This window comes from Duganella guangzhouensis (assembly GCF_009674535.1).
Classification (GTDB): Bacteria; Pseudomonadota; Gammaproteobacteria; order Burkholderiales; family Burkholderiaceae_D; genus Rugamonas; species Rugamonas guangzhouensis.
This window is the reverse complement of the sequence record NZ_WKJK01000013.1, coordinates 170232-211896: the sequence shown is the minus strand read 5'-3', so window position 1 is coordinate 211896 and position 41665 is coordinate 170232. Positions and strand designations below refer to the sequence as shown.

Annotated in this window: 41 protein-coding genes (1 of these 41 running past the window's edge); 19 read left to right on the top strand and 22 right to left on the bottom strand. The window is 64.0% G+C overall.

The window, feature by feature from the left end; all coding sequences use genetic code 11:
• Window positions 1-92: 92 nt before the first annotated feature.
• The 6 genes from GJ699_RS23480 to GJ699_RS23455 are packed head-to-tail and all read right to left on the bottom strand — an operon-like array spanning window position 93 to window position 7110.
• Window positions 93-1820, bottom strand: coding sequence for an MFS transporter (locus GJ699_RS23480; protein ID WP_154380871.1), 1728 nt, complete (start codon window positions 1818-1820; stop codon window positions 93-95).
• Window positions 1801-2937 (bottom strand): N-acetylglucosamine-6-phosphate deacetylase, encoded by a 1137-nt coding sequence (gene nagA, locus GJ699_RS23475; protein ID WP_154380870.1) that lies wholly within the window; start codon window positions 2935-2937, stop codon window positions 1801-1803. Before nagA ends, GJ699_RS23480 begins: the two co-directional genes overlap by 20 nt.
• Before the next feature lies 1 nt (window position 2938).
• Window positions 2939-3733 carry a DeoR/GlpR family DNA-binding transcription regulator gene (locus GJ699_RS23470; protein WP_371867645.1) on the bottom strand — a complete coding sequence of 265 codons (795 nt, stop codon included), beginning with the start codon at window positions 3731-3733 and terminating at the stop codon, window positions 2939-2941.
• Window positions 3727-5022, bottom strand: coding sequence for a D-tagatose-bisphosphate aldolase, class II, non-catalytic subunit (locus GJ699_RS23465; protein ID WP_154380913.1), 1296 nt, complete (start codon window positions 5020-5022; stop codon window positions 3727-3729). Before GJ699_RS23465 ends, GJ699_RS23470 begins: the two co-directional genes overlap by 7 nt.
• On the bottom strand, window positions 5022-5987 hold the full coding sequence (locus tag GJ699_RS23460) for an ROK family protein (RefSeq protein ID WP_154380868.1): 966 nt from the start codon (window positions 5985-5987) through the stop codon (window positions 5022-5024). The genes GJ699_RS23465 and GJ699_RS23460 overlap by 1 nt, the downstream gene beginning before the upstream one ends.
• The gene (locus tag GJ699_RS23455; RefSeq protein ID WP_154380866.1) at window positions 5968-7110 is read right to left on the bottom strand and encodes an SIS domain-containing protein; all 1143 of its coding nucleotides are present in this window, start codon (window positions 7108-7110) and stop codon (window positions 5968-5970) included. The genes GJ699_RS23460 and GJ699_RS23455 overlap by 20 nt, the downstream gene beginning before the upstream one ends.
• 311 nt (window positions 7111-7421) lie before the next feature.
• Between GJ699_RS23455 and GJ699_RS34245 the strand changes: the two genes are divergently transcribed.
• Window positions 7422-8072 (top strand): PEP-CTERM sorting domain-containing protein, encoded by a 651-nt coding sequence (locus GJ699_RS34245; protein ID WP_371867644.1) that lies wholly within the window; start codon window positions 7422-7424, stop codon window positions 8070-8072.
• Between the two features lie 124 nt (window positions 8073-8196).
• Window positions 8197-10242 (top strand): TonB-dependent receptor, encoded by a 2046-nt coding sequence (locus GJ699_RS23445; RefSeq protein ID WP_154380864.1) that lies wholly within the window; start codon window positions 8197-8199, stop codon window positions 10240-10242.
• On the opposite strand, the gene GJ699_RS23440 is transcribed toward GJ699_RS23445, so the two are convergent.
• Together GJ699_RS23440 and GJ699_RS23435 are read right to left on the bottom strand one after the other, a co-directional pair.
• Window positions 10239-10754: a YgjP-like metallopeptidase domain-containing protein gene (locus GJ699_RS23440; protein WP_154380862.1), complete on the bottom strand. Its 516-nt coding sequence runs from the start codon at window positions 10752-10754 to the stop codon at window positions 10239-10241. The genes GJ699_RS23445 and GJ699_RS23440 overlap by 4 nt on opposite strands.
• 45 nt (window positions 10755-10799) lie before the next feature.
• The gene (locus GJ699_RS23435; protein WP_154380860.1) at window positions 10800-11276 is read right to left on the bottom strand and encodes a hypothetical protein; all 477 of its coding nucleotides are present in this window, start codon (window positions 11274-11276) and stop codon (window positions 10800-10802) included.
• Between the two features lie 182 nt (window positions 11277-11458).
• Between GJ699_RS23435 and modA the strand changes: the two genes are divergently transcribed.
• From modA to GJ699_RS23415, 4 genes are read left to right on the top strand one after another with little or no spacing between them, the layout of a single operon-like run.
• Window positions 11459-12202 (top strand): molybdate ABC transporter substrate-binding protein, encoded by a 744-nt coding sequence (gene modA / locus GJ699_RS23430; protein ID WP_154380858.1) that lies wholly within the window; start codon window positions 11459-11461, stop codon window positions 12200-12202.
• Between the two features lies 1 nt (window position 12203).
• Window positions 12204-12881, top strand: a complete 678-nt coding sequence (gene modB, locus GJ699_RS23425; RefSeq protein WP_371867642.1) for a molybdate ABC transporter permease subunit — start codon at window positions 12204-12206, stop codon at window positions 12879-12881.
• Window positions 12882-12883: 2 nt separating this feature from the next.
• The gene (locus GJ699_RS23420; protein ID WP_154380907.1) at window positions 12884-13567 is read left to right on the top strand and encodes an ATP-binding cassette domain-containing protein; all 684 of its coding nucleotides are present in this window, start codon (window positions 12884-12886) and stop codon (window positions 13565-13567) included.
• Between the two features lie 2 nt (window positions 13568-13569).
• On the top strand, window positions 13570-14361 hold the full coding sequence (locus GJ699_RS23415; protein ID WP_154380905.1) for a TOBE domain-containing protein: 792 nt from the start codon (window positions 13570-13572) through the stop codon (window positions 14359-14361).
• Between the two features lie 5 nt (window positions 14362-14366).
• On the opposite strand, the gene GJ699_RS23410 is transcribed toward GJ699_RS23415, so the two are convergent.
• The gene (locus GJ699_RS23410) at window positions 14367-15191 is read right to left on the bottom strand and encodes an oxidoreductase (RefSeq protein WP_154380855.1); all 825 of its coding nucleotides are present in this window, start codon (window positions 15189-15191) and stop codon (window positions 14367-14369) included.
• A gap of 111 nt (window positions 15192-15302) precedes the next feature.
• Between GJ699_RS23410 and GJ699_RS23405 the strand changes: the two genes are divergently transcribed.
• Window positions 15303-16223, top strand: coding sequence for an AraC family transcriptional regulator (locus GJ699_RS23405; RefSeq protein WP_154380853.1), 921 nt, complete (start codon window positions 15303-15305; stop codon window positions 16221-16223).
• Window positions 16224-16228: 5 nt separating this feature from the next.
• Here GJ699_RS23405 and GJ699_RS23400 read toward each other — a convergent pair whose 3' ends face one another.
• Window positions 16229-17014, bottom strand: coding sequence for a helix-turn-helix domain-containing protein (locus GJ699_RS23400; RefSeq protein WP_154380852.1), 786 nt, complete (start codon window positions 17012-17014; stop codon window positions 16229-16231).
• A 97-nt stretch (window positions 17015-17111) separates the two neighbouring features.
• On the opposite strand from GJ699_RS23400, the gene GJ699_RS23395 reads away from it, so the two are divergent.
• Window positions 17112-17909 carry an inositol monophosphatase family protein gene (locus tag GJ699_RS23395; protein ID WP_154380850.1) on the top strand — a complete coding sequence of 266 codons (798 nt, stop codon included), beginning with the start codon at window positions 17112-17114 and terminating at the stop codon, window positions 17907-17909.
• Between the two features lie 5 nt (window positions 17910-17914).
• On the opposite strand, the gene GJ699_RS23390 is transcribed toward GJ699_RS23395, so the two are convergent.
• The 3 genes from GJ699_RS23390 to GJ699_RS23380 form a co-directional block, all read right to left on the bottom strand.
• Complete coding sequence (locus GJ699_RS23390; protein WP_154380848.1) at window positions 17915-18259, bottom strand: KGG domain-containing protein; 345 nt, start codon at window positions 18257-18259, stop codon at window positions 17915-17917.
• A gap of 86 nt (window positions 18260-18345) precedes the next feature.
• Window positions 18346-18789, bottom strand: coding sequence for a phasin family protein (locus tag GJ699_RS23385; RefSeq protein ID WP_154380846.1), 444 nt, complete (start codon window positions 18787-18789; stop codon window positions 18346-18348).
• A gap of 66 nt (window positions 18790-18855) precedes the next feature.
• Window positions 18856-19875, bottom strand: a complete 1020-nt coding sequence (locus tag GJ699_RS23380; RefSeq protein WP_154380844.1) for an NADP-dependent oxidoreductase — start codon at window positions 19873-19875, stop codon at window positions 18856-18858.
• Between the two features lie 131 nt (window positions 19876-20006).
• On the opposite strand from GJ699_RS23380, the gene purU reads away from it, so the two are divergent.
• The 3 genes from purU to GJ699_RS23365 all read left to right on the top strand — a co-directional run bounded on the left by purU (window position 20007) and on the right by GJ699_RS23365 (window position 22470).
• Window positions 20007-20876: a formyltetrahydrofolate deformylase gene (gene purU, locus GJ699_RS23375; protein WP_154380842.1), complete on the top strand. Its 870-nt coding sequence runs from the start codon at window positions 20007-20009 to the stop codon at window positions 20874-20876.
• 12 nt (window positions 20877-20888) lie between these two features.
• Window positions 20889-21431 (top strand): YaeQ family protein, encoded by a 543-nt coding sequence (locus tag GJ699_RS23370; RefSeq protein WP_154380840.1) that lies wholly within the window; start codon window positions 20889-20891, stop codon window positions 21429-21431.
• Between the two features lie 91 nt (window positions 21432-21522).
• Window positions 21523-22470, top strand: coding sequence for an Rpn family recombination-promoting nuclease/putative transposase (locus GJ699_RS23365; RefSeq protein ID WP_229262257.1), 948 nt, complete (start codon window positions 21523-21525; stop codon window positions 22468-22470).
• Here the strand turns inward: GJ699_RS23365 and GJ699_RS23360 are convergent.
• Window positions 22442-23215 (bottom strand): head GIN domain-containing protein, encoded by a 774-nt coding sequence (locus GJ699_RS23360; protein WP_154380836.1) that lies wholly within the window; start codon window positions 23213-23215, stop codon window positions 22442-22444. The genes GJ699_RS23365 and GJ699_RS23360 overlap by 29 nt on opposite strands.
• Before the next feature lie 139 nt (window positions 23216-23354).
• Between GJ699_RS23360 and GJ699_RS23355 the strand changes: the two genes are divergently transcribed.
• Entirely contained in the window at window positions 23355-23999 is a 645-nt protein-coding gene (locus tag GJ699_RS23355) for a class I SAM-dependent rRNA methyltransferase (protein ID WP_154380834.1), read from the top strand.
• A gap of 67 nt (window positions 24000-24066) precedes the next feature.
• Complete coding sequence (locus GJ699_RS23350) at window positions 24067-25182, top strand: type IV pilus twitching motility protein PilT (protein ID WP_154380832.1); 1116 nt, start codon at window positions 24067-24069, stop codon at window positions 25180-25182.
• On the opposite strand, the gene GJ699_RS23345 is transcribed toward GJ699_RS23350, so the two are convergent.
• The 4 genes from GJ699_RS23345 to GJ699_RS23330 form a co-directional block, all read right to left on the bottom strand.
• Window positions 25183-26457, bottom strand: coding sequence for a c-type cytochrome (locus GJ699_RS23345; RefSeq protein ID WP_154380830.1), 1275 nt, complete (start codon window positions 26455-26457; stop codon window positions 25183-25185).
• On the bottom strand, window positions 26454-27158 hold the full coding sequence (locus tag GJ699_RS23340) for a c-type cytochrome (protein WP_229262256.1): 705 nt from the start codon (window positions 27156-27158) through the stop codon (window positions 26454-26456). The genes GJ699_RS23345 and GJ699_RS23340 overlap by 4 nt, the downstream gene beginning before the upstream one ends.
• A gap of 37 nt (window positions 27159-27195) precedes the next feature.
• A complete protein-coding gene (locus GJ699_RS23335) occupies window positions 27196-27780 on the bottom strand; it encodes a 3'-5' exonuclease (protein WP_154380903.1) in 585 nt (194 codons plus the stop codon).
• 85 nt (window positions 27781-27865) lie between these two features.
• On the bottom strand, window positions 27866-28345 hold the full coding sequence (locus GJ699_RS23330; RefSeq protein WP_154380826.1) for a ProQ/FINO family protein: 480 nt from the start codon (window positions 28343-28345) through the stop codon (window positions 27866-27868).
• Window positions 28346-28751: 406 nt separating this feature from the next.
• Between GJ699_RS23330 and rpoD the strand changes: the two genes are divergently transcribed.
• Complete coding sequence (gene rpoD, locus GJ699_RS23325; protein ID WP_154380824.1) at window positions 28752-31208, top strand: RNA polymerase sigma factor RpoD; 2457 nt, start codon at window positions 28752-28754, stop codon at window positions 31206-31208.
• Between the two features lie 33 nt (window positions 31209-31241).
• Here the strand turns inward: rpoD and GJ699_RS23320 are convergent, their stop codons facing one another.
• The 3 genes from GJ699_RS23320 to GJ699_RS23310 all read right to left on the bottom strand — a co-directional run bounded on the left by GJ699_RS23320 (window position 31242) and on the right by GJ699_RS23310 (window position 35316).
• Complete coding sequence (locus GJ699_RS23320) at window positions 31242-33665, bottom strand: TonB-dependent siderophore receptor (RefSeq protein WP_229262255.1); 2424 nt, start codon at window positions 33663-33665, stop codon at window positions 31242-31244.
• A 117-nt stretch (window positions 33666-33782) separates the two neighbouring features.
• Window positions 33783-34802, bottom strand: a complete 1020-nt coding sequence (locus GJ699_RS23315; RefSeq protein WP_154380820.1) for a FecR family protein — start codon at window positions 34800-34802, stop codon at window positions 33783-33785.
• Entirely contained in the window at window positions 34792-35316 is a 525-nt protein-coding gene (locus GJ699_RS23310; RefSeq protein ID WP_154380818.1) for a sigma-70 family RNA polymerase sigma factor, read from the bottom strand. The genes GJ699_RS23315 and GJ699_RS23310 overlap by 11 nt, the downstream gene beginning before the upstream one ends.
• 119 nt (window positions 35317-35435) lie before the next feature.
• On the opposite strand from GJ699_RS23310, the gene GJ699_RS23305 reads away from it, so the two are divergent.
• Genes GJ699_RS23305 through GJ699_RS23295 form a run of 3 tightly spaced genes read left to right on the top strand, consistent with a single transcriptional unit; the run spans window position 35436 to window position 37518 of the window.
• A complete protein-coding gene (locus GJ699_RS23305; RefSeq protein ID WP_154380816.1) occupies window positions 35436-35813 on the top strand; it encodes a GFA family protein in 378 nt (125 codons plus the stop codon).
• A complete protein-coding gene (locus GJ699_RS23300; RefSeq protein WP_154380814.1) occupies window positions 35810-37003 on the top strand; it encodes a PQQ-dependent sugar dehydrogenase in 1194 nt (397 codons plus the stop codon). Before GJ699_RS23305 ends, GJ699_RS23300 begins: the two co-directional genes overlap by 4 nt.
• Window positions 37000-37518 carry a hypothetical protein gene (locus GJ699_RS23295; protein WP_154380812.1) on the top strand — a complete coding sequence of 173 codons (519 nt, stop codon included), beginning with the start codon at window positions 37000-37002 and terminating at the stop codon, window positions 37516-37518. Before GJ699_RS23300 ends, GJ699_RS23295 begins: the two co-directional genes overlap by 4 nt.
• Before the next feature lie 34 nt (window positions 37519-37552).
• Here GJ699_RS23295 and ppc read toward each other — a convergent pair whose 3' ends face one another.
• Window positions 37553-40366, bottom strand: a complete 2814-nt coding sequence (gene ppc / locus GJ699_RS23290) for a phosphoenolpyruvate carboxylase (RefSeq protein ID WP_154380810.1) — start codon at window positions 40364-40366, stop codon at window positions 37553-37555.
• 173 nt (window positions 40367-40539) lie between these two features.
• On the opposite strand from ppc, the gene hemC reads away from it, so the two are divergent.
• Together hemC and GJ699_RS23280 are read left to right on the top strand one after the other, a co-directional pair.
• Window positions 40540-41568: a hydroxymethylbilane synthase gene (hemC, locus tag GJ699_RS23285; RefSeq protein WP_267877737.1), complete on the top strand. Its 1029-nt coding sequence runs from the start codon at window positions 40540-40542 to the stop codon at window positions 41566-41568.
• A 7-nt stretch (window positions 41569-41575) separates the two neighbouring features.
• On the top strand, window positions 41576-41665 hold the 5' end (the start) of the coding sequence (locus GJ699_RS23280; RefSeq protein WP_154380899.1) for a uroporphyrinogen-III synthase. Its footprint extends 690 nt past the window's final position; 90 of the gene's 780 nt are visible here — the first part of the coding sequence; its start codon is at window positions 41576-41578; its stop codon lies off the right edge, out of view.

Below are 41665 nucleotides of genomic sequence, written 5' to 3'. Positions count from 1 at the left end.
GGGGTCAATCCTCCCAAAGCTACACGGGCTCTACCGTAGCGGAACGCTACGGTAGAGCCCGTGTAGCTTTGGGAGGATTGACCCCGGTTACATTAGGCGAAGTGGCCGTTGATTTCTTCTAGCGTTTTGCCGCGCGTTTCGGGCAGCAGGAAGGTGGCGGCCAGGAAGTAGACCACGGTGCAGCCGGCCCAGAAGAAGAACATCGGGGCGTAGCCGTGCAGGCTGACCACTGGCAGGAAGGCTGCCGCTAATACTGTGGAGACGAATTGGTTGATCAGCAGTGCGATGCTCATGCCGTTGGAGCGGATGCGGTTGGGCATGAGCTCGGACAGCGCCAGCCATACGCACACGCCCGGTCCCACTGCGAAGCTGGCGATGAAGGCGAGCAGGCAGCCCAGCACCAGCCAGCCATGTCGGGTCTGCGGACGCGGGCCGATGCGGGCGCGTTCGATTTGCAGCGGCGCTTGCAGTGCGGCGTTCATGTCGGGGAAGGGATTCAGGTGCAGGCGACGGAAGGCGGCGCCGATGACGCTGTCGCCTTCGACGTAGTCCGGTGGCGCGATGCGTAGTGTGTCGCCGGGGCGCAGGCTTCGGACCTGTGTCATCGGTCCGTAGCTGTAGGCGATGTCGAGCTGGTAGTCGTCGTTGCCGGCCAGCGTGTGCAGGGTGTCGGCATCCAGTTGCAGGGCGTTGGCGCTGATGCGCTGATTTAACGCGGTGCTGATGTCGGCCTGGCCAGCTTCGGCGCCACGGAACAGCAGCGCCGCAGCCAGCAGTGAGACTACGATGCCGCCGGAGCCTAGCATCAGCAGGAATTTGCGGCCTTTGCGGTCGACCAGTACCACGGCCAGCACGGTCATCAGCGCGTTCAGCAGCTTGAGTGCGAAGTCACCGACGTTGCCCATGCTGCCGGACAGGCCGCCTTGATCGAGTATGGTGACGGCATACGCCAGCACCGAGTTGATGCCGGTGGCCTGGTTGCAGGCCAAAATCAGGCAGGCCAGCAGGAACGGCAGGATGTAGCGGCGCTGCAGCAGGCCGCCGCCGTCGCGTTGCGCTTGGCCGCTGACGCTGTCCTCGCCCTGGCCGGAGATGGCGGTTAGTTCGGCACGCGCTTCGTCGGCGTGGCGGGTGCGGCGCAGTGCTTGCAGCGCTTCGTTCGGTCGACCGCGCGCGATCAGCCAGCGTGGCGATTCGGCCAGCCACAGCACGCCGGCGCTGAACAGCAGGCCGGGTGTGAGACTAAGCCAGAAGATGCGGCGCCACGCGGCATCCTGCACCGCTTGCAGCACGGCTGGCGTGTCGCGCGCGGCTTGTTCCACCTGGTGAGCGACCAGCAGGCCGATGGCGGCGGCCAGCACCAGGCCGATGGTCAGCAGCAGCTGGAAGATGGCGGTGCCGCGTCCGCGCACGGCGGCTGGCAGGCTTTCGGCCAAGTAGAGCGGCACCACCACGCCGATCAAGCCGCCGCTGATGCCTTGCAGCAGACGGCCCAGCAGCAGCGGCATGTAGCCATCGGCCAGCGCGATCACGGGAATGCTGATGCTGAACAGCAGGCCGGAGATGAACATCAGCCGCTTGCGGCCCCACTTCTCGGCCAGCGCGCCGGCGGTCAGCGACGACAGCACGGAGCCGAGCAGCACCGCCGCCACTACAAAGCCCAACTGCTGCGACGACAGCTTCCACAGCTGCACCGCGCTGGCTTCGAGATAGGGCAGGGCGCCGGCGATGATGCCGACGTCGATCCCGTACAGCAGGCCTCCGAGTCCGGCGACCAGCAGCAGGTAGCGGGTCTGGTTTTCAGGCGTAGACAGGTGCATCTTGGGTAGCTCCTTGAGCGAGGTTGATAGCGTGGCCGCCGATGACGACGCGGCGCACTTGCAGTTGGGTGTCGAGTACCACCAGGTCGGTGCGCAGGCCGGCGGCCAGCTGGCCACGATCCTGCAGGCCGAGATATTCGGCCGGGTAGCGCGACACGCGCGCCGAGGCATCCTCCAGCGACAGTCCGAGATCGACCAGGTTGCGCAGCGCCTGGTCCATGGTCAGCGCGCTGCCGGCCAGCGAATCGCCCAGTACCAGTCGCACGCAGCCCATGCACTTCATGACGCGCTGGCTGCCCAGCATGTATTCGCCGTCCGGCATGCTGGTCGCGGCGGTGGCGTCGGTCACTGCGTACAGGCGCGGGATGGCGCGCATGGCGGCGCGCAGCGCGCCTGGTTTGACGTGCTGCAGGTCGGGGATGATTTCGGCGAATTCGCCATGCGCCAGCGCCGCGCCCACCATGCCGGGCGAGCGGTGGCTGAAGCCGGACATGCCGTTGAACAGATGAGTGAAGCCAGCCAGGCCGGCTTCGATGGCGGCCACGCCGTCCTCGTAGCTGCCGGCGCTATGGCCGGCCTGGACGCGGATGCCCATCGCGCTCAGTTGAGCGATCAGCGTCAGGTGGCCGGGAATTTCCGGCGCCAGCGTCAGCACCTTGATCGGCGCGATGGCGTTCCAGCGCTGCACCTGTTCCAGCGTGCCGGTGCTGACCGGCGGCGGCTGTGCGCCCAGCCGCTGGCAGTTGAGGAACGGGCCTTCGAGGTGCACGCCGAGGATCTGCGCGCTGTCCGGCGCCTGGTTGGCGATGACAGCACCGAGGCCGCGCAGCGCGTGTTCGATGTCGGCCGGCGGCGCGGTCATGGTGGTGCCGAGCAGGGTGGTGGTGCCATGGCGCGCGTGCAGGCGCGCCACGCGCGATGCTGCGTCGCCGCCTTCCATGATGTCGGTGCCGCCGGCGCCATGCACGTGCAGATCGATGAAGCCGGGCAGGATCAGCTGATCGCCCGCCGCAGTTGGATCGGCTTCGATGTGGCTGATGCGGTCGTTGTGATGCAGCCGGCCCTGTACCCAGCCCTGGGGCGTCAGGATGCGGCCGCTGATGGTGTGGTGGTTCATGTCATTCCTCTTCTGCGATCAAAACCTGTACTCCGCGCAGCGTCAGCGCGGTGCGCATGGTTGGCGCCAGGCTGCTGTCGCTGACCACGGTGTCGATGCGTCCCAGGCCGCAGATGCGGTGCAGGCAGATGCGGCCGAACTTGGAACCGTCCGCCAGCACGATCACCTGGCGCGCCTGCGCTGCCATGCGCGCGTTGAGGCGGGCGTCCGCTTCGTCGTGGGTGGACAGGCCGAATTCGGGATCGCAGCCGTCGGCGCCGAGGAAGACTTTGTCGAACACATAGCCTCCCAGCCCGGCCTCGGCCTGCGGCCCTTGCAGCGATTGCGATGCCTTGCGCAGCGTGCCGCCGGACAGGATCAGTTCTATCCCCTGTACCGCGCCCAGTTCGTGGGCGATCGGCAGGCTGTTGGTGAAGACGCTGAGCGGCAGCGGCGCATCCGGCTGCACGCTGGCGCGCGCGAGGTGGCGCGCCAGTTGCAGTGTGGTGCTGCCGGCATCCAGTATCAGTTTGTCGCCCGGTTGTACCAGTTGCATGGCGCGGGCGGCGATGTGGTGTTTGCGCTCGCGGTGCTGGCCGCGTTTTTCATCCAGCGGCAGTTCCGGCGGCGCGCGCCGCGTGGTGCAGGCGCCGCCGTGCTGGCGCCGCACCAGTCCCGCCGCCGCCAGCATTTTCAAGTCGCCGCGGATGGTCACGGTGGAGACGCCGAAGCGCTGCGCGAGGCGGTTGACGCGCACCTTGTCCTGCATCTCCAGCGCCTGCAGGATTTGATCACGGCGCACCTCGGCGTTCAGCACAACGCCTCCGCGTTGTTGGCATGGCAGGCGCGCGCGTAACGCGCCAGTACCAGGCCGATTTTGTGTCGCGCCAGCTCTGCGGCGCGCGGCGGCAGGCGGCCATCCAGCACCGCTTCCATCTGCTCGGGCAGATATTGGCTGATCAGCGGCAGCGGCAGTTCGCGGTCTTGCAGATTGGCGTGCAGCCGCTCCAGCGCCTGCGCCACTGCCGGCTCACCCCAGTAATAGCGGCTGCGGTCGGACAGTGCGTATTTGCGCAGCATGCGCAGTTGATCGGGACCGCCATGGTAGTGCTTCTGCCAGTGGCGCGGCTGTTCCAGCATGCAGCGCTCCAGCACCTCGACCAGCTGCGAGCGTTGTTCGACCGGAATCAGCGCGTCCTCGATGGCGGCCAGTGCGAAGCTGGCTTCACGCAGCGCATTGGTGGCGGCCGGGCCGACCTTGAGGATGGCGAAATGGTCGCGCACCAGCGCGTGCAGCGCGCGTTCGCTCTGGTAGTCGGTGGAGTGAGCCTCGAACACCAGTCCCGGATGGGCGGCGATGAAGGCCGACAGCGGCGCCGCTTCGGCCGGCGCGTAGTGGTGCACGGTGCTGTGGTCGAAGTCGACGCCGGGCTGTACCACCAGTGCGATCACGCGCTCCCAAGCGCCATGCAGCCCGCGCGCGGCGAAGGCTTGCTGGTGTGCGGCCAGCGTGGCGGCTGCGGCGTCGGGCCGCGTCACTTGCAGGCCGCCGGCCAGCGACGCCTCGCCGCCGGGGATCGGTACTTCGGTGCCGATCACGTACACCGGCGGTGGCAGCTCGGCGGCTTGCGCCGCTTGCTCGGCCACTTGCGCCAGGTCGGCCGAGCGTTCGGCCACGATGGCGTCCGGCAGCGGCACGGGATCGCCGGCGCAGGCCATGCTGCAATCGAGGTGGATCTTATGGAAGCCGGCGCGCACGTAGGTGGCGATCAGCACGCGCGCGTTGGCCATTGCTTCCGCCGGCGCCAGGTGCTGCCAGGTGTTGGGGCCGAGATGGTCGCCGCCCAGGATCAGGCGTTCTGGCGGCAGGCCGGCCAGGTCGGCCAGCTTGCGCACGTAGGCGATGTAGTCGGATGGCGTCATGCCGGTGTAGCCGCCGAACTGGTCGACCTGGTTGGAAGTAGCCTCCACCAGCAACGGCGTGTTGTGCGCCAGCGCCACTTCCATCGCGGCGTGCAGCACCTGCGCGTTGGCGCAGCAGACGCTGGGCAGGCCGACCGCCTGGCCGGCATGGTGTTGTCGTATCAGGGTTTGGATAGGGGACATCATGGCTCCTGGTTGGATGAGGTGTTGGCCTGGCGCGCCAGCAGTGCGGCACCGCGCGCGCCGCCGGCATCGCCAAAGACGGGCGGCAGGATGGGCGGCACGCCGAGGCCGGGGATCAGGTGGGGACGGATGGCGGCGGGCAGCCCGCTGTACAGGTGCGGCAGTTGCGACAGGCCGCCGCCCAGCACGATCACGTGCGGGTCGTAGGCGAGGATGATGCGGGCCAGCGCGGCGCCGAGCAGGTCGAGGTGTACGTCGAACACGCGGGTGGCCATGGCGTCGCGCTCGGCGCGGCGCGCGGCCAGTTGTTCGGCGTTGTCGCCTTCACCGCCGCTCAGGTGCGCGTGCAGGTTGCGCAGGCCGGTGCCGGAGACGTAGCTTTCAAGGCAGGCGGCGCGGCCGCAAGGGCAGGGCAGCAGCGGCAGTTCGTAGCGTTTCAGCAGACTCGGATCGAGCGGCCAGTGGCCCCACTCACCGGCGGCGCCGTGCAGGCCGCGCACCAGCTTTTGCTCAACCACGTAGCCGGCGCCAGCGCCGGTGCCGATAATCAGGCCGAACATGCTGGCCGCGCCATCACCAGCGCCGCCGTGTGCTTCGGACAGGGCGAAGCACTGGCAGTCATTGCCCAATGCGATGGGGCGTTGCAGTTTCGCGCGCAGCACGGACAACAGTTCGCGTCCCATCAGGCCGGGGATGTTGGCGCAGATGTGGGTGCCGTTGGCGGCGTCAATGATGCCTGGTACGCCGATGCCGACCGGCGCGGGCGCGCTCGGCGCGCCGGCCAGCGCCGCATCGGCATCCTGGACTAGCGCGACCAGCGCGCGCACCAGCGCGTCGTAATCCCGCGTTGGCGTTGGCACGCGCTGGCGGTAACACACTTGCAGGCTGGCGTCGCACGCCACCAGCTCAATCTTGGTACCGCCCAGATCGATGCCGTAGTAGTGCTCAGGCGCGCGCATAGTCATGGATGATCACGCCCTGCACCACGCGATTGACGGTACCGTTGGGGAAGGGATTATCCGGCGTCAGGCCCAGTCGCATCGACTGATGCAGCGCCAGCACCTGCGCAAACACCACGTGGCACACCGCCAGCCAGGCATCGGCCAGATCCGCCGGTGCGCCCAGCGCCTGGCCGTCGATGGCCAGCACGGTGCCGGCCACGCCGTCGCGCTGCAGTTCATCCAGCAGGTCCTGGTCATAGCGGCGCGCGTGCGAATCCTGGCTGCGGAACAGCACCACCAGGCTGTCGCGGTCCAGCACCGACTTCGGACCGTGGCGGAAGCCCAGCGGCGAATTGGCCAGCGCCAGAATGCGGCCGCCGGACAGCTCCAGCACTTTCAGCGCCGCCTCGCGCGCCAGCGCTTCCAGCGGTCCGCCGCCCAGATAGACGATGCGCTGCACCGGCTGCTGGCCGAGCGCATGCCAGTCGCCGGCCTGCGACGACATCCATTGCGTGGCCAACGTCGCCAGCAGCTCGATGCGTTGTGCGGCGACGTGTAGCGGTTCGCGTCCCAGCACCGTCAGCGCCGCCAGCACCATGCTGGTGAAGCTGCTGGTCATGGCGAAGCCCTGGTCGCAGCTGGCGTCCGGCAGCACCAGATTGATGGTGTCGCCCTGACCGGCGCCAGCGCGCGCCAGCTTGCCGTCGGCATTGCAGGTGATGTTGAGGAACAGCGCGCCGGCCGCCTGCGCCCGCACCAGTTCGACGGCGGCCTGGCTTTCGGGACTGTTGCCACTACGTGCGAACGATACCAGAAGCAGCGGACGTCCGGCTGGCAGATACAGGGCAGGGTGGCTCAGCAAGGTGGTGGTGGCCAGCGCCCGTACTTGCGCCGGCCAGGCGGCATCCAGATGGTCCGCGACCAGTTCGCCAGCGTAGGCCGAAGTGCCGGCGCCGGTCAGCAGAACCAGTGCGCGCGGATCGTTCAACAGCGCGTGCAAGCTGGCGCGGGCAGCGGCGGGCAGAATATCCAGCAGCGCCGGCAGTTGGCGCCAGACCGCCGGTTGCTGGGCGATTTCGCTGGCGGTGTGGGCGCCACCTCGGGCTTGCCACGTGTCGATGGGCAGATGATGCAGTTGGGTCGTCATAAAGTCTCCGGCGGATCAAAAATCGGTTAAAACGATGGTAACGTTAACCTATGAATCGCGCTAGTCCCTCCTTCGATTTTTCGCGTCAGCTTGCAAAACGAAAGTACTTTGACCTGTCTCGCTTACGCCACGTTGCGTTTCTGTGTAGGTACTTTATTTGTTTTTCTACGCCCCACGATATCAAGCAGCCGCATTAATGCAGTTTTCAAATTGAAAACTTTTATGTCGATTTGGCATTTTTATGTGCTTCAATCACATGACACCGAGCCTACCCCGAGGATGTGTGCTGGCCCGGTGTACAGGGGAGGGCTGTGGAAGCAGCCCTGAAAAGAAAAATGTCACGGAGAAATGTCTTGAAAACCTTAACAATGTTGAGAGCATCCACCACCGCAGCCCTGCTATTCGCTGCTACTGCCCAGGCAAACACCACCATTGATTTCGACGCGGGATCGGTCCAAAGCCAACTGAACTACCAGAACTGGATTGCCACCTGGACCGGTACCAGTTATGTCGAAGACGGCTTCTTGCTGCAAAGCTCGGGGCCATGGGGGAATCAGCTGCTGGCATCAGAAATCACCTACAACAACGGCTCGTATGCGATGGCTGCAACGCCGGTCGGCACCACGACCCTGACATCGCTGACCAGTCCAGCCTTCAACCTCAATTCCATCGACCTGATCCGACTGCCGGCTCGCCGGGACTGGACTGTCACCTTCATCGGCACCAAGACCGACAACACGACGGTCAGCCAAACCATCACCATTACCGACAACGCGTGGCATACCTATAGCTTGGGCGCAGACTTTACCGACCTGGTGTCGGTGACGTGGCAGGAGGGCGTGTTACGGCTCTACGCCTATGACAACATCGACGTGACAGCGGTGCCGGAAGCCGAAACCTGGGCCATGCTGCTTGCCGGCCTGGGCATGCTGGGCTGGATGCAGCGACGCAGACAGGCATAAGCCGGGCGCGAGCAGCGGTGGCAGCGCCGCTCGCGCTTACATGGTTTTGCATGGTTTTACCCGCCTGCAGCACCATTTTGAAACGCCTTCTTTACTATGTTTGCTTGCAAAAACAGGAGTGAAGATGCGTTTCGGGAAGAAGGCGTTGGTGTTGGCAATGGCGGTCGCCGGGGCGGGTGCGCAGGCGGAGGAAGAGGATGTCAAACTGGAGAAGGTGCAGGTGGTCGGCCATTACGATAATGCCGTCGGCACCTCGGATGCGGCCAGCCAGGGCGTCATCACCGGCGACCTGATCGCCAATCGGCCGGCGCTGCGCACCGGCGAGTTGCTGGAATTCGTGCCGGGCATGATCGTCACCCAGCACAGCGGCGACGGCAAGGCCAATCAGTATTTCCTGCGCGGTTTCAATCTCGATCATGGCACCGACTTCGCCACCTATGTCGACGGTATGCCGGTCAATATGCGCACCCACGCGCATGGCCAGGGGTACTCCGATCTGAACTTTCTGATTCCCGAGCTGGTGCAGCGCATCGATTACAAAAAGGGGCCGTATTTTGCCGACGAGGGCGACTTCGCTTCCGCCGGCGCCGCGCACATCAAGCTGGCCGATCATCTGGAGCAGGGCATTGCCAGTCTGTCGCTGGGCAGCTATGGCTATCAGCGCGCGGTGGTGGCGGATTCGTTCCAGGCCGGCGGCGGCACGCTGCTGTACGGCCTCGAAGTCAACCGCAACAACGGGCCGTGGGACACGCCGGAGAAGGTGCGCAAGTACAGCGCCACGCTGCGCTACAGCGCCGGCACCGCCGACGATGGTTATAGCGTGACGGCGATGGCGTATCACAACACCTGGAACTCGACCGACCAGGTGCCGCTGCGCGCGGTCGAGTCGGGGCTGATCGGGCGTTATGGCGCGATCGATCCCACAGACGGTGGCGACAGTGCGCGTTACAGCCTGTCCTGCGCCATGCGCAAGCGCGATGGCAACGTGCTGTTCGAGATGGATGCGTATGTGGTGCATTCCAGCCTGGACTTGTTCAGCAACTTCACCTACCTGCTCAGCAACGAGGAGGATGGAGATCAGTTCAATCAGAGCGAGCGCCGCACCATGGCGGGCTTCAATCTGGCGCAGTCATGGACCAGCGATCTGGGCGGGCTGCCGATGCGGAACAAGATCGGCCTGCAGACCCGCTATGACCAGCTGTCGCCGGTGGGCTTGTACGAGACGGTGGCGCGGGTGCGTACCGCCACCGTGCGCGAGGACCGCGTCAAGGAAAGCAGCGCCGGCCTGTATGCCGAAAACGTCACGCAATGGCAGCCATGGCTGCGCAGCTTGGCCGGGGTGCGCTATGACGCTTATCGTTTCGACGTCGACAGCAGCATCGAGGGCAATAGTGGCAAGGCCAGCGACCATATCGCGTCGCCCAAGCTGTCGCTGATTTTCGGGCCGTGGGACAAGACCGAGTACTTCATCAACTACGGCAAGGGCTTCCACAGCAACGATGCGCGCGGCACCACGCAGACGCGCTTGTCGGACGGCTCGGCCTCGACGCCGGTGACGCCGCTGGTGCCGACCCGTGGCGGCGAGCTGGGACTGCGCACCGAGATCGTTCCCGGCCTGCAAAGTTCGTTGGCGCTGTGGCGGCTGGATATCGCGTCGGAGCTGGTGTTCGTGGGCGATGCCGGGGAGACCGAAGCCAGTCGCGCCAGCCATCGGCATGGCATCGAGTGGAATAACCACTACATCGCCACGCCGTGGCTGCTGTTCGATCTGGATCTGGCGACCTCGCACGCGCGCTACACGCAGGATGATCCGGCCGGGAACTACATTCCAGGCGCGGTCAATCGCGTGGCCTCGTTTGGCGTGACGGTGACCGATATGGGACGTTGGTCCGGCAGCTTCAACCTGCGCCACTTCGGGCCGCGACCGCTAACGGAGGACAACAGTGTGCGCTCGGCTTCGACCACGCTGGCGTATGCGCGGGTTGGCTATCAGTTGAGCAAGCGCACCCGCCTGTCGCTGGATGTGTTCAACCTGTTCAACAAGCAGGCCAGCGATATCGATTACTACTACGAGTCGCGGCTATCGGGCGAAAGCTCGGCGGTCAGCGATATCCACTTCCACCCGGTCGAGCCACGCACGTTGCGGCTGACCTTGAGCCACAGTTTCTAGGCCGCGCTCCACAGGCGCGGCGAGCCCTGATCCAGCACCGTCAGATACAGCCGCAGGTCGAACTCGTACTGATGGTAGTTGGGCTCCATGTAAGTGCACAGCTTGTAGAACGCCTTGTCGTGCTCCTTGTGCTTGAGGTGAGCCAGCTCGTGCACGGCGATCATGCGCAGGAATTCCAGCGGCACTTCCTTGAACATGGTGGCGACGCGGATCTCGTGCTTGGCCTTCAGCTTGCCGCCCTGGACGCGCGAGATGGCGGTATGCAGCCCCAGCGCATGGTTGATGACGTGGATCTTGTTGTCGTACTCAACCTTGTTGATCGGCTCGGCGTTGCGCAAGAATTCCGTTTTTAAATCCTGCACGTACTGGTACAGCGCGCGATCGGTGCGCAAGTCGTGGGCTTTGCTGTAGCGCTTGAGCAGCACCTCGCCCAGCCGGTTCTGGGCGATCAGCTGACTGACTTGCTGCTGGACTTGTTCGGAATAGGCGCTGAGGTACTTCAGGTGGGACATGACGGCTGCGGAAAAATGGCGAGCTCGGAATGTATCACATGTCGCTTAGTCGGTAACGGTGATGTGATGGTAGCTGTTGTCTTTAAAGTAAATGATCTCGCAGCTGGCCTCGCCATGACACAGGCCGATCGCCTCGGTGGCGATATCGACCGCCGGCGCGCAAGCGCCGCCGCCATGACACACCGGGTGATAGCTGCCTGGCTTGATCAGTGACAATTGCGGCAGGTTGACCTCACTGTCGCCGAAGGTGTGGATGACGCCGATCTCGCGGCCGCTGGCCGGGTCTGGCACGATGACGACGGCGTCGGTGTCGCCTTTGTACATCAGCAGGGCGATATCGTCGCTGCCAGCCTGGATGAAGCTGCCCCGCATGTCTTTCCCAATCAAGGGCAACCAGCCAGCTGGCAAGGGACGGCCAACGGGAGCGGCTTGCGGCGCTGCTGGGGTGTCGGCCTGCGCCGCGTGGCCGGCAGTGGCGCTGAGCAGCAAGGTGGCTAGGAACAGCCAGGAAAGGTAGCGCATGGTCGATCTCCAGATACTGGTGGGTGGCGTGACATCTCCGCTGCATTCTACGGTCAATGCCAATTAATCAATCGTTACGGTTTGGTAATGCGACTGGACTAGTTCTTCCGGATAGTACCCAGATTGCCATGGCGCTATATAATCAGGTTTATTGCGCTAATTAATAGGAGTAGGGAGTGAAAATGCAAAAAGCAGTTGTGGCGGCATTGCTGCTGGCGCTGGGCGCCTCGGCTTCGGCAACGGACATCACGGTATCGGCTGCGGCCAGCCTGACCAATGCGTTCAAGGAAATTGGCACCGCGTACGAGAAGGAGCACGCCGGCGACAAGGTGTTGTTCAATTTTGCGGCGTCCGACCCGCTGGTGCAGCAAATCAGCAAGGGCGCGCCGGTCGATGTGTTTGCTTCCGCCGATCAGGATGCGATGGACAAGGCCGACCACCTGAAACTGCTGGCACCAGGCACCCGCAAGAACTTCGCCAGCAACAGCCTGGTGCTGATCGCGCCGCAGAACGCCAAAGTGGCGCTGAAGAATGTGAGCGATGTGGCGCAGGCTGGCGTGTCGCGCATCACCATCGGTAATCCGGCCAGCGTGCCGGTCGGCCGTTATACCAAGGCGGCGCTGGAAAATGCCAAGCTGTGGCAGGCGGTCGAGCCCAAGCTGATTCTCGGCACCTCGGTGCGTCAGTGCCTGGACTACGTGGCGCGTGGCGAGGTCGATGCCGGCTTCGTGTATGCCACCGATGCCGCCATCGTCAAGGACAAGGTCACGCTGGTGGCCACGGTGCCGACCGAAACCCCGGTGACCTATCCGATCGCGGTGATCGCCGCCGGTCCGCAGGCTGCGGAAGGCCGCAAGTTTGCCGATTACGTGCAGTCGCCGGCCGGTCAGGCCATCCTCGCCAAGTACGGTTTCGGCCGTCCATAACGTGGATGCGTTCGATCCAGCGTGGGTAGCGCTGCGCCTGTCGCTGAAAGTGGCCCTGTGGGCCACGCTGATCGATCTGTTGCTGGGCGTGGCGTTGGGGTATCTGCTGGCGCGCAAGCGTTTTCCCGGCCGCGAGCTGCTGGACGCGGTGCTGACGCTGCCGATGGTGATGCCGCCGACGGTGCTGGGCTACTATCTGCTGGTCATCATTGGCCGCAATGGTGTGCTGGGCGCCTGGCTGCAGCAGATGGGCATCAATCTGATCTTCACCTGGCAGGCGGCGGTGATCGCGGCCGCCGTGGTGGCGTTCCCGCTGGTGCTGAAGGGCGCGCGGGCGGCGTTTGAAAACATGGACTTGCAGCTGGAGCAGGCGGCGCGGGTGCTGGGCGTGTCCTCGTTTGGCGTGTTCCTGCGGGTGACGCTGCCGCTGGCCTGGCGCGGCGTGCTGGGCGGTACTTTGCTGGCTTTCGCCCGTTCCATGGGCGAGTTCGGCGCGACGTTGATGGTGGCCGGCAGCATTCCCGGCAAAACCCAGACGCTGTCGATCGCGGTGTATGAGGCGGTGCAGGCCGGACAGGACGATCACGCCAATCTGCTGGTGATCGTTACCTCGGTGGTGTGCGTGACGGTGCTGATCGCGGCTAATAAATTGACGCCCAACCGGGCGCTGGCGGTATGAGTATGCAGTTTAAAGTCGATGTTCAGAAAACCCTGCGTTCGGGCGAGCGCGAATTCGTGCTGCGCGCGCGCTTTGAATCGGCCAGCCAGCGGGTGGTGGTGTACGGTTCTTCCGGCGCCGGCAAGAGCCAGATGATGAAGGCGGTGGCCGGCCTGATGACCCCGGACAGCGGCCGCATCGAACTGGCCGGCCGCTGCCTGTTCGACAGCGCCGCCCGCATCAATGTGCCGCCGCAGCAACGCAAGGTGGCTTATTTGTTCCAGGATTACGCGCTGTTTCCGCATCTGAACGTGCGGCAGAACATTGCCTTTGGCTTGCAGCGCGGCTGGCGCAATCCGCTGGCGCGCGTCGATGGCGAGCAGGTGCGTTACTGGCTGCAGGCGTTCGAGCTGGAGGCGGTGGCGCAGCAGTTTCCGCATCAGCTGTCCGGCGGTCAGCGGCAGCGGGTGGCACTGGCGCGCGCGCTGGCGCCGCAACCCGATGCGCTGCTGCTGGACGAGCCGTTTGCCGCGCTCGATCCGGGACTGCGCGGCCGCATGCGTGCCGAGCTGGACGCGCTGCAGCGGCGGCTGCAGATTCCGATGCTGATGATTACCCACGATCCGGAAGACGTGCGCGCCTTCGGCGATCACGTGCTGCGGATGGAAAATGGTAGCATGCTGCGGGTGGAGGAGAGCGCGGCATGAGCATGGAATTGCAGGGCAATGTGTGGATGACTATCGATGGCCAGAAGCTGGGCGGGCAGGACCGCGTGGCGCTGTTGGCGGCGGTGGCATCGGAAGGTTCGATCACGGCGGCCGCCAAGGCGGTCGGCATGAGCTACAAGGGCGCGTGGGACGCGATCGAGGCGATGAACAATCTGGCTGGCGAACCGCTGGTCGAGCGCGTGGCCGGCGGCAAGGGCGGCGGCGGCACGCGGCTGACCGGGCGCGGCACGCAGTTGGTGGAGAACTTCCGCAAGATCGACGCGGCGCACCGCGAGTTTGTGTCGCACCTGAGCGCGCAATCGCATGCGCTGGCCGACGATTTTTTACTCATTCAAAGGATGAAGATGAAAACCAGTGCGCGTAATCAGTTCAGCGGCAAGGTGGTGGCGTTGAAGCAGGGCGCCGTCAATGACGAGGTGGTGCTGGAGATCGTCGGCGGTCAGCAGATCGTCGCCACCATCACGCGCGACAGCAGCGATAGCCTGGGACTGGCGGTGGGCGTGGAGGCGTTTGCGCTGATTAAGGCCTCGTCCATCATCGTCGCGACCGAGCTGGGTGACGTCAAACTGTCGGCGCGCAACCGTTTGAGCGGCAAGGTCAGCCGCGTGCTGCCGGGCGCGGTGAATACCGAAGTCAGCATCGAATTGCCGGGCGGCGGCGCGATTGCCGCCATCGTCACCCGCGACAGCGGCGAGGCGCTGGCGCTGGAAGTCGGCGCCGAAGTCAGCGCCATCTTCAAGGCATCCAGCGTCATCATCGGCACGCCGGCTTAACCGTCTTAACCGTCGGTGGAGCGCGTCAGCGCTTCCCAGACGTTGATTTCTTGCTCCATTTGCGCCAGCTTGCCGCGCACCAGGCCGAGCGCATCGCTACCCAGCAGCAGGTGAGCCGGCGGCTGCGCCAGTTCGGTCAGCGTCAGGATGGCTTGCGCCGCCTTGGCCGGATCGCCGGGCTGCTTGCCGCTGCGCGCGGCGCGCGTGGCGCGGATCGGATCGAACAGTGCGTCGTAATCGGCAATGCTGCGCTCCGAACGCACCATCGAGCGTCCGGCCCAATCGGTGCGGAATGAACCGGGCGCCACCGCAGTGACGTGGATGCCGAATTGTCCGACCTCTTTGCCGACCGTTTCGGAAATGCCTTCCAGCGCGAACTTGCTGCCGGCGTAATAGGCAATGCCGGGCATGGTGATGAAGCCGCCCATCGAGGTGATGTTGATGATGTGGCCGCGCCGGCGCGTCCGGAACAGCGGCAGGAAGGCCTTCATCATCGCCACCGCGCCAAACACGTTGACGTCGAATTGGCGGCGCATCTCGTCGAGTGACGATTCCTCCATCACGCCTTCATGCCCATAGCCGGCGTTATTGACCAAGACGTCCACCGGGCCGGCGGCGGCTTCGGCCCGCGCTACCGCCTGCTCCACGGCGTCGAAATCGGTCACATCTAATACGCAGGCGTGGGCGCGCGGATGCAGGGCTTCAAATGCGGCGTGTGCCTGTTCGTGGCGCACGGTGCCGATGACGGTGTGGCCGGCGGCCAGTGCCGCCTCCGCCAGCGCGCGGCCAAAGCCGCTGCTGACGCCGGTAATAAAGAAGGTCTTGCTCATGGTATTCCTTTGCGGTCAGTGAGGTTGCCATGGTAGGTCGGGCGGCGTCAGGCGGCCATGCCGGAAGTTCTGCATCATTTGCCTGATTCTCTGAGGGATTACAATCGCGCTATGAAAAATCGCATAGTCACCTTGATGGAGCGCCTGGCGCCGGTGGAGGGCTACAATTTGTCCGCCTTGCCGGATGTGCGCTTTCTGCGCTCCAACCGTCCTTTGAACCGGACGCCGGTCCTGTATGAACCCGGTATTGTGATTGTCGGCCAGGGGCGCAAGCGTGGTTTCCTTGGCGGGCAGGAATATGTTTATGATGCCCGGCACTGTCTGGCCGTATCGGTCCCCGTGCCATTTTCGATGGAAACCGAAGCCAGCGCGGAGGAGCCGCTGCTGGCGATGTATCTCCGGCTGAATTTTCAGCTGACGGCGGATTTGCTGCTGGAACTGGAAGCGCAGGGGCAGCCCGTGCTGGCCTCGCCACGCGGCATGTTGTCGACGCCGATGGATGCGCGCCTGACGGCGTCCGTGCTGCGGTTTCTGGAAGTGCTGTCAGAGCCGCTCGATCTGGCGATGCTGGGGCCGGCATTGCTGCGCGAGATTTATTACCGTGTGCTGACCAGCGCGCAAGGCGGCGCGATGCGGGCGGCGCTGATGCAGCAGGGCCGCTTTGCCGCCATCTCGCGCACTTTGCGCAAGATACACGCATCGTTCAGTGAGGAACTGGATATCGGCCAGCTGGCCAGCGAGGCCAATATGAGCGTGGCGACGTTTCATCATCACTTCAAGGCGGTGACCAGCACGTCGCCGATCCAGTATCTGAAGTCGACCCGGCTGCACCAGGCGCGGCTGTTAATGCTGCGCCATGAGATGTCGGTGGCCGCTGCCAGCGCCGAGGTTGGCTATGAGAGCGCGTCGCAATTCAGCCGCGAGTTCAAGCGGCTGTTTGGACTGAGTCCGGCCAAAGAAGTGGAGCGCATGCGCCAGACCTTCGCCATGCCGGACCCGCAGCCGTCGCCCGCTTGGGTGGCCGCTCACTGAGGACTCTATGCGCCAAAGCGGGCCGGTGTCGTCCCGAGCAGGCGGCGGAACAGGGCGATGAAGCTGCTGACGCTGTCGTAGCCCAGGCTGAGCGCCACCGTCGTCACCGAGGCGCCGCCGTTCAGCAGCGCCATGCCTTTCTGCAGGCGCGCCACCTGGCGCCATTCGACCACCGACATGCCGGTCTCGTTGCGGAAGTGACGGGTCAGGCTGCGGCGCGACCAGCCCAGTTGATCGGCCCAGGCGTCGAGATCGGTTTCATCGGCCGGATCTTCCGCGATCGCGGCGGCCATGGCCAGCAGGCGCGGATGACGCGGCATGGTCAGGTGCAGCGGGTCCGGCTCGGCGGCGCGCATCTCGTCGAGGAACACATTCATCACCCGCAGCGCGGCGGCGTCCGGCGGCATGCCAGTCGGCCAGGCACACATGCGTTGCAGCAGCGACTCCGCCAGCGGCGACATGCGCAGCGCCAGCGATTGCTCGGGAAAGCCCACACACAGCGACGGCGCCAGATGGATGGTGTAGCCGGCCAGACCCGGTTTGAGGGTGTTGCCGTGGGCGCTGGCCGCGTGCTCCATATACGGCGGTATCCAGCCCAGCCGGCCAGGCGGCAGCACCTGGCGGTTGCCGCCGGCTTCGACCAGAATCACCCCTTGCAGCGGAATGTACATCTGGCCTTCTGGGTGATAGTGCGAGAACTTGCCCTTGCCGACGCCGCCATCGGTGTGCTGGGCCGCGACATAGATGGGCATGTCGTCGCTGAGTCGCTTGTCGCCGTAGTAGTTGCTCATGATGTGGCCCGATTGCGTTATCGATTGTCCGCTTGCAGTTAGCCGGGCTCCGATTTTACATGCAATCTACGGGTTTCATTGAGCGCAAGGGAAAATCATGACTGCAATCGATACGGAAGCCGTGCTGGAGCTGTTGCGCGAGGTCGGTGCCGGCCTGTGCGAGACCTTCTGGCAAAGCGCGCCGGTGGCGGACGTGGATGAGATGTGGCGCGCGTTTCACCGCATCGACGGCGACGCCAGCGCCCTGTTGCGGCGCGAATTGTCGGCCCGCTACCCGGCCATCGCCTGGGCCGACGGCGAGCTGAGCGAAGCCCATGCGCGCGCCGGCGAATACTGGATCTGCGACGCCATCGACGGCGCGGTGCAATTCCTGCGCGCGATCCCCAACTGGTGCATGTCGCTGACGTTGATGCGCGAAGGCGTGCCGGTGTTCAGCGCTATCTACGACGCCATGCATGACGAGATGTTCCATGCACTGTGGGGCCACGGCGCCTGGTACAACGGCAAGCCGGTGCGTGTTAATGCGCGCGCGGATCACTACCAGGCCATGGTCGCCAGCAGCCAGCCGACCTTTGCCAGCCGGCACGGCCAGGTGGTACAGCAGGCCGGCGCCGCGCTGAGTGCCATGTTGAGCGATGTGGCGGCGGTGCGCAATCTCGGGCCGACCTCGCTGCAACTGGCGTACGTGGCGTGCGGGCGGCTGGATGGGTTCTGGCAGTACGGCGAGGATGGCTATAACTGCATCGGCGGCACGCTGCTGGTGCGCGAGGCGGGCGGCGTGGCGACCCAGGCCGATGGCCAGCCATATCATTTACATGCGGCCAGTATCGTGGTGGCGCCACCGGGTGTGCATGCCTCGATGTTGCAGCGGCTGCAGCAAGTCCCGGTGGCATGATGCCGCTATTGCTTGTTGCCGCCCTTGGATGATTGCTCGGAACCCGCGCTGGCGGCGGCGCGGTTTTTCTCCGCGTTGGCGCGGGCGGCGGACTGGCGGCTTTCACCGCCTTTGCGGCCGATTGCAGCCATGTGTTCGCGGTCGCGGCTGACCGCCTCGCCGCCTTTCTGGCCGGCGCGGCGCGCTTCTTCCGAATCGAATTCATGCGCCGTGCCTTTCTGGTGGGCGGCTTGCCCGCCCTTGCTGGCGATGGCGCGCTGGGTGGCTTCGTCCATCGCGGCAAAGCCACGCTTGGCGGTGCCCTTGGGCTTGCCCTGACTGTTGTTGGCATTGCTGGTATTGCTGGCCATAGATACCTCCGTCTAAAGATGGGAACAGACAGCAGGGTGTCCTGCTGTTCTGTGTGGTTAGAGTTGCAAGATTGACGGAAGTTCCATTAATGCCGCAGCTGGCTGCCGGGCTGGAAGCGCGCCAGCTGTTCGGCGGCGCGGGTGGTGCGGGTGGCCGCTTCCTGCATCAGATCGTCGGTCAGGGTGCTGGCCGAGCGGCTGACGGCCGGCATGTGGTGGGCGGCGGTCTGGTTGAGGCTGGCGTTGGCGCGGCTCAGCACTTCGCCGACGCGCTGCTGGTAATGGCTGAACGCGCGTTGGCCCGGCCTGAGCTGGGCGGCGACGGCGGCGCCCAGCTGGTTGGCGTCCTTGCTGGCCATCAGGCGTTGGATGTTGCCGCCGGCTTCAGCGATCAGGTCGCGCCCCAGTTGCAGATTCAGTGCGCTCAGGCTGTGCATGGTTTCCAGCGTGCGCTGGCCCAGGTCGACATAAAGGCCCAGCAGCAGTTCAATGTGGGAGTGGAAGGCGGAAGGCGGGAATTGTGGGAACATAATGGGTCCTCGGCGTGTTGGCGGTATTTGCATAGACGCCGAGGCGGGCGGAAGGTTCCGCGCTTTTTATGAGGTGGCTACTTGCAGCACCAGTTTGCCGAAGTTCTTCCCTTCAAACAGCATGTTGAGCGCTTCTGGGAAACGCTCCAGGCCGGACACTACATCTTCCTTGCTCTTGATCTTGCCGTCCTTGAGCCAGCCGGCCAGCGCGGCCACGCCGATCTGGTAGCGGTCGGCGTAGTCGAACACGACGATGCCTTCCATGCGGGCGCGGTTGACCAGCAGCGACAGGTAGTTGGACGGTCCCTTGACCGGCGTGGTGTTGTTGTACTGCGAGATGGCGCCGCAGATGACGATGCGCGCCTTCATGTTGATGCGGGTGAGCACGGTATCGAGGATGTCGCCGCCGACGTTGTCGAAGTAGACGTCGACGCCCTGCGGGCAGTGCTGCTTGAGGCCGTCGCGCACCGAGTCGTTCTTGTAATCGATGCAGGCGTCGAAGCCCAGCTCGTTGACGACGAAATCGCACTTCTCCTTGCCGCCGGCGATGCCGACCACGCGGCAGCCCAGTTGCTTGGCGACCTGGCCCACGGTCTGGCCGACCGCGCCGGCCGCGCCCGATACCACCACGGTTTCGCCCAGCTTGGGCAGGCCTACTTCGGTCAGGCCGAAGTAGGCGGTCATGCCCGGCATGCCCAGCGTGTTGAGGTAGGTGGTCAGCGGCGCCAGTTTCGGGTCGACCTTGTGGAAGCTGGCGCTGCGATCGTCTGCGGCGCCGGTCCAGTAGCGCTGCACACCGGTGCCGCCGGAGACGTGGTCACCGACCGCAAAGCGCGGCGACTGCGATTCCACCACCACGCCGACGCCGCCGGCGCGCATCACCTCGCCAATGGCCACCGGGCGGATGTAGGATTTGCTGTCGTTCATCCAGCCGCGCATGGCCGGGTCGAGCGACAGGTACAGTACCTTGACGCGGATTTCGCCGTCGGCCAGCGGGCGCAGCGGCTCTTCGGCCTGTTGCCAGTCGCTATCCTTGACCATGCCGACCGGACGCGCGGCCAGGCGGAACTGCAGATTTGTCTCCATCGGTATCTCCTTGTATAGGGTGCTTGGGGTGCTGCTGACTATATCTTAAATTGAACGAGCGTGCTATTTTTTGTCGCAATAGGCAAGGCATGCGACAATAGCTCTCTTTTGTCCAATCTCCTTACGGTTTTATGAGCAATCCCGAATACATTTTGACACTGTCTTGCCTGGACCAGCGTGGAATCGTGCATCGCGTGTCGGGCTTCCTGGCCGAGCATGGCTGCAACATCATCGATTCGGCCCAGTTTGGCGACAGTGAGTCGAAACTGTTCTTCATGCGCGTGCATTTCTCGCTGGAAGACCGCGCCATCGGCGATGAACTGCTGCGCGCCGATTTCGGCCTGCTGGCGGCCGACATGCAGCTGAACTGGGAACTGCGCGACGCCCACTACAAGCCGCGCGTGATGCTGATGGTGTCGAAGATCGGCCATTGCCTGAACGACCTGCTGTTCCGCTACAAGAGCGGTTTGCTGCCGGTGGAGATTCCGGCCATCGTGTCGAACCACATGGACTTCTACCAGCTGGCGGCCAGCTACAATATTCCGTTCCACCACTTGCCGCTGGCGACCGGCGCGCCGGTGGCCGACAAGCTGGCGCAGGAAGCCCGCATTATCGAGCTGATCAACACGCACAAGATCGATCTGGTGGTGCTGGCGCGTTACATGCAAATCCTGTCGCCGTCGCTGTGCGAGGCGCTCAAGGGCCGGGCGATCAATATTCACCATTCTTTCCTGCCGAGCTTCAAGGGCGCCAAGCCGTATGCGCAGGCGCATCACCGCGGCGTCAAGCTGATCGGCGCCACCGCGCACTTTGTCACCGGCGATCTGGACGAAGGTCCGATCATCGAGCAGGACGTCGAGCGCGTCGATCATTCGATGGATGCGGAGACGCTGTCGGCGATCGGTCGCGATGTGGAGTGCGTGGTGCTGGCGCGCGCGGTCAAGTGGTTTGTCGAGCACCGCGTTTTGCAAAACGGCGCGAAAACCGTCGTATTCAAGTAAGAGATTTTTTCGATGGCCCTCAAAGCAACAATCTATAAAGCAGAACTGTCGATTGCGGACATGGACCGCAATTACTACGAGACCCACCAGCTGACGCTGGCGCGTCACCCATCCGAGACCGACGAGCGCATGATGGTGCGCCTGTTGGCCTTCGCCATCCACGCCAACGAGGCACTGACCTTTACCAAGGGCCTGTTCGACGTGGAGGAGCCGGACCTGTGGCACAAGGATTTGACTGGCGCGATCGAACTGTCGATCGAAGTCGGCCAGCCGGATGAGAAAGTGATCCTGAAGGCGTGTGGTCGTTCCGAGCACGTCTATGTGTACAGCTATGCCGCCACCAGCCACATCTGGTGGAAGAGCTTGGCCAACAAGGTCGAGCGCTGCAAGAACCTGACCGTGGTGGACTTGAACGCGGACGCGACCGAGCAGTTGGGCAAGATGGCTCAGCGCACCATGCAGCTGCAATGCACCATCCAGGACGGCCAGATCTGGCTGACCGACGGCACCAGCACGGTGGAAGTCACGCGCGAAGTGCTGAAAGCGGAGCGCTGATCTCCGCCGCGTAGCGCGGTTTTGAGCTAAGCCAAACCGCGCACGCTGCCTGGCGTACTCGGCAATGCATGCCGGCGCTAGACTCGTTCTCATGAGCGAGATCGTCTACAAGCAGTTGTTCTCCCACCCGGAACTGGTACGCGACCTGCTGGCCTGCGTCATTGCCGCCGACTGGGCACAGGCGCTCCCCACCAGCGCATTCGAACGCGTCAACGCCAGCTATACCAGCGACCACGGCAAGAGCCGTCATCAGGATGTGGTCTGGCGTGCCAGCATCGGCGGCGAGTGGGTGTACGTCTATATTCTGCTGGAGTTCCAGTCGTCGCCCGAGCGCTGGATGGCGTTGCGGATGCTGGTGTATGTGGGCTTGCTGTATCAGGATCTGGTGGCTCAGCACAAGCTGAGCAAGCACGGCAAACTGCCACCGGTGTTGCCGATTGTGTTCTATCACGGCCGGCGCCCCTGGACCGCCGCGTTGGATATTGGCGATCTGATGCTTCCGCCACCGACTGGCATGGAGCGCTTTCAGCCGCACCAGCGCTACCTGCTGGTCGATCAGCACCATGACGACGCGTTTGGCAACATTGTTGGCCTGTTGTTGCGCGTGCTGCATGCCAGCACCGAGCTTCAGATGAAAGCGGCAATGGCCGCGTTTGCGCAGCGTGTCCTACAGCCTGATCTTTATAACGCGAGAGTAAGCCTGACACGTTGGCTACAGCTCACCTTGCGTGAAGACCGGAGCGGCACTAGCATGAACCTTGAGGAGGACTTCATCATGACCGCCAAAAGAAAATACAAGCCGGAAGAAGTATTTACCGATGAATTTTTCGATGCGCTAGTGCTGCCAGCCGAAGAAATGTTCCGGCAGCGCAAGGAGGAGGGTCGACAGGAAGGCGAACGGGCGGCGCTGGAGGCGGTGCTGCGCGACCTGCTCGCTGGTGAACAGGCCGGCGCCGAAAGCCGCATCGCGCAGGCCGACAGCAGCCAGCTGCGCGACTGGATCAAATCGCTTATTGCGGAGCGCCGCCCAGCCGTTTGATGGTGCCCGAACCCATGATGCTTTTGCTGATCTGCGGATCGCCGTAATAGTTGATATCGCCCGACCCCGCCACGCTCAGGCTCAGCGATTTCTTCGCCCACACCGTCGCCTGCCCCGAGCCGCCGATGCTCACCACCGCCTCGCGCGACTGCAACTGTCCCACCTGTACCCGGCCCGAACCGCCGATCGACACCTGCAAACGCTCGGCATTGCCGGCCGCCTTCAGACTGCCGCTGCCGCCCAGCGCAATCGCCACCGACTCCGCGTCCAACTGACCGACCGCGATCGAACCTGAGCCGCCAACGTCGATGGTCAGGCTCTCGCCGCGCAAACGGTCGGCCGTCACGTTGCCCGAACCGCCGATCGACAGCTTGTCCAGCGTGCGCGCCTGCACAATGATTTTCATGTTGCGTGTTTCCACGCGCAGATTGTTTTTGGCCGGGCGAATGCGCAGCGTGCCGTTTTCCACCGTGGTTTCGATCAGCGGTTGAATGTTGTCGTCGGTTTCCACCGTCACGCTCTCGGTATTGCCGAGACGGATCTCGACATCACCGCTGACGCCCACCGTCAGCGCATTGAAATGCCCGACTTCGCGATTCTGCTTGACGATCTTGCCGCTGCCCTGAATCCGTTCGCCGCCATTCAGCCAGCTCAGCGGCCCGGCTTGGGCGACGTGGACAGGGGCGCTTGCAACCAGCAAGCCAGCGGTCAGGAACAGGGACGATACGATGCGGCGCAGGGTCATGATGCTCTCCTCAAATAATCTTGAGTTTGGATCTTACGGGGCAGGCGCGACGCGCGGAACCGCGCTGCGACAGATTGCGCATCAGGCGGAACAGAATGCAGCCAGCCGGGGACAGGCCGCGCATGCTGTATCATGCGGTATGCTTACCATTACTATCAAACAAGGCAAGGAAAAGCGCCTGCTGGCGGGCGACTTGCTGATTTACGCCACCGCCATCGAACGCGTCGACGGTCGCCCTAACGAGAAAAACAAACCCGGCGCCACCGCCATCGTCCTGAACTCGGCGCGCCAGTTCATCGGCCGCGCCGCCTGGAATCCCAAGTCCGACGTGCGCGCCCGCATCTGGAGCTATAAAGAGGACGAGCCGGTCGACCACGCGATGATGAAACGCCGCGTGCGCGCCGCCATCGCCAAGCGCGCCGACAGCGTGCGCGCCGCCGCGCCGACCGATCTGGTGGCCGTGATCCGTGGCGACGAGGACGGCTTGCCCGGCCTGCTGGTCGATAGCTGGGGCGGCACCAGCGGCTACCTGATTTGCCAGTTCCAGTCGGCCGGCGTCGACGCCTGGAAAGTGCCGATCGTACAAGCGCTGCTGGCCGATACCGGCTGCCCCAACGTCTACGAGCGTTGCGACGAGCTGCTGCGCAAGGCCGAGGGCTTGCCGGTGTTCTACCGCCCGCTGGCGGGCGAGGAGCCGCCCGAGCACGTGCAGGTCACCGCCAACGGCGAGCGCTTCAGTATGGATTTACGCAACGGTTTCCGCTACCCCAAGCTCAGAAGCTGAAAAAGTTTCGTATTTGCAATTTATATCTCTTATAATCAACCCGGCAACTACGGAGATTTGAGCAGAGATGGAACATTACCAATCGTCGCAAATACGCACCCTCAGCTACATCGAGAACGAAGACCACCCGGTCTTCGGCACGCTGGTCGAACAGATTCTGCATCTGCTGAACTCCAAGCTGATTTTCAGCGACATCCTGATCCACCAGAACAGCCCGCTGATGCTGCGTCAGCCCGGCGGGCTGGTGGCCGTCACCGACTCCCCCATCACGCGCGAGGAATTGCAGGAATTCTTTGAGGTGGTCGAGCCCAACTGGGCCGAGCGCATTCAGGACCGCGCCTTCGACCGCGCGGTCGATCTGCATACCGCCCGCATCCGCGCCAACTGTTTCAGCTTCCAGGGCCGCAAGCGCCTGGGCTGCGTGATCCGCCGCTTCCCCAAGGAACCGGTGCCGCTGGCCAAGCTGGGCCTGAGCCCGCACGAGCAGCAGTTCGCGCGCCTGACCAGTGGCCTGGTGCTGATTATCGGTGACACCTGCCAGGGCAAATCGACCACCATCGCCTCCATGCTGGACGAGATCAACAAGAATCGCTCCGGCCACATCATCACCATCGAAGACCCGGTCGAGACCCTGATTCCGCAGCGCCAATGCGTGATCACCCAGCGCGAAGTCGGCTTTGACGGCGACGTGGAAAGCTTTTATCTGGGCGCGCTGGACGCGCTGCGCGAACGGCCGGACGTGATCGTTATCGGTGAAATCCGCGATGCGCAAACCGCGCAGGAAGCGCTGGCGCTGGCGGAAGCCGGCCCGCTGGTGCTGGCCTCGCTGCACGCGCGTTCGACCGAGCTGGGCCTGCAAAAGATGCTGCGCCTGCTGGGTAATACCGAAGCGCAGGCGCAGGCGCTGGCGCATGCCCTGCGTGGCGTGCTGTGCCAGGCGCTGTTGCCGTCGCTCAAGGGCGAGCGCTATTACCTCGCCACCGAGTGCCTGACCAACAATCCGGAAGTCACCGAGATGATTGCCAATGGCCAGATTTCCAACCTGCGCATCTGGATGGAAGACAAGCCGGGCGATGGCTGCCACACCATGAACACCTCGCTGCATACGCTGCTGGACGCTGGCAAGATCAGCGTCGACGATGCCCGCAACGCCACCACCGACCGCATCGGCTTCGTGGCCTGATCATTCCAGCGGTATCGCGCGGTAGCGGTTGACGTCGATGCCGCTGACCGGCGGCGCGTTGTTGCCCCACGCGCTGCGCAGGTAGGACACCACCTGCGCCACTTCGGTATCGTTTAACTTATGCCCGAACGGCGGCATGCTGTACGGACGCGGATTGCCCGCAGTGCCGGGCGCGAAGCCGCCATTCAGCACGATGCGGATCGGATTCACCGCTAGTTCCATCGTCAGCGCACGGTTGGCGGCCAGTGGCGGATAGGCCGGCGGCTGGCCGCTACCATCGGCGCCGTGGCAATCGACGCAGTGCTGCTCATACAATTTGGCCCCGGCTTGCAGGAAGGCCACCGCCTGCGTTTCGCTGTCGCGCTCGAACGGTGGCGGCTGCTCGCCGGGCGGCAGTGCCTGCAGATAGACGGCAATTGCATCGATGTCGCCATCACTCAGATACTGCAGACTCTCGCTCACCACTTCCGCCATCGGGCCGAACACGGTGGAGCGTGGCGAGGTGCCGGTTTTCAGCAGCGCGGTCAGATGTTCGCGCCGCCAGTCGCCGCGCGCGTTGAGTGCGGGCGCATACCATCCTTGCGCCGGGATCATGCCGCCTGACAGTCCCTCTCCCTCTGATGCGCCGAGCGGATTGCGCGCGCTGTGGCAGGCGCTGCAATGTCCTGGACCTTGCACCAGATAGGCGCCGCGATTCCATGCCGCCGATAGTCGGGGTTCGGCGCGAAACGCCTCCGGCCGGAAATACAGCGTGCGCCATGCGGCTAGCGCGATCTGCTGGTTGTATGGGAAGCGCAGGCGATGCGGCTGGTTCGGTTGCGCGGACGGCGCGATGGTTTGCAGGTAGGCGTACAGCGCGTCGGCGTCGTCGCGGCTGATGCGGGTGTAGTTGGGGTAGGGGAAGGCTGGGTACAACAGGCGGCCATCTTTCGATTTGCCGTTGTGCAGCGCTTGCCAGAAATTGTCGGCGCTCCAGGCGCCAATGCCGTGCACGAGGTCGGACGTGATGTTGGGCGAGATGACGCTGCCGAATGGTGTTTGCAGCGCGCGTCCGCCGGCGTAAGCGGCGCCACCGCGCGCGGTGTGGCAGCTCATGCAGTCGCCGGCCCTGGCCAGGTAGGCGCCACGGGCGATGCGCTCGGCCGGCGTTAGCGCGGCGGCGGCGGTGCTGGGCGGCGGGCCGGGATCGTCCATCGGCAGCCAACGCAGCGCCGCCAGCGCGGCCAGCACGGTGATGCCGAGCAGCGCGATAACGGTATAAATGATTTTCTTCATTTTGCCGCTCCCGCTACGCTGCCACAGGCCAGCGGCAAGGGTTGGGGTAGGGCGGCGGCGGGGCGCGCGTTGGCGTCAGGCGTTTGTCGGGCCAACCAGGCCGAGGCGGCGGCGACGTCGGCTTCATTCAGACGCGCCGCAATGGTGGCCATGCAGTCGGGCGCGGCGGCGCGGCGCGCCTGGCTTTTCCATGCACCGAACTGGGCGTTGATGTAATCGCTGGGTAGCCCAAGCAAACCGGGAATCGCCGGCTCGACGCCGGTCAGCGCCGCGCCATGGCAGGCCATGCAGGCCGGGATCTTCTTCGCTGGATCGCCGTTCCGCACCAGCGCCTCGCCGCGCGCCAGTTGCGCACTATCAGCCAACGCGGCGCTGCCGGCCGGCGCGGGCGGATAGGGCGGATGCTGGTTGGCGAAATAGTCGGCAATTTCGCGCAGATACGCGTCCGGCAAATACGCCGTCATGTAGACCATCATCGGATATTGGCGCCGGCCGTCGCGGAAATTGCGCAGCTGGTTGTACAGGTAACCGGCCGGCTTGCCGGCGATGCGCGGAAAGTAGGCGTCGCCACGTTCCTTCACGCTGTGGCAGGTGAGGCAGGCGGCGAGGCGTTGTTCCAGCGTCTCCGGCGCCGCCGCGCGCAAAGGCAGGCAGGCGCAGGCCAGCGCGCAGGCCGCAAGGACTCGGGAAATAATCGGCATACCGCTCCTCATGCAGGCGGCCATGCCGGCCGCGTGACTAGGATAACCCGGTTTTGGGCGGTTTCGGCAGTTTGACCGGCTTCAGTGTCGGCAGTTGGTTGCCCAGCCCGATCCAGTGACGGTAGACGCGCAATGCCACCTGGGCATCGTCGGCCGCGTACAGAATCTGTTTTTCGTTCAGGCGCGGCAAGGCCCAGTTGGTAGTGGAGATCTTTTTGGACTTTTGCAGCTTGAGGCCGAAGAACTTGGCCACCGCCGTCTTGGCGCCCAGATCGTTACGCTGGCCGGGCGTGCGCAACACCACCGACAGGTCGACCACGCCGGCGGCGCGGATGTCCAGCTTGGCATGCAAGCGCTTGACATCGTCCGCCAGGCCAAAGCCCACCTTCAATGGCAACGGCCGCTCCAGAATGGCCAGCAGCGCGGCGCGCAGATGCGGTTCGGTACTGGCGCCGATCTGAAACAGATAGGCTTTGCGGTCGGTGGCAAACTGAATCAGATGCGGACCGGTGGAAGTTTCGCCCCGCGTAAACGTGGGCTTGGATTCGGTATCAAAGCCGATGGCGTCGCAGACCAGCAACGCATCGCGCGCCGCCAGCACCTGCTCCGGTGTGACCACCATCTGCACATCGGCAATGGCGATGCCATGGTAAGGCGGCAGATCATCGTCTGCCGCCACCGGCGTCGCCGCTGGGTGGAGATCCAACTCAGCCCTTCTTGGAGAACTTCGCGGCCAGCTGGTTCAGCTTGTCGGCGTGCACGCGGGCCGCCTCTTCGGCGGCCTTGGCCTCGCGTTCGGCTTTCTTGCGCTCGGCTTCCTTCTTGTAGCGTTCCTGCAGCACCTGGGTGGCGTGGGCGCGGTGGGTATCGGTCACTTCGGCGCCTGGTTTGCCATCCAGGTCGTAGCGGACCTTGGCTTTTTCCATGACTTTCAGGTAGCGCAGCGAACCGGTATGGATGCCCAGCGCGGTGCGCATGGTTTTGCGGTCGAGCTCAGGCATGACGGCCAGCAGCTGTTTGTCGATACCGATCGACAGCGGCAGGAAATCACGGAAGGCCGGGAATTGGGACTGCAATTGTTTCAGCAGGCTGCGCGGGGTTTGGGCGGCAGGCGCCGGCGCGGCCGCAGCGGTTGCGGTTTCGGCTACCGGTGGCTGGGGGGTAAGACTAGTGTTCATCGACTTCATAGGTTATGCAACAGCCGTCAGCATATCATGCTGACCATAGGATTGCAGTGCATTTTAGGCCATTGTGTTCAATTGCTCAGGCTTAGGATAGGCTTAGGATGGTCGGTAAGTGTGCGTTCGCGGCCTAAAATGTGTATAATGCTCGACGCACTCTATGCAGGACAGTGCGATTCAGCTTGGTACAGGATGCGATTCGGATGGTTTGACACAGGGCCCGTGCCCTTCTCATTTGCCCTTCTCATTCTTCCCTGAACAGAGAAACAAGCCCGTGGCTGGAAGCGGGCTTTTTTTATTCCGCAGATAATCGTCAGCTAAATTACAACATTTCCACCCATGCGCACCGCTCGCGGTCGGCGCGGGGCCAGCTTTTTTGTAATTTCTGACGACTACGTTTGAGAGATTTTTAATGACAAAACCGAAAACTTTAACGTTGTCCGTCAAGAAGCCCGCCGCCCGTGCCAGCGCCGCACCGCTGGTGGTGCCGAAGACGACTCTATCTTATGTCATCGATAATGAAGAGGCAGCGAGCAAAGTAACGGTCGTCAAAAAGAAAACCCGCCTGGCCGCGAGCGCCGAGTCGGTGCATGCCGAAGTGCCGGCCGGCGACGGCGACGAGGCCTCGACCGTGGTCAAAGTGGCACGCAAGGGCGTTGCCGTCGAAGGCGATGAGGCGGTCGTCAGCGTCAAGCTTGCGCCGAAGTCCAAGCTGGTCAAGGCCAAGCTGGAGCCGGCCCCGGTGGCGGGCGCCTTGCCTGGCGCGCCGGCCGTCAACCAGGTGACCGATGCCGCCACGCTGGCCTCGATCGATACGTCCGGCTACCAACTGCCGGGCGTCAAGGTGCCGGGCCGCCGTGGCCGCAAGCCGTCCGAATTCATGCCTGAGAACGACGAGATCGCCGCGCTGAACGCGGTCGAACGCGCCGAGCTGAAAGCGGTGTCGAAAGCGCGCGAGCGCAAGGCCAAGGGCGTGGATATTCTGGGCAACGATCCGAAAGCCAGCGCCGAGGAACTGGAAAAACGCCGCGTCCAGATCAAGAATCTGATCAATATGGGCAAAGAGCGTGGCTTCCTGACCTACGCCGAGATCAATGACCAGTTGCCGGAAAACATCATCGATCCGGAAGCGATCGAAGGCATCATCGCCACCTTCAACGACATGGGCATCGCCATCTACGAGCGCGCCCCGGACGCCGAAGCGCTGCTGCTGAGCGACAACGTCGCCAGCGTCACCTCGGACGACGAAGTGGAGGCGGCCGCCGCCACCGCGCTGTCGACCGTGGATTCGGACTTCGGCCGTACCACCGACCCGGTCCGCATGTACATGCGTGAAATGGGCGCGGTGTCGCTGCTGACCCGTGAAGGCGAGATCGAGATCGCCAAGCGGATCGAAGAAGGTCTCAAAGACATGATCCAGGCGATTTCCGCCTGCCCGACCACCATCGCTGAAATCATCGCGCTGGCCAAGAAAATCGAATCGGACGAAATGAAGGTCGACGACGTGGTCGACGGCTTTGTCGATCCGTATGAATCGGCGCCGGCACCCGCCGTCAGCAGCGCCGCGTCGGACGACGACGATGAGGAAGAGGTCGAAGACGACGTCGAGGAAGATGGCGACGCCGGCGGCGGCGCGGCCGGCTACTCGACTGAGCAACTGGCGCAGCTGAAAATCGCCGCGCTGGAAAAATTCCAGTTCATCGAAGGCAACTTCGAAAAAATGCGCAAGGCCGCCGGCGGTTACGCCTCCAAAGCCTACGTCGCGGCGCAGGAAGCGATTTCGGCCGAGCTGCTGGGCATCCGCTTCACCGCCAAGGTGGTCGAGAAGCTGTGCGACACCCTGCGTGGCCAGATGGAAGAAGTGCGCCAGATCGAGCGCGCCGTGCTGGACCTGTGCGTCAACCGTTGCGGCATGCCGCGCGCGCACTTCATCAAAGTGTTCCCGGGCAGCGAAACCGATCTGGACTGGGTCGACGGCGAAGTCGATGCCGGCTATCCGTACTCGGTGGTGCTGGGCCGTAACGTGCCGGCCGTGAAGGAACTGCAGCGCAAGATGATCGACCTGCAGGCGCGCGTGGCGCTGCCGCTGGCCGACCTGCGCAAGATCAACAAGCAGATGGCGGCCGGCGAGAAACGCGCCCGTCAGGCCAAGCGCGAAATGACCGTGGCCAACTTGCGTCTGGTGATCTCGATCGCCAAGAAGTACATCAACCGCGGCCTGCAATTCCTGGATCTGATCCAGGAAGGCAATATCGGTCTGCTGAAGGCGGTAGACAAGTTCGAATACCGTCGCGGCTACAAGTTCTCGACCTACGCCACCTGGTGGATTCGTCAGGCCATCACCCGTTCGATCGCCGACATGGCCCGTACCATCCGCGTGCCGGTGCACATGATCGAGACCATCAACAAGATGAACCGCATCTCGCGTCAGATCATGCAGGAAACCGGCAGCGAGCCGGACCTGGCGACCTTGGCGGTCAAGATGGAAATGCCGGAAAACAAAGTCCGCGAAATCATGAAGATCGCCAAAGAGCCGATCTCGATGGAAACGCCGATGGGCGAGGACGGCGATTCGCAGCTGGGCGACTTCATCGAAGACAACACCACGCTGGCGCCGCTGGATGCCGCGCTGCACGCCTCGATGCGCAACGTCATCAAGGAAGTGCTGGATTCGCTGACCCCGCGCGAAGCCAAGGTGCTGCGCATGCGCTACGGCGTCGAAATGTCGAACGACCACACGCTGGAAGAAGTGGGCAAGCAATTCGACGTGACGCGCGAACGTATCCGCCAGATCGAAGCCAAGGCGATGAGCAAGCTGCGCCAGCCATCGCGTTCGGACAAGCTGAAAACGTTCCTGACGCAGAACTAAACCAGAAGGGAGGCCGCGGCCTCCCTTTTTTATTTAGTAGTCATATCGGACCGTGGCCGCGAAGCTGCGCGGCGCACCGTACAGCAGGCCACGGAAGTAGGTGGTCGGCGGGATGGTCTGGTAGTAGTGCTTGTCGGTCGCGTTGCGGATGTTGAGCTGGACGCTCAGGTGGTGGCTGTAGCGATAGTTGGCATGCAGGTCCAGCACGCTATAGCCGCCTTCCGACACCTTGTAGCCGGTGTACTGGTAGTACATACTGCTTTGCGACTGCAGCTTGCCGCCGACCCGCCACTGGCCGCCCGGTAGCGTGTAGTCGCCGGACAATTTCAGCACCCGGCGCGGAATTGCGGTGTTGTACTGTTTGCCGATGTTCGGACCTTCCTCATAACTCGGATTGGCGTAGGTATAGCCTGCCGCCAGATTCAAGCCCGTCACTGGCGCGCCCGACGCTTCCAGTTCCACCCCGCGCGTGCGCACCTTGGCGCCTGCGGCGTAGCAGTTGCTGTTGCCGGCCGCGCCGCAGGTGGCCGGCACGTTCAGCGCCACCGGCAGGTTGATCTGATCGGTCTGGAACGCGGCAACCGCCGTATTCAGGCCGCCGAAGAAGGTGCTTTTCACGCCGCCTTCATAGTTGCGTCCCTTGAGCGGATCGAGCAGGCCATTCGGGCCGAACGATTGCTGCACCGAAAAGATGTTGGTATAGCTGGTGTACAGCGAGTGCTGCGGCGTTAGCTGGTAGACCAGCCCGGCATACGGCACAGACTGTCGGCCGGAGTCGTAGCGGCTGTTGACGTAGCTGGTTTTGACGGCGTAGTCGGCCCAGCTGAGGCGGGTGCCGAGAATGACGCTGAGCGCATCGGTGGCGTGCAGGCGGGTGGCCGCGAACAGGCCTTGCTCGCTGCGCCGGTAGCTGACGTTGAGGTTGCTGGCGTAGTTGATGGCCGGCTGCGGGATCGGCCAGAAGTTCGGATCGTTGATGTCGATGGTGCTGGTCGAGGTGGCCGAGTAGTACGGGTAGTACAGATGGTCCTTGCGGTTGCTGGCGCCGATAATCAGTTCATGTTCGCGGCCGAACAGCGTGAAGTTGCCGTTGGCCTTCAGGTTCAGCGACCACTGGCGGTCGTTGTACAGCGTGTTGGAGGTGCTCAGCAGGAAGGTGTCGCCGCTGACGCGGGTGGAAATCGAGGCCAGATAGTCGGCTTTGGAGCGGATGCCGTTGGCGGCGGCGCTGACGGTCCAGCCGTTGGCGAAATAATGGGTCAGGTCGCCGAAGATCGAATAGTTGTTGCGGTTCAGGTGGGCCCACGGCCCGGCCAGCGAGGTCGAGCGTGGCAGGTCGTAGAACGAGCCGTCGGCCTTGATCGGCAGTCCGCCCCAGTCGTAGCCGCGGTGATCGTCTTTCTGCGCGGTGAGGCCGAAGCTGACGGTGGTAGCGGGGGCCAGATCCGCTTCGCCGATCAGATATAGCAGCTTGTTGTTGGTGCCGGCGCCGTTGCGGTAGCTGTTGGCGTGATTCCCGTACAGCACAGCACGGCCGCGCACGCTGCCGCTTTGGTTCAGCGAACCGGATACATCGAGCTGGCCGGTGTAGTCGGCCCATGACGCCGCACCGACTTCGGCGCTGAGCTGGAATTCACGGGTCGGGCGCTTGCGCACCAGATTAATCACAGCGGACGGATTGCCGGAACCTTGCAGCAGGCCGTTGGCGCCGCGCACAATCTCAACCCGGTCATAAATCGCCATATTGTTCAGCGACAGCACGTCGGTGGAAAAGCTTTCCGCCAGACTGGTCGACATGCCGTCGATCTGCAGATCGGTGACGGCGTTGCCGCGCGAATAGAAGTAGGAGCGTTCGGTGCCCAGCTTGCTGTAGGTGAGGCCGGTGGCGCCATCGGCCACATCGTCGAGCGAGCGCATGTGCTGGTCCTGCATCTGCTGCTGGGTGACGATGCTGATCGCTTGCGGGGTTTCCTTGAGCGTCATATTGAGGCCGGTCGCGGTGCGACTGGGACCGCTCGTGGTGTAGCGGCCGCTGCCTTCGGTGCGTCCATCGCTGTCGGCCTCGGCGGTGACGGTGACGGCGCCCAGCACCGCATCGGCGGGAGCGGCGGACGTAGCGGCGCTGGCCGGCGGCGTGGCGCTGACGCCAGCCGGACGCAGCACATAGCCGACCGCGGTGCGCGCCACGCTGTAGCCGCTGCCGCGCAGCAGGATCGCAAAGCCTTCCTCGACCGCGTAACTGCCTTGCAGGGCTGGCGCGCGCAGGCCGCGCAACTGACTGGCGTCCATCACCATCGCTACCCCGGCCTGCTGCGAGTACAGCGTCAGCGCTTCGGCCAGCGGTGCGGCCGGGATGTCGTATGTGACCACCGCCGCCGGCGCGGTCTGGGCGTGTGCCGGCGGGTTCAGGCTCAGCGCCAGCGTGGCGGCAAAAGCGATGCGGACGGCAAGCGTCAAAGGTTTCGGGACAGGGTTGTGCGATGCGGGCATGACGGATGATTCCTCGTTTCGTTGGTGTAGACCCCCTTGACGTACCAGCAGCGGAAAAGTGGAACCATCCAGTCAAAATATTTTTTAAGGCGCATCCACCAGCACCAGCCATGGCGTGATGGTGCGGATGCGCAGGGTAGGGAAGTTCACCAGCAGCAGTTGCAGCGCGGCGTCGCTATCGTCCAGCGGCAGTACGGCGTTGACGCGGATCTGCGCGATCTGGGCGCGGTCGTAGTGGATGTGGCCGCGGCGGTGGCGCGCCAGTTGGTCCAGCACATCGGACAACGGCAGGTCGCGCACTACCAACTGGTGGCGGCGCCACGCGTCGGCCAGGCTGCGGGTGTCGATGGCCTCGGCCGGGGTGACGGCGCCGGCGGTAATGCGCACGCGCTGGCCCGCCGTCACCAGTGTGCCGCCGCTGCTGCTGGTGTGGGCGGCGCGCTGGTTGGCGGTCTGCACCGCGACCTTGGATTCGATCATGCTGAGTGTGGTGGCGTCGGCCTTGCGCTCGACCACGAAGTGGGTGCCGAGTGCACGGATGCTGCCATCGGCGGTTTCCACCACGAACGGCCGTTGCGCATCCTTGGCCACATCGACCAGCATTTCGCCCTGCACCAGCTCGATACTGCGGCGGCTGGCGTCATAGTGCAGATTGACCGCGCTGCCACTGTTGAGGGTGATGCGGCTGCCGTCGGCCAGCAACTGGGTCTGCCATTGACCGGTACCGGTGCGCAGGTCGGCCAACAGATACGGCACCGGCCACGCCTGCAAGGCCAGCCAGGCCGGCGCGGCCAGCACCACCGCCAGCGTGACGGCGGCGCTCAGACGTTTGACGCGCTGGCGGCGCTGACGGCTGGTGTGGGCGGCGTCCAGCGCGGCACTGGCGGCGCGGCTATCGTCGCCGCTGTTGGCGCGCACGGTGCTGAACTTGCCGATGAATTGTTCCAGCTCGGCGGCGGCGGCGGCGTGGCGCGGATCGGCGCCGCGCCACGCATCGAAACCGGCACGCGCTTGCCGGCGTTCGGCGGCGTCGTCCGCCGTCAGCAGCATGATCCATTGCGCCGCCTGTTCGGCGATCGGGTCGTGGCGGTATTCAGATGCCATGCTGGCTCAGCGACTGGCATTGGGCGCGGCAGTGCAGCAGTGCCTGCACCAGATATTTCTGCACCATGCGTGTGGAAACGCCCAGTTCGGCGGCGATGGCGGCGTGGGTGTGCTCATCGAGGTAGTGGCGCAGGAAGGCGGCGCGCGGCTTCGGCGCCAATCCGTCAAGCGCGGCGCCGATCTGCTCCAGCGCCTGCAGCGCGACCAGAATCTCGTCGGGCGACGGATGGCCGGGCAGGCTGCCGGCGATCAGCGCCAGTTTTTGCAGATAAGCTTGTTCGATCACTTGCCGGCGCGAGCGGTCGACCAGCAGGCGCTTGGCGGTGGTGGTCAGATAGGCGCGCGGCGTTTGAATGGCGCCCAGCAGGGCGTCGCGCGAATTCAGGATGCGCAGAAAGGTGTCTTGCGTCAGATCGGCGGCGCCATGGCTGCAGCCGAGCTTGCGCTGTAACCAGCCTTGCAACCAGCCATGATGGTCGGCATACAGAGCTTCAACTTGTCGCTGGATCGCCAATTCGCCGCATCTTAGTAAATGATAATGATTCGCATTCTATTCTATGGCAGTGCTCATGGCAAGACCGCAATTGCTCCCGGCATGATGTATATTGCAATATTGAGTGCAAGGGAGGTGGCATGAAACAGGATGAATTGCATGGCAGTTGCTTGTGTGGCGGCGTGCGCTATCGGGCGGCGTTGCCGGTGTTTCATGCCAGCCACTGCTATTGCACCATGTGCCAGAAGCAGCATGGCGCGGCGGCCGGCAGCTACGCCAATGTCGCCGGCGCGGGTTTTGTGGTGGAGCAGGGCGCCGAGTTGATCACGGAGTATGCCTCGTCGGCCGAAGGACGACGCGGTTTTTGCCGCGTGTGTGGCTCGACACTGTTCTGGCGCAGCACGCAGTCGCCGGACCGCATCGCCATCACACTCGGCACACTGGAACCGGAATACGACGGCATCGTGCAGCGCGAACTGTTTGTGGACCAAAAACCGGCCTGGCTGCCGCACGCATGAGCAGGCGTTGGCTGGGATGGTCGTTGCTGGCGGCATGGTTGCAAGCGCAGGCGGCCGACACCTGCGGCGGCTTTCCGCGTCTGGACGTCAGCACGCCGGGTGGTTTTTGCGCGGCGGTGCTGGCCGACGGCTTCAAATTCCCGCGTGGCATACAGCCACTGCCGAATGGCGATCTGGTGGTGGTCGACATGCGCAACTGGGAGCCGAACCGTGGCAGTGTCTGGTTGCTGAAGGCCGCTGCCGGAAACTATGAGCGCATCCGCCTGCTGAGCGGGCTCGACCGACCGAACGGCATCGTGCAGGGGCCGGATGGCTTGCTCTACCTTGGCTTGGTCGGCCGCGTCATTCGCTTTGATCCGCGCCACCCCGGCGCCGTCGAGGACGTCATTGGTGGCGATTCCGGCGTGGCGCGTTTGCCTGGCTTGGGCCGTCACCTGCTGACCACCATGCGCTTTGACGCGCAGGGAAATTTATTCGTCAACGTCGGCTCTGCCAGCGATCATTGCGAAGACCAGGACGGCAAGGCGCCACCACCCTCGCAGCGCTGCGCCGAAGCGGAAGGCCCGCAGGCGCTGGGTGTCATCCGCAAATACACGATGGCGCAAGGTAAGGTCGTCAGCTGGGAGAACTATGCGACCGGCTTGCGCAACTCGCAGGCACTGGCGATTCATCCTGTCACCGGTGCAATGTGGGAAGCCGACAATGCCCGCGACTTCATCCAGGCCGCCATGCCCGGCCTAGCCAACGATAACGACTTGCCACACGATGAGCTGAACCTGATCCGGCGCGGTGCCAACTATGGCTGGCCTTACTGCTACGATGACAACCGCGCCAGTCCCGAATATCCGCAGGCCGATTGCAAGCCCTACGCTGCGCCGGCGCGGTTGCTGCCGGCGCATGCCGCACCGCTGGGCATGACTTTCTACACCGGCTCGGCTTATCCTGCAGCCTACAAAAATAGCTTGATCATCGGCTTTCACGGCTATCGCGACCACGGCCACCGTCTGGTCGCCATCCTGCCCGACCGCAACGGCGCGCCGCTCGGCAAGATGTACGAGCTAATCGGCGATTGGGGACCCAAGCACAAGCAGCCGATGGGGGCGCCGGTCGACATCAAGCAGGGGCCTGACGGCAATATCTACTTGGTTGAAGACCGTACCGGCCGCGTCGTGCGGCTGCAAATAAAATGAAAACTTTCTATGCCGCCTTGCTGTTGCTGCTGTCGCTGTCGGCCTGGGCCGAAGATAGCTGCATGCGCAGTGAGGCCGAGCCGATGTTCACGCCGCATCAGCCTGGCCTTCGCAATTATCAGTTCAAGCGCTTGTCCGCCACGGAGGCGCAGGAGTCGTTCCAACTGGCTTCCGGCGAGAGCGTGTTGTTGGAGCATGGCGGTTGCGAGTATTTCGTCACCAAGTTCCGCTTCAGCAGTCCTGCCATCCTGAAGCAGGGCGCCACGCGCAAGCAGGCGTTCGCCAGCGCTGGCCAATTGCTGCGTCGGCTGAGGCTGCTCAAGGGCGACTCCGCGTTTGATTTGCTGCTGGCGGCGCGTACGCTGGAAACCGCCGTCCAGCGAAAGCCGGATGTGGAATATGGCGAGTCCCAGGATGTGGAAGGCGATGGCGAGGACTTCCTGCAAACCCAAGCGCAGCTTGTCGCGGCCGGCCCCGGCTTTGTGCAGCTGATGCTGTTCAAGGGACCGCTGTAAAAAAACGCCCCGGCGAGCGGGGCGTTTAGGCTGATTAGCCGGTGTTGCGCAAGCCCGCCGCGACGCCGTTAATCGACAGGTGAATGCCGCGATGCACCCGCTCATCCGCCTTGCTTTCGTTGGACAGCGCGCGGTGGCGCTTGATCAGCTCGACCTGCAAGTGGTTCAGCGGATCCAGGTAGGCAAAGCGGTTCTGGATCGAGCGCGCCAGCAGCGGGTTGCCAGCCAGACGCTCGCTGGCGCCGGTGATGTTTTCCAGCAGGCTGATGGTGTTCGCGTGCTCTTCGGTGATGCGCTTGAAGATGCGATCACGCAGCTCCTTGTCCTGCACCAGCTCGGCGTAGCGCGAGGCGATCGCCAGGTCGGTCTTGGCCAGTACCATGTCCATATTCGACAGCAGCGTGGCGAACAGCGGCCAGTGCTTGAACATAGCCTGCAACTGGGCCACGCGTTCGGCCTGGTCGCCATCCGCGATCCAGCCGCCGATGGCGCTGGCGAAACCGTACCAGCCCGGCAGCAGCAGGCGGCACTGGCCCCACGAGAAGCCCCACGGAATCGCGCGCAAATCTTCAATCCGCTTGGTCGATTTACGCGAGGCCGGGCGTGAACCCAGGTTCAGCTCGGCGATCTCGGCAATCGGCGTGGCGGTGAAGAAGTAGTCGGTGAAGCCCGGGGTTTCGTACACCAGATTGCGGTAGGCTTTGTAAGCGCGGTCCGAAATCTCGGCCATGATGGCTTCGAACTGGCGCAGCTGGGTCTGATGCGCGGCGTCTTCCGACAGCGGCATCAGGCTGGCTTCCAGCGTGGCGGCCACCAGCAGCTCCAGATTGCGGCGGCCGATATCCTTGTTGGAGAACTTGGACGCGATGATCTCGCCCTGTTCGGTCAGACGGATCTGGCCATTCACGGTGCCGTGCGGCTGTGCCAGGATGGCGTCGTACGATGGACCGCCGCCGCGACCGACGGTGCCGCCACGGCCGTGGAACAGGCGCAGCTTGACGCCGGCTTTTTCAAACACCGTCACCAGATTGGTTTCGGCTTTGTACAGTTCCCAGTTGGAGGTCAGGAAGCCGCCGTCCTTGTTGGAGTCGGAGTAGCCCAGCATGACTTCCTGGATCTGGCCTTGCTTGGCGATCAGCGTTTTCACCAGCGGGATCGCCATCACGGCTTCCATGATGCCGGCCGCGCGCTGCAGGTCGGGGATGGTTTCGAACAGCGGAATCACCATCAGGTCCAGCTCTTGCTCCGCGATGCGCAACAGGCCCAGCTCTTTCTGCAGCAGCAGCACTTCCAGCAGGTCGGACACGGTTTCGGTGTGCGAGATGATGTAGTTGCGGATCGCGCGCGCGCCGTAGCGGGCACGGATGTCGCGCGCGGCGCGCAGCACGCCCAATTCCGACACGGTCTCGGCCGAGTAGCTGATGTACGGCGAATTCAGCAGGCGTGGTTGCGCCAGTTCGCTCAGCAGCAGTTTGACCTTGGCGTCCTCGTCCAGCGCGGCGTAGTCGGCTTGCACACCGGACTTGCTGAACAGCTCGGCCAGCACGCGCTCGTGGATGTCGGACGATTGCCGCATGTCCAGCGAAGCCAGGTGGAAGCCGAAGATGTCGGCCGCGCGCTTCAAGGTCATCAGGCGTGGTTGCACCAGCACCGCGCCGTGATTGGCGTTCAGCGAATCGATCAGCACCTGCAGGTCGGCCGCGAATTCGGCGGCTTCCTGGTACGGCTCGGCGTGGCCGACTTCCTTGCGCAGGATGTTGGTGGCGCCCAGCGCGCGCGCAGTCGAGGCAAGGCGGGCGTAGATGCCGATCAGGGCGCGGCGATAGGGTTCGTCGGCGCGGTGGTCGGAGGTGTCCGGCGACTGGTCGGCCAGCGCCGTCAGTGCCGCCGAGCATGGAATCATCAGCGTCGAGATCGACAGTTCGGCGCCCAGCGTGTGCGCTTCTTCCAGATAGAAATCGAGGATGGTGGTGGCCTGGCGCGTCAGCGCGTGCGACATGGTGTTGCCGTTGACGTTGGGGTTGCCGTCGCGGTCGCCGCCGATCCAGCTGCCCATCTGCACGTAGGGCGCGCTGATTTGCGCGGCCTCGCCGTAATGGTCGACGATGTCTTGCTCGATGTCGTCGTACAGGCCCGGCAGTTCGCGCAGGAAGGTGATGCGGTAGTAGGACAGCGCGTTTTCAATCTCGTCGGCCACGGTCAGCTTGCTATAGCGCAGCATGCGGGTCTGCCACAGCGTGGCGATGCGGGCGCGCAGCAGGTGCAGATTGGCGGCGCGTTCCTTCGGCGTCAGCGGCAGATCGCGCTCGGCCAGCAGGCGCGCGATGTCGTGCTCGGCGTCGAGGATGGATTTGCGCTGCACCTCGGTCGGGTGGGCGGTCAGCACCGGCGAAATCAGCGCTTCCTGGAAGAAGCTGGTCACGGTGTCCTGGCTGACGCCGGCCTGTTTCAGCTTGTCCAGCGCGAAGTTGACGCTGCCTTGCTGCGGCGCCGAGCCAGCCAGCAGGTGGGCGCGGCGGCGGCGGATGTGATGCTGATCCTCGGCGATATTGGCCAGATGCGAGAAATAGGAAAAGGCGCGCACCACCGAAATGGTTTGTTCCTTGGTCAGGATTTTCAGCATGCCGTCCAGTTCCTTGGCGGCGCCGGCATCGGCCTCGCGCCGGAAGCGCACGGCGGTTTGCCGGATGGTCTCGACCACGGCGTAGACTTCCTCGCCTTCCTGGTCGCGCAATACGTCGCCCAGCAGGCGACCTAATAAGCGAATGTCTTCTTTCAACGGCGCGTCTTTGTCGGCGCCCGCTTGTTCAGCAGTTTGATCGTTCAATGCACTAGATGGATGGGCCATGTGTTTTAAGTCACAAAGAGGTGAAATATGTCGGTGCAAGGGCTTGTGACCCGGTTCTGCAAGAATGTGAGCGTGCTAAAATTTGTGATCTTAAACACGCGCGTGGTACTGGCTTGCGCCGGTGAGCGTTAGCTACAGCGAAAGAACTGGTTTTGAAAACATCCGAAGTGGGTTTGCTTAACCCTAAAATTCCCCCAACCCGGTTGGTGATCGCGTCGCGCGAAAGCCGTCTTGCCATGTGGCAGGCCGAGCACGTCCGTGATCGCTTGGCATTATTATATCCGCAGTGTGATGTCAAAATTGTAGGAATGACGACCCGCGGCGATCAAATTCTGGATCGCACCCTGTCCAAAGTGGGTGGCAAGGGCTTGTTTGTTAAAGAACTTGAAGTGGCGATGGCCGAGGGTCGCGCCGACCTGGCCGTGCATTGCCTCAAGGATATGCCGATGGAGTTGCCCGAGGGTTTCGCCATGGCCGCTGTGCTGGAGCGCGAAGATGCGCGCGACGCCTTTGTTTCGAATGACTATGCATCGCTGGACGCGCTGCCGGCCGGTGCCATCGTCGGCACCAGCAGCTTGCGCCGCCAGGCGCTGATCGCGGCGCGCTATCCGCAACTGGTGATCAAACCACTGCGTGGTAATCTGGATACACGTCTGGGCAAACTGGACCGTGGCGAGTATGCCGCCATCATCCTGGCCGCCGCCGGCCTCAAACGTCTGGGCCTGGCGTCGCGCATTCGCGCCGTGCTGGACGCCGATGTCAGCCTGCCGGCGCCGGGGCAGGGCACGCTGGCGCTGGAAATTCCCGAGCGCGACGATGGCCTGGATCTGGCCTCGCTGCTGGCGCCGCTGCACCACACGCCGAGCGCGCTGGTGTCGATCGCCGAACGCAAGGTGTCGCAAGTGTTTGGCGGCAGTTGCCAGGTGCCGCTGGCCTCGTACGCCACCATCACCGGCGACCAGATGCATCTGCGCGCGCTGGTCGCCACCCCGGATGGTCAGCGCATCATCAGCGCCGAGGCGCGTGGCCCGGCCGACAGCGCTGAAGCGCTGGGCCTGCAAGTGGCCGAGCTGCTGCGCGCGCAGGACGCCGAGGGCATCCTGGCGGCCTGCCTGAGCGACGCGGCACAAGCCGATGACGACGCCCGCTCGGCCGAGCTGGCCGCCAGCGCTGCCGCCGCCAAGCCCGCTGGTGCCGCTTGATTCACGGATGACCGGCGCCGTCATCATCACCCGTCCCCTGGCGCAAGCTCAGCCACTGGCCGACCGCGTAGCCGCGCTGGGCCGCGTGGCCGAAATC

Bases quoted from the DNA above. Each gene is read 5' to 3' on its own strand.
- GJ699_RS23410 (WP_154380855.1), bottom strand. From the start codon at position 15,191: ATGAGCAAGACCTTCTTTATTACCGGCGTCAGCAGCGGCTTTGGCCGC.
- GJ699_RS23370 (WP_154380840.1), top strand. From the start codon at position 20,889: ATGGCCCTCAAAGCAACAATCTATAAAGCAGAACTGTCGATTGCGGAC.
- GJ699_RS23465 (WP_154380913.1), bottom strand. From the start codon at position 5,022: ATGTCCCCTATCCAAACCCTGATACGACAACACCATGCCGGCCAGGCG.
- GJ699_RS23385 (WP_154380846.1), bottom strand. From the start codon at position 18,789: ATGTTCCCACAATTCCCGCCTTCCGCCTTCCACTCCCACATTGAACTG.
- GJ699_RS23435 (WP_154380860.1), bottom strand. From the start codon at position 11,276: ATGCGCTACCTTTCCTGGCTGTTCCTAGCCACCTTGCTGCTCAGCGCC.
- GJ699_RS23365 (WP_229262257.1), top strand. From the start codon at position 21,523: ATGAGCGAGATCGTCTACAAGCAGTTGTTCTCCCACCCGGAACTGGTA.
- GJ699_RS23440 (WP_154380862.1), bottom strand. From the start codon at position 10,754: ATGTCCCACCTGAAGTACCTCAGCGCCTATTCCGAACAAGTCCAGCAG.
- GJ699_RS23295 (WP_154380812.1), top strand. From the start codon at position 37,000: ATGAAAACTTTCTATGCCGCCTTGCTGTTGCTGCTGTCGCTGTCGGCC.
- GJ699_RS23355 (WP_154380834.1), top strand. From the start codon at position 23,355: ATGCTTACCATTACTATCAAACAAGGCAAGGAAAAGCGCCTGCTGGCG.
- modA (WP_154380858.1), top strand. From the start codon at position 11,459: ATGCAAAAAGCAGTTGTGGCGGCATTGCTGCTGGCGCTGGGCGCCTCG.
- GJ699_RS23420 (WP_154380907.1), top strand. From the start codon at position 12,884: ATGCAGTTTAAAGTCGATGTTCAGAAAACCCTGCGTTCGGGCGAGCGC.
- GJ699_RS23405 (WP_154380853.1), top strand. From the start codon at position 15,303: ATGAAAAATCGCATAGTCACCTTGATGGAGCGCCTGGCGCCGGTGGAG.
- GJ699_RS23360 (WP_154380836.1), bottom strand. From the start codon at position 23,215: ATGACCCTGCGCCGCATCGTATCGTCCCTGTTCCTGACCGCTGGCTTG.
- GJ699_RS23415 (WP_154380905.1), top strand. From the start codon at position 13,570: ATGGAATTGCAGGGCAATGTGTGGATGACTATCGATGGCCAGAAGCTG.
- GJ699_RS23460 (WP_154380868.1), bottom strand. From the start codon at position 5,987: ATGACTATGCGCGCGCCTGAGCACTACTACGGCATCGATCTGGGCGGT.
- GJ699_RS23300 (WP_154380814.1), top strand. From the start codon at position 35,810: ATGAGCAGGCGTTGGCTGGGATGGTCGTTGCTGGCGGCATGGTTGCAA.
- purU (WP_154380842.1), top strand. From the start codon at position 20,007: ATGAGCAATCCCGAATACATTTTGACACTGTCTTGCCTGGACCAGCGT.
- GJ699_RS23400 (WP_154380852.1), bottom strand. From the start codon at position 17,014: ATGAGCAACTACTACGGCGACAAGCGACTCAGCGACGACATGCCCATC.
- GJ699_RS23380 (WP_154380844.1), bottom strand. From the start codon at position 19,875: ATGGAGACAAATCTGCAGTTCCGCCTGGCCGCGCGTCCGGTCGGCATG.
- GJ699_RS23330 (WP_154380826.1), bottom strand. From the start codon at position 28,345: ATGAAGTCGATGAACACTAGTCTTACCCCCCAGCCACCGGTAGCCGAA.
- GJ699_RS23455 (WP_154380866.1), bottom strand. From the start codon at position 7,110: ATGACGACCCAACTGCATCATCTGCCCATCGACACGTGGCAAGCCCGA.
- GJ699_RS23395 (WP_154380850.1), top strand. From the start codon at position 17,112: ATGACTGCAATCGATACGGAAGCCGTGCTGGAGCTGTTGCGCGAGGTC.
- GJ699_RS23480 (WP_154380871.1), bottom strand. From the start codon at position 1,820: ATGCACCTGTCTACGCCTGAAAACCAGACCCGCTACCTGCTGCTGGTC.
- nagA (WP_154380870.1), bottom strand. From the start codon at position 2,937: ATGAACCACCACACCATCAGCGGCCGCATCCTGACGCCCCAGGGCTGG.
- GJ699_RS23315 (WP_154380820.1), bottom strand. From the start codon at position 34,802: ATGGCATCTGAATACCGCCACGACCCGATCGCCGAACAGGCGGCGCAA.
- GJ699_RS23345 (WP_154380830.1), bottom strand. From the start codon at position 26,457: ATGAAGAAAATCATTTATACCGTTATCGCGCTGCTCGGCATCACCGTG.
- GJ699_RS23340 (WP_229262256.1), bottom strand. From the start codon at position 27,158: ATGCCGATTATTTCCCGAGTCCTTGCGGCCTGCGCGCTGGCCTGCGCC.
- GJ699_RS23390 (WP_154380848.1), bottom strand. From the start codon at position 18,259: ATGGCCAGCAATACCAGCAATGCCAACAACAGTCAGGGCAAGCCCAAG.
- GJ699_RS23445 (WP_154380864.1), top strand. From the start codon at position 8,197: ATGCGTTTCGGGAAGAAGGCGTTGGTGTTGGCAATGGCGGTCGCCGGG.
- GJ699_RS23335 (WP_154380903.1), bottom strand. From the start codon at position 27,780: ATGGTGGTCACACCGGAGCAGGTGCTGGCGGCGCGCGATGCGTTGCTG.
- GJ699_RS23350 (WP_154380832.1), top strand. From the start codon at position 24,067: ATGGAACATTACCAATCGTCGCAAATACGCACCCTCAGCTACATCGAG.
- ppc (WP_154380810.1), bottom strand. From the start codon at position 40,366: ATGGCCCATCCATCTAGTGCATTGAACGATCAAACTGCTGAACAAGCG.
- GJ699_RS23305 (WP_154380816.1), top strand. From the start codon at position 35,436: ATGAAACAGGATGAATTGCATGGCAGTTGCTTGTGTGGCGGCGTGCGC.
- rpoD (WP_154380824.1), top strand. From the start codon at position 28,752: ATGACAAAACCGAAAACTTTAACGTTGTCCGTCAAGAAGCCCGCCGCC.